General features: G+C 45.2%; 53 protein-coding genes and 1 tRNA gene (1 of these 54 running past the window's edge). 14 read left to right on the forward strand and 40 right to left on the reverse strand.

What is annotated here, in order from left to right; genetic code table 11:
* Positions 1–626: 626 nt before the first annotated feature.
* The 4 genes from MMA19_RS21375 to MMA19_RS21390 all read right to left on the reverse strand — a co-directional run bounded on the left by MMA19_RS21375 (position 627) and on the right by MMA19_RS21390 (position 4,111).
* Positions 627–1,877, reverse strand: a complete 1,251-nt coding sequence (locus MMA19_RS21375) for an HD-GYP domain-containing protein (protein ID WP_124940348.1) — start codon at positions 1,875–1,877, stop codon at positions 627–629.
* Positions 1,878–2,007: 130 nt separating this feature from the next.
* A complete protein-coding gene (locus MMA19_RS21380) occupies positions 2,008–2,784 on the reverse strand; it encodes a hypothetical protein (protein WP_006074912.1) in 777 nt (258 codons plus the stop codon).
* A 36-nt stretch (positions 2,785–2,820) separates the two neighbouring features.
* Complete coding sequence (locus MMA19_RS21385; RefSeq protein ID WP_240207176.1) at positions 2,821–3,777, reverse strand: hypothetical protein; 957 nt, start codon at positions 3,775–3,777, stop codon at positions 2,821–2,823.
* Positions 3,778–4,026: 249 nt separating this feature from the next.
* A tRNA-Leu gene (locus MMA19_RS21390) sits at positions 4,027–4,111 on the reverse strand.
* Between the two features lie 192 nt (positions 4,112–4,303).
* Here MMA19_RS21390 and MMA19_RS21395 point away from each other — a divergent pair.
* A complete protein-coding gene (locus MMA19_RS21395) occupies positions 4,304–4,777 on the forward strand; it encodes an RDD family protein (protein WP_006074938.1) in 474 nt (157 codons plus the stop codon).
* Positions 4,778–4,846: 69 nt separating this feature from the next.
* Here MMA19_RS21395 and pgi read toward each other — a convergent pair whose 3' ends face one another.
* Positions 4,847–6,499, reverse strand: coding sequence for a glucose-6-phosphate isomerase (gene pgi / locus MMA19_RS21400; protein ID WP_062463009.1), 1,653 nt, complete (start codon positions 6,497–6,499; stop codon positions 4,847–4,849).
* A gap of 305 nt (positions 6,500–6,804) precedes the next feature.
* Here pgi and MMA19_RS21405 point away from each other — a divergent pair, with 305 nt between their 5' ends.
* Entirely contained in the window at positions 6,805–7,227 is a 423-nt protein-coding gene (locus MMA19_RS21405; protein ID WP_031493579.1) for a secondary thiamine-phosphate synthase enzyme YjbQ, read from the forward strand.
* Positions 7,228–7,391: 164 nt separating this feature from the next.
* On the opposite strand, the gene alr is transcribed toward MMA19_RS21405, so the two are convergent.
* Together alr and MMA19_RS21415 are read right to left on the reverse strand one after the other, a co-directional pair.
* A complete protein-coding gene (alr, locus tag MMA19_RS21410; RefSeq protein WP_197697713.1) occupies positions 7,392–8,474 on the reverse strand; it encodes an alanine racemase in 1,083 nt (360 codons plus the stop codon).
* 21 nt (positions 8,475–8,495) lie between these two features.
* On the reverse strand, positions 8,496–9,890 hold the full coding sequence (locus MMA19_RS21415) for a replicative DNA helicase (RefSeq protein WP_006075652.1): 1,395 nt from the start codon (positions 9,888–9,890) through the stop codon (positions 8,496–8,498).
* 177 nt (positions 9,891–10,067) lie between these two features.
* On the opposite strand from MMA19_RS21415, the gene MMA19_RS21420 reads away from it, so the two are divergent.
* The gene (locus MMA19_RS21420) at positions 10,068–10,838 is read left to right on the forward strand and encodes a DUF481 domain-containing protein (RefSeq protein ID WP_240207177.1); all 771 of its coding nucleotides are present in this window, start codon (positions 10,068–10,070) and stop codon (positions 10,836–10,838) included.
* Positions 10,839–10,906: 68 nt separating this feature from the next.
* Here MMA19_RS21420 and rplI read toward each other — a convergent pair whose 3' ends face one another.
* The 8 genes from rplI to kefG form a co-directional block, all read right to left on the reverse strand.
* Positions 10,907–11,359, reverse strand: coding sequence for a 50S ribosomal protein L9 (rplI, locus tag MMA19_RS21425; protein ID WP_031493946.1), 453 nt, complete (start codon positions 11,357–11,359; stop codon positions 10,907–10,909).
* A gap of 33 nt (positions 11,360–11,392) precedes the next feature.
* The gene (gene rpsR / locus MMA19_RS21430) at positions 11,393–11,620 is read right to left on the reverse strand and encodes a 30S ribosomal protein S18 (RefSeq protein WP_000090472.1); all 228 of its coding nucleotides are present in this window, start codon (positions 11,618–11,620) and stop codon (positions 11,393–11,395) included.
* 76 nt (positions 11,621–11,696) lie between these two features.
* Entirely contained in the window at positions 11,697–12,077 is a 381-nt protein-coding gene (rpsF, locus tag MMA19_RS21435) for a 30S ribosomal protein S6 (protein ID WP_006074804.1), read from the reverse strand.
* A 189-nt stretch (positions 12,078–12,266) separates the two neighbouring features.
* Entirely contained in the window at positions 12,267–13,208 is a 942-nt protein-coding gene (locus tag MMA19_RS21440) for an isoaspartyl peptidase/L-asparaginase (RefSeq protein WP_198558373.1), read from the reverse strand.
* A 74-nt stretch (positions 13,209–13,282) separates the two neighbouring features.
* Entirely contained in the window at positions 13,283–13,864 is a 582-nt protein-coding gene (gene slyD / locus MMA19_RS21445; protein ID WP_038223079.1) for a peptidylprolyl isomerase, read from the reverse strand.
* Positions 13,865–14,012: 148 nt separating this feature from the next.
* Positions 14,013–14,216 (reverse strand): YheV family putative zinc ribbon protein, encoded by a 204-nt coding sequence (locus MMA19_RS21450; RefSeq protein ID WP_006074807.1) that lies wholly within the window; start codon positions 14,214–14,216, stop codon positions 14,013–14,015.
* A gap of 48 nt (positions 14,217–14,264) precedes the next feature.
* Complete coding sequence (gene kefB / locus MMA19_RS21455) at positions 14,265–16,061, reverse strand: glutathione-regulated potassium-efflux system protein KefB (protein ID WP_038230925.1); 1,797 nt, start codon at positions 16,059–16,061, stop codon at positions 14,265–14,267.
* Complete coding sequence (kefG, locus tag MMA19_RS21460) at positions 16,048–16,659, reverse strand: glutathione-regulated potassium-efflux system ancillary protein KefG (protein WP_088876306.1); 612 nt, start codon at positions 16,657–16,659, stop codon at positions 16,048–16,050. The genes kefB and kefG overlap by 14 nt, the downstream gene beginning before the upstream one ends.
* Before the next feature lie 233 nt (positions 16,660–16,892).
* Between kefG and MMA19_RS21465 the strand changes: the two genes are divergently transcribed.
* Both MMA19_RS21465 and MMA19_RS21470 read left to right on the forward strand, forming a co-directional pair.
* Positions 16,893–18,812 carry an ABC transporter ATP-binding protein gene (locus MMA19_RS21465; protein ID WP_038230927.1) on the forward strand — a complete coding sequence of 640 codons (1,920 nt, stop codon included), beginning with the start codon at positions 16,893–16,895 and terminating at the stop codon, positions 18,810–18,812.
* On the forward strand, positions 18,812–19,291 hold the full coding sequence (locus tag MMA19_RS21470; protein WP_038230928.1) for a TIGR02444 family protein: 480 nt from the start codon (positions 18,812–18,814) through the stop codon (positions 19,289–19,291). Before MMA19_RS21465 ends, MMA19_RS21470 begins: the two co-directional genes overlap by 1 nt.
* Here MMA19_RS21470 and MMA19_RS21475 read toward each other — a convergent pair.
* On the reverse strand, positions 19,281–19,877 hold the full coding sequence (locus MMA19_RS21475) for a LysE family translocator (protein WP_038230929.1): 597 nt from the start codon (positions 19,875–19,877) through the stop codon (positions 19,281–19,283). The genes MMA19_RS21470 and MMA19_RS21475 overlap by 11 nt on opposite strands.
* A 120-nt stretch (positions 19,878–19,997) precedes the next feature.
* Between MMA19_RS21475 and MMA19_RS21480 the strand changes: the two genes are divergently transcribed.
* From MMA19_RS21480 to crp, 5 genes are all read left to right on the forward strand, one after another.
* Positions 19,998–21,386: a PLP-dependent aminotransferase family protein gene (locus MMA19_RS21480; protein WP_240207178.1), complete on the forward strand. Its 1,389-nt coding sequence runs from the start codon at positions 19,998–20,000 to the stop codon at positions 21,384–21,386.
* Complete coding sequence (locus MMA19_RS21485; protein ID WP_240207179.1) at positions 21,383–22,369, forward strand: hydrolase; 987 nt, start codon at positions 21,383–21,385, stop codon at positions 22,367–22,369. The genes MMA19_RS21480 and MMA19_RS21485 overlap by 4 nt, the downstream gene beginning before the upstream one ends.
* 38 nt (positions 22,370–22,407) lie before the next feature.
* The gene (locus MMA19_RS21490; RefSeq protein ID WP_038230936.1) at positions 22,408–22,620 is read left to right on the forward strand and encodes a YheU family protein; all 213 of its coding nucleotides are present in this window, start codon (positions 22,408–22,410) and stop codon (positions 22,618–22,620) included.
* A 125-nt stretch (positions 22,621–22,745) separates the two neighbouring features.
* Positions 22,746–23,615, forward strand: a complete 870-nt coding sequence (locus tag MMA19_RS21495) for a phosphoribulokinase (RefSeq protein WP_006074816.1) — start codon at positions 22,746–22,748, stop codon at positions 23,613–23,615.
* Between the two features lie 243 nt (positions 23,616–23,858).
* Entirely contained in the window at positions 23,859–24,491 is a 633-nt protein-coding gene (gene crp, locus MMA19_RS21500) for a cAMP-activated global transcriptional regulator CRP (protein ID WP_004410522.1), read from the forward strand.
* Positions 24,492–24,782: 291 nt separating this feature from the next.
* Here the strand turns inward: crp and MMA19_RS21505 are convergent, their stop codons facing one another.
* The 18 genes from MMA19_RS21505 to pilM form a co-directional block, all read right to left on the reverse strand.
* Positions 24,783–25,574, reverse strand: a complete 792-nt coding sequence (locus MMA19_RS21505) for a DUF1338 domain-containing protein (RefSeq protein WP_240207180.1) — start codon at positions 25,572–25,574, stop codon at positions 24,783–24,785.
* Positions 25,575–25,586: 12 nt separating this feature from the next.
* Entirely contained in the window at positions 25,587–27,044 is a 1,458-nt protein-coding gene (gene astD, locus MMA19_RS21510; RefSeq protein WP_240207181.1) for a succinylglutamate-semialdehyde dehydrogenase, read from the reverse strand.
* A gap of 96 nt (positions 27,045–27,140) precedes the next feature.
* Entirely contained in the window at positions 27,141–28,160 is a 1,020-nt protein-coding gene (gene astA, locus MMA19_RS21515; RefSeq protein WP_062463028.1) for an arginine N-succinyltransferase, read from the reverse strand.
* A gap of 73 nt (positions 28,161–28,233) precedes the next feature.
* Positions 28,234–29,451, reverse strand: coding sequence for an aspartate aminotransferase family protein (locus MMA19_RS21520; protein ID WP_240207182.1), 1,218 nt, complete (start codon positions 29,449–29,451; stop codon positions 28,234–28,236).
* Between the two features lie 388 nt (positions 29,452–29,839).
* A complete protein-coding gene (locus MMA19_RS21525) occupies positions 29,840–30,421 on the reverse strand; it encodes an aminodeoxychorismate/anthranilate synthase component II (protein ID WP_031495532.1) in 582 nt (193 codons plus the stop codon).
* 126 nt (positions 30,422–30,547) lie between these two features.
* Entirely contained in the window at positions 30,548–33,166 is a 2,619-nt protein-coding gene (locus MMA19_RS21530) for an ExeM/NucH family extracellular endonuclease (RefSeq protein WP_240207183.1), read from the reverse strand.
* Between the two features lie 274 nt (positions 33,167–33,440).
* A complete protein-coding gene (gene trpS / locus MMA19_RS21535) occupies positions 33,441–34,457 on the reverse strand; it encodes a tryptophan--tRNA ligase (protein WP_038230950.1) in 1,017 nt (338 codons plus the stop codon).
* A gap of 150 nt (positions 34,458–34,607) precedes the next feature.
* On the reverse strand, positions 34,608–35,288 hold the full coding sequence (locus tag MMA19_RS21540; protein ID WP_240207184.1) for a phosphoglycolate phosphatase: 681 nt from the start codon (positions 35,286–35,288) through the stop codon (positions 34,608–34,610).
* Between the two features lie 17 nt (positions 35,289–35,305).
* A complete protein-coding gene (gene rpe / locus MMA19_RS21545; RefSeq protein WP_006074826.1) occupies positions 35,306–35,983 on the reverse strand; it encodes a ribulose-phosphate 3-epimerase in 678 nt (225 codons plus the stop codon).
* Positions 35,984–36,077: 94 nt separating this feature from the next.
* On the reverse strand, positions 36,078–36,902 hold the full coding sequence (locus MMA19_RS21550) for a Dam family site-specific DNA-(adenine-N6)-methyltransferase (protein ID WP_006074827.1): 825 nt from the start codon (positions 36,900–36,902) through the stop codon (positions 36,078–36,080).
* A gap of 123 nt (positions 36,903–37,025) precedes the next feature.
* Complete coding sequence (locus MMA19_RS21555) at positions 37,026–38,477, reverse strand: AAA family ATPase (RefSeq protein ID WP_088876313.1); 1,452 nt, start codon at positions 38,475–38,477, stop codon at positions 37,026–37,028.
* 93 nt (positions 38,478–38,570) lie between these two features.
* Positions 38,571–39,656 (reverse strand): 3-dehydroquinate synthase, encoded by a 1,086-nt coding sequence (aroB, locus tag MMA19_RS21560; protein ID WP_240207185.1) that lies wholly within the window; start codon positions 39,654–39,656, stop codon positions 38,571–38,573.
* A gap of 28 nt (positions 39,657–39,684) precedes the next feature.
* Complete coding sequence (aroK, locus tag MMA19_RS21565) at positions 39,685–40,209, reverse strand: shikimate kinase AroK (RefSeq protein WP_038231065.1); 525 nt, start codon at positions 40,207–40,209, stop codon at positions 39,685–39,687.
* A 194-nt stretch (positions 40,210–40,403) separates the two neighbouring features.
* Complete coding sequence (locus tag MMA19_RS21570; RefSeq protein ID WP_240207264.1) at positions 40,404–42,113, reverse strand: type IV pilus secretin PilQ family protein; 1,710 nt, start codon at positions 42,111–42,113, stop codon at positions 40,404–40,406.
* Positions 42,113–42,625, reverse strand: a complete 513-nt coding sequence (locus MMA19_RS21575; RefSeq protein ID WP_240207186.1) for a pilus assembly protein PilP — start codon at positions 42,623–42,625, stop codon at positions 42,113–42,115. The genes MMA19_RS21570 and MMA19_RS21575 overlap by 1 nt, the downstream gene beginning before the upstream one ends.
* Positions 42,609–43,205, reverse strand: coding sequence for a type 4a pilus biogenesis protein PilO (pilO, locus tag MMA19_RS21580; RefSeq protein ID WP_239921057.1), 597 nt, complete (start codon positions 43,203–43,205; stop codon positions 42,609–42,611). Before pilO ends, MMA19_RS21575 begins: the two co-directional genes overlap by 17 nt.
* Positions 43,206–43,211: 6 nt before the next feature.
* A complete protein-coding gene (locus MMA19_RS21585; protein ID WP_240207187.1) occupies positions 43,212–43,805 on the reverse strand; it encodes a PilN domain-containing protein in 594 nt (197 codons plus the stop codon).
* Positions 43,806–44,789: a pilus assembly protein PilM gene (gene pilM, locus MMA19_RS21590; protein WP_240207188.1), complete on the reverse strand. Its 984-nt coding sequence runs from the start codon at positions 44,787–44,789 to the stop codon at positions 43,806–43,808.
* 146 nt (positions 44,790–44,935) lie between these two features.
* On the opposite strand from pilM, the gene MMA19_RS21595 reads away from it, so the two are divergent.
* The gene (locus tag MMA19_RS21595) at positions 44,936–47,587 is read left to right on the forward strand and encodes a PBP1A family penicillin-binding protein (protein WP_240207189.1); all 2,652 of its coding nucleotides are present in this window, start codon (positions 44,936–44,938) and stop codon (positions 47,585–47,587) included.
* Between the two features lie 93 nt (positions 47,588–47,680).
* Here MMA19_RS21595 and oxyR read toward each other — a convergent pair whose 3' ends face one another.
* Entirely contained in the window at positions 47,681–48,565 is an 885-nt protein-coding gene (gene oxyR / locus MMA19_RS21600) for a DNA-binding transcriptional regulator OxyR (RefSeq protein WP_006071140.1), read from the reverse strand.
* Positions 48,566–48,726: 161 nt separating this feature from the next.
* Between oxyR and MMA19_RS21605 the strand changes: the two genes are divergently transcribed.
* Positions 48,727–49,455: a redoxin family protein gene (locus MMA19_RS21605; RefSeq protein ID WP_240207190.1), complete on the forward strand. Its 729-nt coding sequence runs from the start codon at positions 48,727–48,729 to the stop codon at positions 49,453–49,455.
* 83 nt (positions 49,456–49,538) lie between these two features.
* Here MMA19_RS21605 and MMA19_RS21610 read toward each other — a convergent pair whose 3' ends face one another.
* The 5 genes from MMA19_RS21610 to argC all read right to left on the reverse strand — a co-directional run bounded on the left by MMA19_RS21610 (position 49,539) and on the right by argC (position 55,451).
* On the reverse strand, positions 49,539–49,895 hold the full coding sequence (locus MMA19_RS21610) for a RidA family protein (RefSeq protein ID WP_006071144.1): 357 nt from the start codon (positions 49,893–49,895) through the stop codon (positions 49,539–49,541).
* A 308-nt stretch (positions 49,896–50,203) separates the two neighbouring features.
* Positions 50,204–52,078 (reverse strand): argininosuccinate lyase, encoded by a 1,875-nt coding sequence (gene argH, locus MMA19_RS21615; RefSeq protein WP_062463057.1) that lies wholly within the window; start codon positions 52,076–52,078, stop codon positions 50,204–50,206.
* Positions 52,079–52,343: 265 nt separating this feature from the next.
* Positions 52,344–53,561, reverse strand: a complete 1,218-nt coding sequence (locus MMA19_RS21620; RefSeq protein ID WP_006071150.1) for an argininosuccinate synthase — start codon at positions 53,559–53,561, stop codon at positions 52,344–52,346.
* 81 nt (positions 53,562–53,642) lie between these two features.
* Positions 53,643–54,431, reverse strand: a complete 789-nt coding sequence (argB, locus tag MMA19_RS21625) for an acetylglutamate kinase (protein WP_240207191.1) — start codon at positions 54,429–54,431, stop codon at positions 53,643–53,645.
* A gap of 15 nt (positions 54,432–54,446) precedes the next feature.
* Positions 54,447–55,451, reverse strand: a complete 1,005-nt coding sequence (gene argC / locus MMA19_RS21630) for an N-acetyl-gamma-glutamyl-phosphate reductase (RefSeq protein WP_240207192.1) — start codon at positions 55,449–55,451, stop codon at positions 54,447–54,449.
* Positions 55,452–55,632: 181 nt separating this feature from the next.
* On the opposite strand from argC, the gene argE reads away from it, so the two are divergent.
* On the forward strand, positions 55,633–56,772 hold the full coding sequence (gene argE, locus MMA19_RS21635; RefSeq protein WP_240207193.1) for an acetylornithine deacetylase: 1,140 nt from the start codon (positions 55,633–55,635) through the stop codon (positions 56,770–56,772).
* 182 nt (positions 56,773–56,954) lie between these two features.
* Positions 56,955–57,671, forward strand: the start of a protein-coding gene (gene ppc / locus MMA19_RS21640) for a phosphoenolpyruvate carboxylase (protein ID WP_240207194.1). The gene runs 1,917 nt beyond the window's last position; only the first 717 of its 2,634 coding nucleotides appear in the window; its start codon is at positions 56,955–56,957; its stop codon lies beyond the right edge, outside the window.

Genomic DNA, 57,671 nt, shown 5'->3' on the forward strand with positions numbered 1-57,671 from the left:
TGCCGCCAGCGTTCAATCTGAGCCATGATCAAACTCTTCAATTTAAGATTTTGTCGGCTCAATGAATACTGAACATTGCTCTTGCTAATAAATAGCATAAGTAATGTTTGAATTGACTGTGCTGAATCTTTCGATTCAATGGTCACTTCGTTTCATTGAAACCTAATTTGATACCAAAGTATCTAATTTGATTATCATCAACGAGTGCCCACACAGATTGATAGGTTTATATTGTTAAAGAACATTCTCTTCAGAACTCTGCGTTTCGCTTTCCGTTTGAAGAGGCGGCTATTCTAGCGAGATGATTCTCGGTGTCAAACACTTTTTTCTAATTATTTTTGATTTTTTCAAATTTAACTAGAAGACCATCTTGTCGGCTGAATGCCTTACTGACTCTTGCCTTGAACCCTTGTGGGCTCTGTCGTGTCAGTGAGGACGCATTATAGAGATCCGGATCACATTGGCAAGCGTTTTTTAAAGAAAATCTTTAAAAATAGGTCATTTGTAACTTTATTGACCAATAATGGCTAAAACAGAACGTTTTTCACTCATCAATCCTTTAACTTACCCCATATTGCATCTTGGTAAGCCTCAGATGTCTGTTACACGTACGAATTCTATAGTAACTAATGAGCGTTATTGTCTTCAAAGTAGTAAGAAATTCGAGCTCGTGGGTTTAAGTATTCCCGAATCTCTTCTGGCAGCCTATCAGGGTGAATCACTGACTCCACTTTCAGCTCCTTCTCTTCAAGTGGAATGATGGGAGCTTGCAGTTTAGGTACGGTAGGATCGTAGATGAGTACATTCGGGCACAGTAAATTACCACTATTAATAGAAACGACGAGACCGACCATCTCATTAGAGAGTTTGACTACCGTACCAGGAGGATACACCCCCATATATTTAATAAGAATGTTTAGGTTTTCTTGGTTATACAACGCCTTTGTATGCTTATATAGATAAGACAAGGCGGTAAAAGGAATCTTTTTCTCACTCGGTATTTGGTGATGACATAGGTTATCAAACGCATTGGCAACAGAAATTATTTGTGCGAACGCATCAATTTCATCGCCTTTGAGACCCAACGGATAGCCACTGCCATCCAACAACTCGTGATGTTGTTCGATGACGGTAATGACTTCTTGAGGCAGTGTATCCATCATACCAGCGATGTTGCTACCATACTTGGTGTGAAGTTTTAGATAGTTAGCTTCTGGCTCCGTGAGCGGCGTAGTTTTTCTCAATATTGCCGGTGGAATCTTCACTTTACCAATATCATGAAACAGTGCAGAAAGCGCTACTAGTTTGATCTCCTCGGCCTCTAATCCCCTTGCTTTAGCAATCATCATAGAGAGCACCGAAACATTTAAACTGTGAAAGTAGATGTCTTCAAATTCACTTTTACTGCCCATTAAATGCAAGGTCACTTCATCTTCAGATAAGAGAGTATCGACAATATCATCTACTAACAAACGTGCTTCTTTCGTCGCTTGTTCTGGCCGACTTCTGAGTTTGGCCATGACATTTCTAATTCGAGCCAAAGAGCGATCAAACTCTTTTTCGCAACGAGAAACTCTTCTTCGATAAGCGCTTAGTTGTTCTATACGCCTTTGCTTTTCTTCCCAGAGTAGATCCGAGCTTGCTTGAACATAAGCATTAGGTTCTTGAGAGGCTTGTTGAATAGGGAGCGGTAATACATCACTTAAATCAGGGTTAACGTGGACGTACTTCACCCCTAACTGCTTAATAATATGTACCTGCTCTTCTGATTTAATCTTAAAAACATTAAATAGAAACGGGTGGTCATTCCATTTGAGGGGAAGCCGGACATGAAGCCCAGGCTGAATTCGGTCCACTGAAATCTTGATACTTGCCACAATCCAACTGCAACTGACTGTAAAACACTCAGCGAGTTTAAAGAACTTCGTGCGCTAATTCATCTAATTATTATTAAAGTGTGACCAAATAATAAATTTGTAAACTAGCGCCTTTTCTATTGAGGGGACGCTACTCTTGCTCTTTTTCGCGATTACTAAGAATAGCCGCAATTCTAGGATCTAGCGATTTACCATGTTGCTGCTCAAACTCTTCTCGCTTGAGATCAACGAGATTTTTCACAGAGTGCTGAGCAAGACCTTTTGGCACTTCTGTCACTAACTTGCCCTTCTCTTGCAAGCTCATCGCCTCACGATAAAACTCTTTAAAGCGACGGACAATCAGAGATTGTGGCAATCGACGAAGCTCATAGCCTTTGTTTTGCATAATCCACTTTTCAAGTTGATTATTGGGCTCTTTATTAACAACACGATTCAAAGCTTCCAAAGACTCTGATTCAGTAAGCTGAGTCTTGAGCAATGTCAATTCACCCATAATGGGTGGCCATTTTTCGCCAGCTTGAAGTCTCTCTCGGCAATGCTGCATGACACGCATTAACTCCGCTTCCGTCAAGCTATCTGCAAAATCGAGAAAACGTCCTGTTGGGCGTCGTCCGTAAGACTTAATCCACGTCGACTCATAAATACTCAGTAATGTACCGAATATATAGTTACACCAGTCACTAGGTTGACGTTCTTGTTCGATCTCGTTGATGCTTAAAGACTGAGACGATGACGAAGTTGTCGTCGAGACTTGAGTCGACTGCGGCTCACGGCGACCCTTATCAACTTTTGGAGTAACAGCATTAGAAGCCTTTAAGTGCTCAAGGCTACCATTGACCCCCATTTCTCTGAGTTTCTTTTCCATTGTGCCAAAATCAACGTTTTTTGGCTTATTGCTGTTACTCATTTCTATTACCTATGTAAAGTGTGCATACTGCGAGTCTTAAAAGTTCGGATTCTTACCTTGTCCTCGCAAGTACTCACGAAACTCTTCTGAAGGACTCACATCACCAGACTTATTTGATGTTTGGTAAGATTGGCGACGTCTTTCTTCTGCTTGCTTACGTCGATCTTCCGCTTGTTTCTCGTTAACAATCCACAATCGAAGTTTATTAAGCATTTGAGTAACATTAGTGTACTCATTTGCTCGGGTTTTGTAGTAAACCACAAACTTTTCCCAGAACAAGTTAGGATCAATCTCAAGTCGAGAAAAAGCGATCGTCTGCGACGCCCAGTCTGGTATTTCAAACTCATTGAGATCATGAGTTGATAAATATTGGCTGTTGGTGGCAGGCTGCGACTCTTTCTTACTAGAAGAAAACCCACTACTTTTATCCTTACGATAATTGGGTTGCTGCTCGCCAATCACCGCTTGTAAACTTCCCGAGCGTTTCGAGTATTCTAGCCAATCTTCTAGCTGACGCGCCAAACGAGTGATGTTCGTGGTGTTCGTCCCATGTTCACGTACAAAGTTTTGCCATACGCAGTCTCTACTGTTCGGCGGTACTTTATAGAGATCAAAGGAGGGTACTGCCCAACCTGGAGCACTCGATTCTTGCATCGTCGTAACGCGAGATGGCTGACGGACAACAGGAGCGGCACTTGAGGTTTCAATCACTGGCAATCGATTTGGTTCAGAACTTGCCAAAGTAAAGTGATGCCTTTGCCCTTGGGGGGTAGATTCAACCTGACCTTTGGTCAACAACCCCTTATTAGCAAGCGCAGTAAGCACATCTGCTAGCCCAAACTCTCCAAGTAAGCACTCTTTAGCAACATCTGACAGTGCAAAAGCCATATTCCCATCATTGCCGGAAATATCCGCTAACTTTAATAGTACTAACTTCTCACTAGCTGTGATGTCCGTTTGTTGCCAAGCAATATGGGTAAATTTTGCACTCACAGTAATTCTCCTATCTGTTACCTAGATTCTAGCGCTTCGACTGGTCATAAACAAACAGAGAAAAAGTGACCTTTGAGATTGGAACAGTATTAACGCTTATAAACGAGATCTATCGTCAGTAGTTGGTAAGAGTTCGAAAATAATGGGCTGCTGGATATGAGTCATCTTGCCGCAACTTGTTGGACGTATCTCAACGTTTACATCTCGCAAAACGACGAAAGGCCGCTTAAATAAGCGACCTTTCTAATATGGTACCGGTGGGCGGACTTGAACCGCCACGCCCGAAGGCAACGGATTTTGAATCCGTCGTGTATACCAATTTCACCACACCGGCATCTTGGACTGATGTCCTTTGATGTTTGGCATTATACGTAAGCTCTCGTTGCGTGCAACAACAAAACGCTGAATATTCTATTGTTTGCTGATATTTTCACCACAATGTGATGCTATTCGGGCAAAGAGGCTTTCTTCACGTCGATAGAATCGCTATCCTGTGGCCAGTTTTAGTTATTTAATGATGTATTCAATGGAAACTCAATCTCTTCCACCAGCGGGCTTTTTCAGACGACTTGGGGCGCTGTTTTATGACAGCTTAATTATACTTGCGGTTGTGATGATGGCCGGTGGCGTTGTTGTGGCAATCATGGAAGCGTTGGTCGCGGCAGGACTAATGAGCTATGCTCCGTATGCCGACGCCAGTGATTTTCTTGGCAGCCATCCCTTTTGGAGCCCTGTTTACACCGCTTACCTAGCGTTCGCGTGGATTTACTTCCTTGTGTTCTTCTGGACTCGCGCCGGACAAACATTGGGAATGCGAGCTTGGAAGATTGAGCTTCAAAACTTAGATGGTGGACGCATTACCGTGACTCAAGCGCTAATCCGCATCGCTACATCCGCGTTTGGTTTAGCGAACTTGTCAGTCCCTATCGACCCTCAAAAGCGAGGGTTTCATGATATTTGGGCGAAGACCAAGGTAGTTGTTTTACCTAAAGCAAAATAACTAACGATAAATATGAAAAAAGGTGCCTTTCGGCACCTTTTTTATTACAAACGGCTAAGCAGACAAAAGTTAAGCTTTGTATGCTTTAAACGCGTTGATTAGACCATTAGTCGAGCTGTCGTGAGAAGTTACTTCACTGTCGTCAGCTAGTTCAGGTAGGATTTGGTTAGCCAGTTGCTTACCAAGTTCTACACCCCATTGGTCAAAGCTGAAGATGTTCCAAATAATACCTTGAGTGAAGATCTTGTGCTCGTACATCGCGATTAGGTTACCTAGAGTACGAGGTGTGATCTGCTTCACTAGGATTGAGTTCGTTGGACGGTTACCTTCAAAAATCTTAAATGGTACTAGATCTTTGACTTCTTCCGCTGTCTTACCTGCTTTTGCAAACTCAGCTTCAACCGTCTCTTTAGACTTACCGAATGCAAGTGCTTCAGTTTGAGCAAAGAAGTTAGACATTAGCTTCTGGTGATGATCACTCACTTGGTTGTGAGAGATAGCAGGCGCGATGAAATCACATGGGATCAGCTTAGTACCTTGGTGAATTAGCTGATAGAACGCGTGTTGGCCATTTGTGCCTGGCTCACCCCAAATAATAGGACCAGTTTGGTAATCAACGGCTTCGCCATTGCGGTCAGTGAACTTACCGTTAGACTCCATGTTGCCTTGCTGGAAGTATGCAGCAAAGCGGTGCATGTATTGGTCGTAAGGCAGAATCGCTTCAGATTCAGCACCGTGGAAGTTGTTGTACCAAATACCGATAAGTGCAAGTAGCACGGGAATGTTGCTTTCTAGATCAGTTTCAGCAAAGTGCTTATCCATCTCATGAGCACCAGCAAGAAGCTCAACAAAGTTGTCGAAGCCTACAGCTAGAACAATAGATAGACCGATTGCAGACCAAAGTGAGTAGCGACCGCCGACCCAATCCCAGAATTCGAACATGTTGTCAGTATCGATACCAAACTCAGAAACGGCAGTTGCGTTAGTCGATAGCGCCGCAAAGTGCTTAGCCACGTGAGCGTCATCTTGAGCCGAAGCTAGGAACCAATCGCGAGCAGAGTGCGCGTTAGTCATCGTTTCTTGAGTAGTAAATGTCTTAGAAGCAACCAAGAATAGCGTTGTTTCTGGATTTACTTTCTTAAGAGTTTCAGCGATATGTGTACCATCTACGTTTGACACAAAGTGCATGTTCAGATGGTTCGTGTAAGGCGCTAGCGCTTCAGTCACCATGTAAGGACCAAGGTCAGAACCACCGATACCGATGTTTACTACGTCAGTGATCGCTTTACCTGTGTAACCTTTCCAATCACCAGAAATAATGCGCTCAGAGAAACCTTTCATCTTCTCTAATACTGCGTTTACCGCTGGCATAACGTCTTCGCCGTTAACCATGATTGGCGTGTTGCTGCGGTTACGTAGTGCAACGTGAAGAACAGAACGACCTTCTGTTTGGTTGATTGTGTCACCAGCAAACATGGCTTTGATTGCGCCTTTAAGCTCAGTCTCGTTCGCTAGAGCAAATAGGTTCTTCATTGTTTCATCGTTGATTAGGTTCTTAGAGTAATCAACAAGAATGTCAGAGCCGAAGCGCGTAGAGAATTTGCCAAAACGGTCAGCGTCTTGTGCAAATAACTCTGCTAAGTCCATATCTTGCGCAGATTCGAAATGCGCAGTCAGTGCTTTCCAAGCTTCAGTTTGCGTTGGATTGATGTTTTTCAACATGGTCTCTATCCCAATTTTTAGTCGGTTTTATTCCCAATCCCCCCAAGGAAAAGGAACCCCCAGTTTAGCGAATAATAAACAGTATATTCTAAATACAGCCCAGTGCCTTTTTAGGTTCACTAGACGTTACAAACTTGTCTGTGGTTTACAAAGTGTAGACTTTGTTTTCGTAATAATTTTTCAGGCGTAATTATGAACCAGAGCCATTGCACTCACCTTGAGTTAGGTCACGTAACGGTTCACAATATAAACAAAATAGGTAAACACCCTACCATTAAGCAGCACTATAATACATAGGAGTGATTATGTGGCAACAAAAGACATTGTACCTCAGCGCTAAGGCGCGCGGTTTTCATCTGATTACTGATGAAATTGAACAACAACTGCCACAGTTAAAAGACTACTCTGTAGGTTTACTACATCTCTTTATTCAACATACTTCGGCTAGTTTAACGTTGAATGAAAACGCGGATCCGACGGTACGTAGTGATATGGAAAGTCACTTCAATCGCTATGTCCCAGAGAATGCACCTTATTACAAACATACGTACGAAGGCAGCGACGACATGCCTGCTCATATTAAGAGCTCTCTTCTTGGAGCGAGCGTGACCATTCCAATTAGCCAAGGACAGTTAGCTTTGGGGACATGGCAGGGCATTTACTTAGGTGAACATCGAGACTTTGGTGGGGAGCGACGAATTATTGCAACGTTGCAAGGACAGATTTGAGGTAAAAACCCTTGCGATGCCTTTGATGGTTTACACCTTGCCTGCCTGTTGTGACGAGGCAGACAAAGATTGGTTTGAAGGGTGCTGTAAGTAGATCCCTGCCTGCGCAGGAGTGACAATACTTAGGTTTGGTATTGAAGTTCGGTATCAAATAGAGACCGACGTCACTTCGTACTGCTATAACTCATTTCAACGCGAGAAGTGAGCTTAGTCACCAGCTCATAAGCAATAGTACCAATGTGCTCGGCGACTTCTTCAGATGGGAGCTCTTCCCCCCATAAGATGGCTTCATCGCCCACTTGATCTAGGGCATCAGGACCCAAGTCAACAGTAAGCATATCCATCGATACTCGACCGGCTATTGGGACTTTACGACCATTAACTAGTACTGGTGTACCATTGGGTGCTGTTCGAGGATAGCCATCACCATAACCAATCGCAATCACCCCTACTTTGGTATCCCTTTGACTAGTCCAAGTCGCCCCATAACCCACACTTTCGCCTTTCTTTACATCGCGCACAGCAATCAAGTGAGACTTTAAAGTCATAACTGGCTTAAAGCCCATATCGGCTGCGGTCTTATCTCCAAAAGGAGACACTCCATACATAATGATACCTGGACGCACCCAATCTAAGCGACTTTGCTGCCACTCAAGTAGGCCAGCAGAGGCAGCCATAGAACGCTCCCCATTACAGCCTTCTGTTAGTGACAGAAATAGTTCGATTTGCTGTTGAGTCATGGTGTTATCAAGCTCATCGGCACAACCGAAATGGCTCATATAACGTAGCGGTTTAGCCACGTTATCACAGCGATGTAAACGCTCGACGAACTCTTGGTATTGTTCTTCACGAACGCCTAGACGGTGCATGCCGCTATCCACTTTAAGCCAAACAACGACCGGAGTTTCTAGCTCTGCCTGCTCTAGTGCATCGAGCTGTTCATAACAATGCACCACCGTTTGAATATTATTGGTCACCAACACCGGGAGATCATTGGGTGAGTAGAAACCTTCAAGCAATAATATGGGTTTCACCACACCGCTTGCTCTTAGCTGCAACGCCTCTTCGATGCGAGCCACACCAAATGCATCGGCACCCGTGGCATTTTTGGCGATGTGTCTCAAACCATGGCCATAGCCATTAGCCTTGACCACTGCCATGACTTTGCTATTCGGCGCTTTCTGTTTAATGCATGCTAGATTGTGCGCCAGCGCATCCAAATTAATGTGCGCTGTCGCTGCTTTCATATAACTCATACGTCTGCCCTACTACTCTTCGTCAAACGCAGGACCTGCGTAGTTATCAAAGCGAGAATATTGACCTTGGAAGGTTAAGCGAACCGAACCGATAGGACCGTTACGCTGCTTACCGATAATGATTTCTGCGATCCCTTTTAATGCACTGTCAGGGTGGTAAACCTCATCACGATAAATGAACATGATTAAGTCGGCATCCTGCTCAATAGAGCCAGATTCACGAAGGTCTGAGTTAACTGGACGTTTATCGGCACGCTGCTCCAAGGAACGGTTAAGCTGCGACAAAGCAACAACAGGAACATTCAATTCCTTCGCCAATGCTTTAAGTGAGCGAGAAATCTCAGCGATCTCAAGGGTACGGTTATCAGAGAGTGACGGTACGCGCATCAACTGAAGGTAGTCCACCATGATAAGGCTAAGGCCACCGTGTTCCCGAGCAATGCGTCGAGCACGAGAACGCACCTCGGTTGGGGTCAAACCAGAACTGTCATCAATGTACATGTTCTTTTTCTCCATGAGCATGCCCATGGTCGTTGAAATCTTCGCCCAATCCTCATCATCTAATTGACCAGTACGGATCTTAGTTTGGTCAACACGAGACAGCGACGCCAACATACGCATCATGATCTGTTCGGCAGGCATCTCCAAGGAGAAGATAAGTACTGGCTTATCATCCGACATCGCCGCATTTTCACATAAGTTCATCGCAAATGTCGTCTTACCCATCGATGGACGTGCTGCGACAATGATAAGATCCGAACCTTGAAGGCCAGCCGTTTTCTTATTTAAGTCATTAAAGCCCGTAGTCACCCCTGTTACACCATCTTGTGGCGTTTTATACAGGATTTCGATTCGTTCTAGTGTTTTTTCAAGTATGTTATCGACATTTTGAGGGCCTTCATTCTCGCTGGTTCTTTCTTCCGCGATTTTAAAGACCTTACTCTCAGCCATATCAAGCAGATCTTCTGAGGAGCGACCTTGTGGGTCGTAACCCGCATCAGCGATCTCGTTAGCCACACCAATTAGATTTCGTACCAGAGCACGCTCAGCAACAATGTCCGCATAAGCATTGATGTTTGCTGCACTTGGGGTGTTTTTCGCTAGATCGGCAAGGTAGGCAAATCCACCAACATCGTCCAACTGCTCTCGCAGTTCAAGGAATTCAGATAAGGTAATCAAGTCAAGCGGCTTGCTCTCTTCTAACAGAGCTTGAATGCCTTCAAAGATTAGACGGTGAGGACGACTATAGAAATCACTGCTGATCACCTTCTCGGCAACGGTATCCCATCGTTGATTGTCTAACAACAGACCACCCAGTACAGACTGCTCCGCTTCCAATGAATGAGGAGGGACCTTCACTGATTCCACTTGAGCATCTTTTACTTTTTGATTTCGGATATCCGCCATGACTCTACTCGATAACACATTATGACCAGACATTATATACTCAACTAAGTGTGGGCTAAAGCAAAGAAAACGCGACTAAAACGAGGATTACTCCTTCAAAATTTGACCTATTGCTGACGATGGTCGAATATGCCACACATATAATCCCGAACCCCGTATCCGCTCCGAGAGGTTTTTGTGTCAAAGAAGGTACTTTTTGGTCTAGTATTGCTTGCTTCGCCTGCGATCTATGCTGAAGAATTTCTCCCGCCAAGCGACACGGAAGACTCGCCGCCCTCACCACTTCAATCCGAAGTGGAATTTGGCTATCAAGCACACTCAGGCAATACCGACTCTCAATCACTTAATGCGCGTGTTGCTGCGGAATATACCGAGGGACGCCATCGTACCAGTGGGGAATGGAAATATTACCAACTCTATAAAGACGGTGATGAAGATAAAAATCAGCAGAACTATTTATTGCAAACTGACTACAAGTTAGGCCCTAAAGCGTATTTGTACGGAAACTATAACGGCTTCTCTTCACTTTATAGCTCATATTATGAAGATCATACCGTTTCAGGTGGTTTAGGTTATCAGCTCGCCAATCGAGACAATTTCCTGTTTGAAATCGAAGTCGGTCCGGGTTTTCGTTATCAAGAACCTAATCTTGATGAGATAGACGATAAAGACATTATTTTTAAGAACGTGGTTAAAGAAGCTATTATTCGAGGCAACATCAATTTGATTTGGAAGCCTTTGGATACTCTCACCGTCGGTACCAAGCTAACCGCTACATCAGGTAAAAGTAACACCCGTTTTGATACAGAATTAAATGTCACCAACGCCATTACTGAAACCATCGCGTTAAAGCTATCTTATGACAGCCAATACCACAGTAAAGTCCCTAGCCCTACTCTAAGCAAGCGCGACTCTATTTTCACCGTCAACCTGCTATTCAGCTTCTAACCTTATAAAAATTGTAAAAAAAAAACACCAGCCGAAGCTGGTGTTTTTCATTGTTCTTCTGACTGAGATTACTCAGCAGCAACAACTTGTAGGTTGATAGCAGCGAAAACTTCAGAGTGAAGTTGGATGCTGATTTCGAACTCACCAGTTGTGCGTAGAGCACCTTCAGGTAGGCGAACTTCGCTCTTAACTACTTCAACGCCAGCTGCAGTGATTGCATCAGCGATGTCGCGAGTACCGATAGAACCGAATAGTTTGCCTTCGTCACCAGCTTTAGAAGCGATAACAACAGCTTCTAGAGCGTTAACTTTCTCAGCACGAGCTTCAGCAGCAGTTAGTTGCTCAGCAACTTTAGCTTCTAGTTCAGCGCGACGAGCTTCGAACATTTCAACGTTACCTTTAGTAGCCATTACTGCCTTACCTTGTGGGATAAGGAAGTTACGAGCGTAACCAGATTTAACGTTAACTGTATCGCCAAGACCACCTAGGTTACCGATTTTATCAAGTAGAATAACTTGCATTGTTTAATCCTCTATCTAAATAAACGGTGCCGATTACTGATGCTTATCAGTGTATGGCAGTAGAGCTAGGTAGCGTGAACGCTTGATAGCGCGCGCTAGCTGACGCTGATATTTAGCGCTTGTACCAGTGATACGGCTAGGTACGATTTTACCAGCTTCAGTGATGTAGTTTTTAAGAGTTGCTACGTCTTTGTAATCAATCTCTTGTACGCCTTCTGCAGTGAAACGGCAGAATTTACGACGACGGAAGAAACGAGCCATGGGCTATCTCCTGATCTAAATTAAAGTCTTGTTGTCGGCAATTGAATCAATTACCAAGTACTAAATGAGTAACGAATTACTCTGCAGCTGCTTCTGGCTTAGCTTCAGTACGCTCTTCGCGACGTGGAGCACGCTCTTCTTTCTGCTTAAGCATGATAGAAGGCTCAGTGATTGCTGCTTTAGTACGCATAATCATGTTACGTAGAACTGCATCGTTGAAACGGAAAGCAGTCTCTAGCTCATCAATAGCTTCTTGTGGAGCTTCAACGTTCATTAGAACGTAGTGAGCTTTGTGAAGCTTGTTGATTGGGTAAGCCAGTTGACGACGACCCCAGTCTTCTAGACGGTGAACAGTACCGTTAGCTTCAGTGATAGAACCAGTGTAACGCTCGATCATGCCAGCAACTTGCTCGCTTTGATCAGGGTGCACCATGAATACGATTTCGTAATGACGCATTGGTTGCTCCTTACGGATTATTAGCTTCCACGTTTGGCTCGGTCGTCCAGAGGAAGCAAGGAACGAATAAAAAAGACCGAGAATTAAGGACCGCGAATGTTACAGAAAGGACGGAAAATAAGCAAGCAGTTTTAGAGGTTTAAGAGGCAAAGCAATACCCATTAATACTTAACCATCCAAAAAGCCTTGTTATTCATCAGCATAGATCTTCACAGTTAACTCACCATGGCAATCTACCGAGGCGCGGTACATGCCTGAGCTATTCATACCAAAATGAACATCACCTTGAGCATCCACTGCAATTAAGCCACCCTCGCCACCCATGGTTTTCAGTTCACCTTGAATTACCGCTTCACACGCCGTATGAACGTCTTCTTTTAGATAGCGCATTCGCGCCGCGACATCACCTGCAACGGTTTTACGGATAAAGTACTCACCCATTCCGGTAGTTGAAACCGCAACATTGCCGTTTTCAGCGAAGGTACCTGCGCCGATAATCGCAGTATCGCCAACGCGGCCGTACTTTTTATTGGTTACACCACCAGTACTTGTCGCGGCAGCCAAGTTGCCATGGCTGTCCAGTGCCACCGCCCCTACCGTGCCGTATTTTTTGTCATCTGGATATTTCGATTCAGACAGGGCAAACAATCCTTTCTCTTTCATCGAAAGTAATTGTTCGTAGCGACGCTCAGTAAAGAAGTAATCTTGCTCGGTATATTCGTGTTGATGTTCAAACGCAAATTTCTCCGCGCCTTCACCGATTAATAACACATGATCGCTATCGCGCATCACATCTCGCGCCAGCTCAATGGGGTTACGAATATGACGAACGCCAGCGACCGCGCCTGCATCCATAGCCGCGCCATGCATCACAGAAGCATCCATCTCAACCATTTCATCATGAGTTAATACCGAGCCTTTTCCCGCATTAAAATGTGGCGAGTCTTCCATCACTTTAACCGCTGCTACTGTTGCATCTAGAGCGTCCCCACCCGCTTCCAATATCGCAGCGCCCGCCTGAACTGATTGAGTCAGTGCTGCCAATATCTCTTGCTTCAATGTCTCGGTCATCTGTTCACGCAATATGGTTCCAGCGCCACCATGAATCGCAATTGCAAAAGGCTTAGTCATACCGTTCGTTCCTACTTCCCTACTGTTTAAAACCAAAAAGACCTCCCATAGGGAGGCCTTTCAAAACTCAACGATTAGTGAGAACCACAACCGCCGCCACCGCAGCAACCGTCTTCTTTTTTCTCACCGTGGTCGTCACCACCACAACAGCCACCTTCTTCACCGTGACCTTCGCCGCCACAACAGCCGCCACCTTGGTGAATATGACCATGTTCAATTTCTTCTGCCTTAGCTTCGCGAATCGCAACCACTTCAACATCAAACGTTAGTGTTTGGCCTGCAAGCATATGGTTACCGTCAACCACAACTTCGTCACCGTCTACTTCCGTTACTTCAACAGGGATTGGACCTTGGTCTGTATCCGCTAGAAAACGCATGCCCACTTCGATAGTGTCAACGCCTTGGAATACATTCGCTGGTACACGTTGTACTAATGCGTCATTGTGTTCACCGTAAGCATCCTCTGGAGAAACAGTAGCTGTGAATTTATCACCCGCTTCTTTGCCTTCAAGTTCCTTTTCTAGACCAACGATTAGGTTGTTGTGACCGTGTAGGTAATCTAGAGGTGCTTCTACTGTTGATTGATCAACGACAACACCGTCTTCTGTTTTTACTTGGTACGCTAGGCTAACTACTGCGTTCTGAGTAACTTTCATGTGAGCTCCAAAGGATTGGCCTTGAGAGATCATTAAAGCAAAGCCTTTTTGCGAACAGCAAACCGACTCAAATGATCATCTCATCAAAAATTAATCCGCCTTTAAGCGGCGTGTTCGCATATTATGGGGTCAGAAATAAGAAACTCAATCATTCAGGCTTAAAAATTCCGATTAATTCCTCATCACTGCGTTCAGTTTTCTCTACAGCTTTTGGCGTGCGTTGTTCTTTGAACTCACACTCTACACACTCCACCCACTCAACATTGTTGTCTATCCACCAGCGCAAACTGTCTTGCTGGCTACACTTAGGGCAGCTTGCCCCCGCAATAAAACGTTTCTTGGTACTGCTCATGTTACTTCCTAATTCCGACCTTCAACCGCAATGGCTTTAACTTCAACGTTAATCCCAGAAATTACGCGATTGGCGATCATTTTCCATCTCACGGCCAAAGATTTCTTCGAGTTCTTTACGAGCTTCTTTCGATCTTTGTGCCAATTCTTTATCTTCACTGTGTTGAGGCAACAACTCTTTAAGCATGGCATTATCCAGCTTTCTAAAGTGCGCTTCTGCGCGCTTTGCCTCATAAGGATGAAATCCTAGCTCCACTAATGCCTGTCGACCTAAATCTAGGGCGCCCAAAAATGTCTCTCGCGAATAACATTGCACGCCATGATTCATAAGCTGATAGGCCTCTACTCGACTTCGAGCCCTCGCTAGGACTCTAAGCTTAGGAAAATGGTTATGACAAAGGTCCACCACTTCCATGATCTCCTCAGGAGAATCGGTACAGATAATGATAGCCTCGGCTTTATCGGCGCCCGCCGCTCTTAACAAATCCACCTGAGTCGCATCACCATAAAACACCTTATAACCGTATTTTCTTAACAGGTGAATTTGGCTCGCATCACTTTCTAATACGGTAACTTTGACCTTATTGGCGTACATCAAACGACCGACAATTTGTCCAAATCGTCCGAAGCCAGCAATGATCACTCTCGGCTGTCGATCCTCAACATCGGTTTTAATGGTGGTTTCTTCTACTTGATTAAGTGATTTCTCAAACCATTTTTTCTGTCCCATAAGCAGCAATGGTGTGGTTACCATAGACAAACTCACCACAACTAGCAGAAAGGCAGACTCTTCGGCAGGCAATAGCCCTTGCGCACTCGCCGCCGTAAAGATGACAAAGGCAAACTCACCGCCTTGGCTTAAAATCGCCGCCATTTTACTGCGCGATTTCGGTCCGATACCAAACAAACGGGCCAGTACGTACAAGATAAGCCCTTTGATAATGACCAAAGACACCACAGCAAACAGCACAGCGAGTGGTTCAGAAATCAGTAATCCAAGGTTTACCGCCATACCAACCGCGATAAAGAATAAACCTAGCAGCAGGCCTTTGAATGGCTCAATGGCGATTTCCAACTCATGTCGGTACTCACTTTCAGCAAGTAACACTCCTGCTAAAAACGTCCCTAAAGCCATGGATAACCCAAGCTTTTGCATAAAGGCAGCAATACCAATCACTAGCAGCAATGCGGCCACGGTAAACAACTCACGCACACCGCTCATGACGACATAACGAAACAGAGGACGAATCAGAAAGTGGCCGCCCACCAGCAAGCCTAAAACACCCGCTAACATCCAAATAATGTCCGCCCAGTTGCCCGCTGTGTTGCCTGCTAATAATGGCAGTAATGCCAACATTGGAATAACCGCAATATCTTGAAACAGCAGAACGGCAAAGCCGGACTGTCCGGTCTCGCCGCCTCCTAGCCCTTGTTCTTCAATAACTCGAAGGGCTATCGCGGTAGATGAAAGCGCGAGGCCCATTCCTATCGCTAAACTGGTTTGCCAAGAGAGATTAAATAAAGAAGCAATCGCAGAAAGAATCAAAGTAGTGACGACAACCTGTGCGCCACCTAAACCAAGGATGGGAACTCGCATCTGCCACAGCTTCTTAGGATTCAGTTCCAAACCAATTAAGAACAGCAGCAGTACGACACCAAATTCGGAGAAATGAAGTATTTCATCCACATCGCTAATAAGACCCAGTCCCCACGGACCAATGGCAACACCAGCCAACAAATACCCGAGAACACTGCCCAATCCAAGGCGCTGGGCAATGGGAACCGCAACCACAGCAGCAGAGAGGAAAATAACACCGCTTTGCAAGAAATCGTTAGTCATCGCCATGTTCCACCTCCGCACCTTGCAGCGTGGACATCATCAAAGATTCATCAAACGGATGCATTAACCATTGGCGGTACAATTCCGCATGTTGATATCGCTCCATATCACCGACACGTCGTGACCAATAGAGCACCAGCGGCTCCATCCACTGCATTTTACACAAGGCAGCCGTTAGCTCGAATGGCTGCAAAATCTGCTCTAACGGGTACTTATTGTAGCCCGATTGACTAAAGGCAGACTCTTTACCTCCGGTAGTAATGACACTACGCCAGTACTTACCTTCCAATGCGCAATCATCACCGAAGGCAAAGCCTTTACCCAGCACACGGTCAATCCACTCTTTTAACAAAGAGGGGCAAGAGTACATATAGAGAGGATGCTGAAGCACAATTACATCGTGATCGAGCAAAAGCTGGTGCTCAGCTTTAACGTCAATAAAGAAGTCAGGATACAGAGCGTACAGATCTCTTAGGGTGACATTATCAAGAGATTGAATCTTCTTGAGCATTACCTGATTGGCAATCGAGTTTTGCGGCTCTGGATGGGCATAGATGACCAGAACCTTGGGGGATGTGTTGGTGCTTTCGAGTATGGAAGTCATTCCTAGACGTCTATCCTTAAACCTAGCGATACCCTTAAAGCTTAAGGGTAGATAGATATGATTGTTATTTAAATCATTCTATTTTTGTTATCAATTTGTTCCATCATAACCCAAACTTACGCCAAGGTGCAGGTTAGTTTGCGATGAGTAGGATCGGATAATGATCGACATTTAAACACTTTGCCCCTAGTATTCGTTGGTCAAAAACTCAATAACAAGCTAGCTGTATTCATATGATCACCTTCTCTGATATTCAATTGCTTCGAGGTGGTAAACCACTCCTCGATCAAGCCTCTGCAACCATTCACCCAGGTGATAAAGTAGGTTTAGTAGGTAAAAATGGCTGTGGTAAATCCACGCTCTTTGCTCTGCTAAAAGATGAGCTTTCCATCGATGCTGGCTCGTTTAGCCAACCTGCGCATTGGGAGTTAGCTTGGGTAGCACAGGAAACCCCTGCGTTAGATCGCAGTGCTATCGAATATGTCATTGATGGTGATAGAGAATATCGTGCACTAGAACAAGCTCTGGTTGAAGCCGAGAAACAAGACAACGGCACACTAGTGGCAGAGCTTCACGGTAAGATTGAAGTGATTGGTGGCTACAGCATCCGTGCACGTGCCGCTGAACTGCTTGATGGCCTTGGCTTTAGTCAAGCACAAATGAGTTGGAGCCTAACGCAGTTCTCTGGTGGTTGGCGCATGCGTTTAAACCTCGCGCAAGCTCTGCTGTGCCGCTCTGATCTACTGCTACTCGACGAACCAACTAACCACTTAGATCTAGATGCCGTCATGTGGCTAGAGCGTTGGCTGCAAAACTATCCGGGTACCTTGGTTCTGATCTCGCACGACAGAGACTTTTTGGATCCGATCGTTGGTCGCATTATCCATATCGAAAACCAACTGCTAAATGAGTACACGGGTAACTATTCTTCGTTCGAAGATCAGCGTGCGCAAAAGCTGATCTTGCAACAAGCGCAATATCAGAAGCAACAAAAGCAGATGGCTCACATGCAAAGCTATATTGACCGCTTCCGTTATAAGGCGTCTAAAGCTCGCCAAGCACAAAGCCGTATTAAAGCGTTAGAACGCATGGAGAAGGTACTTCCCGCTCAGTTTGATAATCCATTCAGTTTCGAATTTAGAGAGCCAGCCGCGCTTCCTAATCCTATCATTATGATGGATGACGTCTCGGCCGGTTACGACGATAACGTCATATTAGAGAAGATTCGTCTAAATCTCGTTCCTGGCAGCCGCATTGGTCTACTAGGTCGTAATGGCGCAGGTAAATCTACACTGATTAAGCTGCTCTCTGGAGAGCTCAACGCAAAGGGTGGCGATCTCAACTACTCGCAAGGCGTGAAAATCGGTTACTTTGCTCAGCATCAATTAGAGACACTTCATCCGGAAGAAACACCTTTACAGCACATGATGCAAATTGCGCCTCAACATACCGAGCAGCAGCTTCGTGACTACTTAGGTAGTTTTGGTTTCCAAGGAGAAAAAGCGCTGGAGAAAGTCGCGCCTTTTTCTGGGGGTGAAAAAGCACGTCTGGTGTTGGCTCTGATCGTTTGGCAAAAACCAAACTTACTACTACTCGATGAACCGACCAACCACTTAGATCTTGATATGCGCCAAGCGCTAACTTTGGCACTGCAAACCTTCGAAGGTGCGATGGTTATCGTCAGTCACGACCGCTATTTATTGCGCGCAACCACCGATGATCTTTATCTTGTGCACGATCGCCAAGTGGCACCATTTAATGGTGATTTGGTGGATTACTATAAGTGGCTCACCGACCAGCAGCGACTAGAGCGCAAAGAAGCCCAAGAGAACGAGCCAGAGAAAAGCTCTAACAATAGCGCAGCAGCGAAGAAAGAGCAGAAACGTAAAGAAGCTGAGTTTAGAAAGCAAACTGCACCAATTCGCAAAACACTGACAAAACTTGAAGAAAAAATGGATAAGTTATCCGCCCTTGTCGCTGAGGCAGAAGAGCAATTGTCCGATACTTCTCTGTATGATGCGGAAAATAAAGCTAAACTCAATGAAGTACTTGCCAAACAGGCTTCTAGCAAATCCGAGCTCGAAGACGTAGAAATGGAGTGGATGGCCCAGCAAGAAGTTCTTGAGCAAATGGAACAGGAATTTAATCAGTAATGACAACAGAGCACGTATCTTCCACACTCACCCTAGAACACCTTTGGCAGTTTAGCCTGCAATATTACGGTGTGCGTGAAGTGAAAGAAGCGTGCTTAAATTTACAAAATCAATTTCATGGTAATGTGAATCTGCTGCTGTTGCTGAAATGGCTCGATGAACAATCGGTTCGCTTTCAATCTGAAGACTGGCATCTAGTCCAGTCTTGCTTAGGTCGAACCGAACAGCTCCTGCACCAATATCGCGATATCCGTCGCCAACTCAAACACAACGTAGTTGATAGCCTTTATCGTGAAGCCCTAGAATTTGAACTCAGTCTGGAAAAACAACAGCAGTCCGATCTTGTTGACTGTATCAATAGCCTTGCACTGATCCCCCACGATCACGAGCCACTGGTACTGATCTACTGTCGACAACTTGGCGCCGAACATCTGGGATTGATCTTCGCTAAGCCTATAAGCGAACTCCCTACCAGATAAACACTACACAAGAAGCCGTCAGCGCCGCCATGCTAGAGTTAAAGCGTCGCCACGCAGTGGGAGTCGACAGCCAACGGCGAATAAAGGTGCCAAAACCAACCCACACAGACGAAGTTTGTAGCTGAACCACTAGAAAAATCACCGAAATGCCAATCAAGGACCACCAATAATACTCACCAGCAATGGCAAATGAACTGACCGCCGTGACTGACATAACCCACGCCTTAGGATTCAGATATTGAAACAACATGGCTTCCAAGCACGTCATAGGCTTTGCCTGCTGAGCACCATCTCCTTTGTTAATGCCAGCGGTTAGAATGCGCCAAGCCAAATACAACAAGTATGCACTACCAAGCCATTTCAAAACTTCTTGTACCACTGGGTAAGTCTTAAACACCACACCTAAACCCACACCATTAAGCAAAATGAGGCTAATCAAGCCAAATCCAATACCGAAAAAATGAGGTATCGAGCGCATGTAGCCAAAGTTCGCGCCTGAAGCTGTCAACATGACATTATTTGGGCCAGGGGTCCCAGTCATGACAACGGCAAAAAGTGCCACAGACAAGAAAAATGACCAATCCATATGATTCCTCCAAAAAATTGTACCGATACAATTGCAAAAATTACGTTGCTTTATTGTTAATTAGCGACCAAAATAACCCTAACAAACGATCAAAACAGACGCAAAAGGTTTATTGTCACCATGACAATCGAAACAATTACGGTATACAAGCAGGATCCAACCCCGATCTACAAACAGATCGCCGATCAGATCGCACATCAAATTGAGTCAGGAGAATTGGCAAGCAACAGCAAGTTGCCAACCCATCGTTGGCTTGCTGATCAGCTGCATGTCACGGTTGGCACCATTACTCGCGCCTATTCTGAAATCGAGCGTCGTGGCTTAGTTGAAGCTCGAGTAGGTGCCGGCACTTATGTGGCAGATAGCAATAAACCTAGCTGGGCGTTTGAAGAAAGCAGTGTCGATCCGAATGAATACAATTTTGGTTATAACATTCCACCGCAGCTTGATCGCAGTGACATGCTGAAGCAAGCGATGCAGAGGATCTCCACCTCTCCGGCTCACTTGAACCAACTAATGATCTATCAGCCTCCTTCTGGTCTGGATGCGCATCGTTCGATTGTCACTAAGTGGTTAAATAGCAAAGGCATTAAACTGCACGCCCACAAGTTACTATTTAGCTCGGGGGCTCAGCATGCCATTCAAATGGTTTTGGATACTTTCACCAGAGCAGGTGATACTGTGTTGGTTGAAAAGTACACTTATCCAGGCGTCATTAGCCTAGCGCGCCAGAACCAATTGACTCTAAAAGGGGTTGAGATGGATGAGTTTGGTGTCACTCCAGAATCGCTTGAAGTCTGTTGTCAGCGCTATTCACCACGATTTATTTATCTCACGCCGACACTACAAAACCCGACCACGGCAATCATGCCAAAAGAGCGTCGACTTGATATTATTCGTGTGTGTGAGCAGTACAATGTTTACATCATTGAAGATGAAATCAACGGATTGCTACTCGAATCTCCACCTGCCCCTATGGTGAATTACGCCCCAGAACGAGTGGTTCATATTGGCGCTTTCTCAAAATGTCTCGCTCCCGGGTTAAGGGTGGGCTATATCCATGCACCAGAAAAACTGTATCAAAAGCTATTGGTGACGCTACAAACTCATAGCTGGATGATTAGCCCTCTACTCACTGCACTAACCTGTGAAATGCTCACCTCTGGTGACGCAGAACGTAACTTAACGCTCATACACAGAGAGATGAAAGCGCGTATTGATATTGCGACACGTGCTCTCGATGGTTTTGAGCTAGGCTATCAAACAGGTGGGTTTCATATTTGGTTAACTCTCCCAGAAAACTGGCGCCTCAGTGAGTTCGTTAGTAAAGCGCAAGAGATGGGTATTATCGTTAAATCCGGTGAACTGTTTGCCCCACCCGGAGGCTCGGTAGCGCCGGCAGTGCGTTTGTCGTTAAGCTCACCACAAACGATCGAACAACTTCAGATCGGCGTAGACAAATTAAAAGCCCTGTTATTATCCAACACAGTCGATGAATTCACCTTATGAGTACTGCTAAATTTATTGCCGCCAAAGGACTTGGTAACCCGCACATACAAACCTTGATTCCTCGCTTCGTAAGAAGAAAGCCTTTGTTTGAACCAATTTGGGAAACGTTGGACACGCCAGATGGCGACTTTGTTGAGCTTGCATGGAGTGAAGAGCCTCATTCATCAAGCGCGAAAAGCAAACCTGTTTTTGTTCTGTTTCATGGGCTAGAAGGCTGTTTCAATAGCCCTTATGCCAATGGCTTAATGCACGCTTTTGCTCAGCAAGGCTGGCTCTCTGTTATGATGCATTTTCGCGGCTGCGGTCCCAACCCAAACCGGCTAGCTCGTGCCTATCACTCTGGTGAAATTGGTGATGCTAGGCAGTTCATCGAGCTTTTGGATCGTCGTTACCCAAATGCCAAAAAGGCTGCTGTGGGCATTTCGTTAGGGGGCAACATGCTGACGAATTATCTTGCTCACTATCAGAATGACAGCAAGCTGGATGGTGCGACGATTGTCTCTGCACCGTTGGATCTCGGTGCATGTGCTCGACGAATTGAGCAGGGCTTTTCCAAGCTATATCGCTCATACCTACTCAGCTCGATGAAAAAGAACGCGCTAAACAAACTGCACCTTCTCAGTGATGTATTAGGTCTTACGGCGGAAAAAATCCAAAACATGCGCAAACTGTACGAGTTTGATGACCTAATCACCGCACCACTGCATGGTTTTCGGGATGCTGAAGACTATTACAATCAATGCTCTGGATTACAAAGAATGTGTGACATTACTGTTCCCACTCAATTTATCCACGCAAAGGATGACCCATTTATGAGCCATGAAGTCATTCCAAACTTCACCCTTCCAGCTCATATTGACTATCGCCTGCACGAACGTGGCGGCCATGTGGGTTTTATGTCTGGCAGTCTGCGTCAACCTAAGTTTTGGCTAGAGGAAACCTTGCCAAACTACTATCGCCACCTACTCCACTCGTCCACATGACGGTATACTCTCCCGTATCATAGAGTGATGAGGTATTTATGATTATTCCATGGCAACAAATCGCAGCAGAAACGCTGGATAATTTAATCAAAGAATTCGTATTGCGTGAAGGTACTGACTACGGCGACACTGAGTGGTCGTTGGACGATAAGGTATCGCACGTCAAAGCTCAACTAGAGAACGGAGAGGCTGTCATTGTCTTCTCCGAATTACATGAAACCGTCGATATTCAGCTACGTCGTTCGATGTAAATGACGTGAGCATGACAATCTAGTGCTATAGTAAAACGCTATTGAACCTAAATGAGCAAACAACGTCTAAATAGTTCATAGGGTTAGCAAAACAAAATTATAACTATCATTACACAGGAAGTGTTATGTCTGCAAAACACCCCATTATTGCGGTGACCGGCTCTTCTGGAGCAGGTACAACAACAACGTCAGAAGCGTTTCGCAAAATGTTCAACATGATGAGCGTGAAGCCCGCTTTTATTGAAGGTGACAGCTTTCACCGTTTTACTCGTCCAGAAATGGATATCGAGATCCGCAAAGCCAAAGAGCAAGGAAAACACATCAGTTACTTTGGCCCGCAAGCAAATGACTTCCCTGCGTTAGAAGAATTCTTCCGCAACTACGGACAAAATGGCACAGGTCAGTTCCGTCGTTACCTGCATACGTTTGATGAAGCTGTACCATACAATCAAATGCCTGGCACATTCACGCCTTGGCAAGATCTGCCTGAAAATTCCGATGTACTGTTTTATGAAGGCCTACACGGTGGTGTTGTCGACGGAGAGGTAAACGCAGCTCAACATGTCGACTTACTTATCGGCATGGTGCCGATAGTCAACTTGGAGTGGATTCAGAAATTTGTTCGTGATACTCGCGATAGAGGGCATTCCAGAGAAGCGGTTACCGACTCTATTGTCCGTTCAATGGATGATTACCTTAGTTATATTACCCCGCAATTCTCACGCACTCATATTAACTTTCAACGCGTCCCTACGGTGGATACCTCCAACCCACTCAACGCCAAAGGCATTCCAAGCTTAGATGAAAGCTTCGTGGTGATTCGTCTACGTGGCATCAAAAATGTCGATTTCCCTTATCTACTGGCAATGATAGATGGCTCGTTCATGTCGCGACATGACACCATAGTGGTACCGGGCGGTAAGATGAGTTTTGCGATGGAATTAATCGTCAGACCAATACTTCAACAGCTCATAGAAACTGGAAAAATAGGTTAGCTTTCACGCTTTAACCGTAGATGATTTTTTATACCGTGATCATGTGCACAGTTTTGTATAGAAAAATGGTCTGATGACACGATTAAAATCAAGAAAAATGGCGCAAAAAAGGATACTATTTCTAGGAAACAGAAGATCGCTTGCGCCATCTTCAAAGTGCTTTTATGCTAGTAAGTCTTAACCAACGGGCTTGCTAACAAATATGGAAAGCAGCAAGCATACCCTGCAGAGGAAGTAAGATATATGGTTCTAGGTAAACCTCAAACCGACCCAACGTTAGAGTGGTTCCTTTCACACTGCCACATTCACAAGTATCCTTCTAAAAGCACGCTAATCCATGCGGGCGAGAAAGCGGAAACTCTTTACTACATCGTAAAAGGTTCTGTAGCGGTACTGATTAAAGATGAAGAAGGCAAAGAGATGATCTTGTCTTACCTTAACCAAGGTGACTTCATTGGTGAACTTGGCTTGTTCGAAGAAGACCAAGAACGTACGGCATGGGTACGTGCAAAATCTCCTTGTGAAGTTGCGGAGATCTCATTCAAGAAATTCCGTCAGCTGATTCAAGTTAACCCTGATATTCTAATGCGCTTATCTGCTCAAATGGCAAGCCGTCTACAAGTGACTAGCCAAAAAGTAGGTGACTTAGCGTTCCTAGACGTAACAGGCCGCATTGCTCAAACGCTACTAAACCTAGCGAAGCAACCAGACGCAATGACTCACCCAGATGGCATGCAAATCAAGATCACTCGTCAAGAGATCGGCCAAATCGTTGGCTGTTCACGTGAGACAGTGGGACGCATTCTTAAGATGCTAGAAGAGCAGAACCTAATCTCTGCTCACGGTAAGACTATTGTTGTTTACGGTACTCGTTAATTTCTAGCGACGTTACTTTTACAAAAGCTAATAGCTAAAAAGCCACCGCAAGGTGGCTTTTTTATTATTGTTTTCACGCTCGGTTACTAGATAAGGCGTGTTCCTATCTCAAATTTTCGTCTCTCTGCTGGCCGTGCGCCAGCAAAAGCAGGAGTCTGCCCAAAGCTGTCACCCGCTGAAACAAGATCCCTGCCTTCGCAGGGATGACCGATTATTTTTGGAGTAGCAATGCTAACTAAGAATGACTACATGCTTATCTCTGAAGTTCGTCACTCCTGCCAACAATAAAGCTTATTGGTGCGTACTCTCAAAAATCTTATCCGCAGATGCCGCGACGAAGCCTTGATAGTAACTGCCGTCCGCCATTTGATATCGCTTAGCAAACTCATAGAAGCCGCCAGGGATAGTCTGTTCACCATCGGTGAACATCACTGGCACTTTATCCGCCATTGTTGAAGACTGCTCAAGTAACACCTCTGGAGAACCTTTCACTTCGCCGCCAGATTCATTGATAGCAAAACCGGCCTCACGAAGATGTTGGTTTACTTCTACGACTTCCTGAAAACGATCCAGCTGATTTACGCTCACCGTAAAGTGGTTAGCACCATAACCGTGGGCAGCCAACCACGATGCATACTCGCTCTCTTCGGCTAGCGTCTGAAAATCAGCGTAACTCAAGTCCCATAGACGCCCACCATAAAGGAAGTCTGTGCTATCCAACTTCTCCGCTTCAACTTGAGCCACCAGCTTAGCGACAATACCTTGCAGCTGCTGCGAACACAGTTCGACTCTAAGCTCACTAATAAACACTTTTGGTAACAGAGCATTACTATGCTCTAAATGAATCGCAGAGAGCTTCTTAGCCTCAAACACATAATCACCAGAGACTTTGTAGCCAAGAGTGATAAAGTGCTTTGCCAACGAATCGATGCCCAGAGGGCCGACATTAAAAGTACGTAGCGCAATGTGGTCGTTAATCAGCGCTTCATCCTCTTTGAGCAGAGCATGGACTTTATCAGCAGAAGGGCAAAGACGGCGAATATAGTCTTGCCATAAATGGTTAAATAGAGCGTCTACAGTCATAACAGAAGTTCCTTAGAGTTCAATACCAGGGCTTAGCGTTGCAGGAAGCACGGTATTGTCTCCTTCCATGGACGCCATAGGGTATGCACAGTAATCCGCCGCATAGAAAGCACTTGGTCTTAGGTTACCTGATGCACCAGGTCCTCCGAATGGCGCATCACCACTCGCTCCAGTAAGCTGACGGTTACGGTTTACAATGCCTGCACGAATATGGTCAACGAAGTACTGCCACTCTTCATCGCTTTGCGAAATCAAACCTGCCGACAAACCAAAGCGAGTATCGTTTGCGAGTTCTACTGCTTGTGATAGCGTTTCATAGCGTACTAGCTGTAACAAGGGACCAAAGTACTCTTCATCTGGTAGCTGCTCGATATTCGTTGCATCAATCAAGGCAGGCGTAACGAAAGCGGCTTGTAGGCGTTTCGCTTCCACTAAGCTCTTGCCACCTAGTTTCAGGAGCTCGGCTTGCGCCGCAATAATATGATCAGCTGCTTGTTCAGAGATTTGTGGCCCCATAAATGGTGCTGGTTCAGCGAAAGGCTCATCGATACGAATCTTACCAATTGCAGAAACTAAGCGTTCAACCAGTTGATCACCTTTTTGCCCAAATGGCACATAAAGGCGTCTTGCACAGGTACAGCGTTGTCCAGCACTAATGTATGCCGATTGCAAAATGGTATAAACCGCAGCATCAATATCGCCAAAGTCTTCACTGATCACCAGCGGGTTATTGCCGCCCATTTCTAGCGCTAACATCTTGCCCGGTTGCCCCGCGAATTGCCTATGCAGAATGTGTCCCGTATTGGCGCTACCTGTGAACAGTACGCCATCAATGCCTTTAGAATCAGCAAGCGCAATGCCCGTCTCCTTGCCGCCCTGAACAAGGTTAATGACACCAGAAGGAAGACCAACCTCTTCCCAAAGTTTCATGGCTAACTCACCAACTAGCGGCGTCTGCTCAGACGGTTTAAAGACCACTGTGTTCCCTGCTAGTAACGCAGGCACAATGTGACCGTTAGGTAGGTGACCAGGGAAATTATAAGGCCCAAAGACAGCCATGACACCAAGAGGCCTGTGACGGAGGACGATTTGGTTGCCAGCGGCTTCGCGTTGGGTCTCGCCGGTACGCTGATGATAAGCACGAATAGAAATCGCAATTTTGCCAGCCATCGCTCCCGCTTCAGTGCGCGTTTCCCATAACGGTTTACCCGTTTCTTTGGCGATGGCGATGGCAATATCTTCACTATGTTCTTTCACTTTCTCTGCGAAAGACAAAACCATGGCTTCACGCTCTTCAAATGGACGCTTCTTCCACTCGACAAATGCCTGACGAGCAGCAGAGACGGCGCTTTCAACCTGTTGAGCAGTGGCAGACTGACCTTCCCAAATAGTTTGATTGTTGTATGGGGATAGTGACTGAAAAGTGTCACCTTGGCCTGCAACCCAGTTACCTGCGATCCATTGAGTCATAGTGAAGTTCCTTAAATTGAATGAGCTAAGAGCAAGCAGAACTTCCGCTTCTCTTAAACCGTGGTGGTAATCGACCACCATCTTATTATTTGACTGTTATTGAGCCAGCATACGCACCATATCGCCCTCGGCGACATTCAGTGCTTGTGCTGCTTCTGCTGTGAGTAATACCTTGCCACTTTCTGGGTCGTATGCCGCTTTGGCCGCGACCGCTCGGAAGTTCTCAAACGAGGTATTTGCCACCAAATAATCTTGAGAGCTCGAATGCTCTGCAATCGCTACTTGAGCTCGGAAAGAGTCACGAACCGCTTGAATATTGCGAAGGTCACATTCAACCGTTGGGCCTGCATCGAAAATGTCGACATAGTTACGGCAAGTAAAGCCTTCGTTTTCAAGCAGCTTCAAAGCCGGACGCGTATTTTCATGCACCTGCCCAATCACCTCTTGCGCTTCTTTGCTAAGCAAGTTGATATAGATAGGAAGCTTTGGCATTAGATCTGCGATAAAACCTTTTTTACCAATTCCGGTCAGATAATCTGCCAAGGTAAAATCGATAGAAAAGAAATGCTCTTGTAGCCACTTCCAAAATGGAGAATTACCTTCCGCATCGGACACACCGCGCATTTCAGCAAAAATCGTTTTAGAGAAACGTTCTGGGTGCTCTGCCATCATCAAAAAGCGGCATTTAGACATCAATCGACCATTCAATCCGCCACGGAATTCAGGGCGTAAGAACAGGGTACAAATCTCACTGCATCCAGTGTAATTATTCCCAAAGGTCAGAAGCTTAACGACATTGTTGACGTTGAGTTTTGGCGACGAGTGCACCACCGTACTAATGTGATAAGAATAGAAAGGGACATCCCAGCCAATCGCACCTTCTATACCTGTGGTACCCGCCACTTCACCAGTTTCTGTATCAACACCCACCATCAAATAACCTTCATCGGTCGGCGTCGTCACGTCTTGCTTGGCAAAACTGTATTCAGAATGGGTAATTCGGTTAGTAAGAAGCTCTTCATTCACAGGAAGAGAAGTAAAACCGTGTCCTGATTCTACCGCGCAAGTATGCAGCGCGTCGTAATCAGACATAGAGATAGGACGAACAACAAGCATCAATAATCCCTCCTGACGCAAACTCTCCCGGCACATCCAAACATCCGAGAGAGTATTTAATTGCTAACTAAGTTTACGACGCCACTAAGGTGCTGATCGCTTTATCCAGTTTAGCTAATCCTTCTTCAACTTCTTGCTTGGTAATCACTAGTGATGGGGTAAAACGAACCACATTTGCACCCGCAACCAAGACCATTAGGCCTTGTTGGCCTGCTGCTACTAGAACATCACGAGCACGACCTTGCCACTCTTCATTCAGCGCTGCACCAAGAAGTAGGCCTTTTCCACGAATTTCGCTGAAAATACCGTATTTTGCGTTTATTTTTTGTAGACCATCGCGGAACCACGCTTCACGCTCAGCGACACCAGCCAGAACATCTGGGCTCGACACCACATCCACAACCGCTTCTGCTACCGCACACGCTAACGGGTTACCGCCGTAAGTAGAACCGTGCGTCCCCACTTTCATGTGTGCAGCAAGTTTCTCAGTCGTTAGCATAGCGCCAATCGGGAAACCACCACCAAGAGATTTCGCCGTGCTCAAAATATCGGGCATTACACCTAGACCTTGGTAGGCATAAAAGTGACCAGTACGGCCATTACCCGTTTGCACTTCATCAAAAATAAGCAGTGCATTATATTTATCACATAACTCACGAACTGCTTGAACAAACTCAGGCTGAGGAGAAACAATACCACCCTCACCTTGTAGCGGCTCCATCATCACTGCACAGGTTTTCTCTGACATCTGAGCTTCAAGCGCAGCGATATCATTATAAGGAATGTGTGATACGTCGCCCGGCTTAGGACCAAAACCGTCAGAATAAGCGGCTTGACCACCAACAGTGACCGTAAAGAAAGTACGACCGTGGAAACCTTGGTTAAAAGCAATGATTTCTGACTTTTCAGTACCATGAACATCTGCCGCCCAGCGGCGTGCTAGTTTCAGCGCCGCTTCATTGGCTTCCGCACCTGAGTTAGCAAAGAAAACTCGTTCAGCAAAGCTAACTTCCGTCAGTTTTTTCGCCAAGCGCAGTGCTGGCTCGTTGGTCATGACATTACTCAGATGCCAAATCTTGTTAGCTTGTTCAGTAACTGCATTGACCATCGCCGGATGGCAGTGGCCTAAACAACTCACGGCAATACCACCCGCGAAGTCGATATATTCATTCCCCTGCTGATCCCAAACGCGAGCACCCTCGCCTTTTACTGGAATCATTTCCATTGGGTTGTAGCAAGGTACCATTACCTCATCAAACCACTCGCGAGTTACCGCTTTTTCCGTTGTCATAACACATTCCTTCTCATTACAGCATGTGGGAGAAAGGCGCTTCACTCTTCCATTTTAAGTTACGGACCAAGAGCGATCCCTCGAACTCATAAAGAAAGAAAAGATTTTCTATCGCTTTTCCACAGATGCAGCATTGTATTTACAATTATTTAACCATAGCAATAGTGAAAAATACTTTTTAAGTAGCTAAAGAACAAAATCCACCGCTGCTTCATGAGTATTTATGCATCAAAAATGAATGAGAATGAAGCGTTTTTTCCTGCATCAACCGAGAAAGTCAGCAAATAAGGTTTTGCTCACTTTGATATCAGTAAAGACGAATAATCTTTCAATTTAATAAGTAAAACTTATGATGGATAAGAAAACAGAAAAGAGTGATCAAGATCGACTATTTTTGAGACAGGAAATTGTTAAGAAGCTCGTGACCTTGTTCAGTTTTGATAGATTCTGGGTGAAATTGAACCGCATGTAGACAAAGCGACTTGTGCTGGTAACCCATAATTTCGTCGAAATCGCCACTCTCTAACTCAGTCCATGCCGTTATTTCAAAGCAATCTGGAAGCGATTCTTTTTCGACGATTAATGAGTGATAACGGGTAACAGTTAATGGGTTATTGAGGCCAGCAAACACACTTTTGTTGTTATGACGAATGGGTGAGGTTTTACCATGCATCACTTCACGAGCACGGATCACCTTACCACCAAATACCTGAGCGATCGCCTGATGACCTAGACAAACACCGAGTAGTGGCAATTTACCTGCAAAGTGCTTGATCACCTCTAAGGAGATTCCTGCCTCATTAGGTGTACAAGGTCCTGGAGAGATAACTAAATGAGAGGGGTTTAACGCTTCAATACCAGCAATATCAATTTCATCATTGCGCACCACTTTTACTTCGGCACCCAGTTCAGAAAAATACTGAAACAGGTTAAAAGTAAAGGAGTCGTAATTATCAATGATGAGTAGCATAGCGCTCGCTGTGGTATTGAGTTTGCGAAAAATAAGGCGGTATTTTGCAACAAGATGGCAGAAAGGCAAGTAAAAATGGGGAGAAAAAAAGCAGCAAGGCTGTAAACACCTTGCTGCAGAGGATAATTATCCTTGTTTACGTCGACGTAGACCTAACAGCAGCATCGCTGATAAACCCACTAAGCCAACCGAACCACCACGCATATTCAGATCAATTACCGCAGGATCATGGTCAGAAGAACGGTAATGGTCTTGATACTTAGGCAAATCACCTTTGTACTCATCGTTATAGTCAAACAGCGTCGACTCCGCCGCATTGATGTGCCACTCAGTGGCATCAACGACACGCTTCGACAAGCTTGGACTAATAAGGATATGGTCGAGCGCGCCGACTTCATCATTGTATGAGTAACTCCAACCTTGTGGATGCATCTCTCCGAGTACGTTGACGTAACCATAGCTGTGGTCAATGACCGCACCGTCATCACCAAATTGCTCTTGCTCACCAATAAAGGTATTGCGAGCAGCACGAATGGTTTTGCCATACTTCTCTTGACTGTAGTCAGTCAGAATTAGCAGTGGATCTTCTTTTCCATATGCATTGAAGTCACCCAAGACAATTTTATGTCCTTTAACCGCTTCCAACGCATCACCTAACGCAACAGCCGCTGCGACACGGAAGTTTTCACATGACCCTTGCTGATCAGTATCTTTGCCTGCTTGACCACCTTCAGCAACAGGAGCTGCATCTTCCCAACATTTAGAGCCTTTTGATTTGAAGTGATTGACCGCTACCGTCAGCTTCTCCTTCGCCCCTTTCACCTTAAAGGTTGGTGCCAGAGTATTACGTTGATAGTTCTTACCGTCTTCAATTACTTTGCCATCGTCATCCAGCACTTCAGGCGCAACCTGACGAGGCATTTCCAATACACTAACTTGTTTTAGTTTCACTTGCTTAGGACGATAAATAACGCCAGTTGTAATGGCATCGCTACCCACTGCATCAAGCTTATCAATGACACCATCTTGATTGCTGTCTACCGAAACGAAGTCATAGTGCAATTTCTTGTTATCTATACGAGCGTTAAGCTCTCTGACTAACTGAGCAATGGCTCCATTGTCACCAAAGCCGTTGTTCTCTATTTCCATCAAACCAACAATGTCGGCATCAAGCTTGATAAGCGCATTGAGTATTTTCTCTTGCTGGACTTCAAACTCAGCAAAGTTGCTAGCACCTCGATTGCTGCCGAAGCGGTTTTCATCACCACCGAATGGCGAGGTAAAGTAGTTAAGAACGTTAAAGGTCGCAACACGTAGGTCTTTCTTGTTCCATGGCTGCTCAGCAAGCTCAGGAGCTTCAGTGCGCGGTGTATTACGAACGAAGTTATCAGCAGAAATAGTATTCGTCACAAACAGGCGGTAATCACCGTAGCTGTACCCAATGACCCCTTCAATATCGAACAAGGTATCGTTGATACGAATGTAATCTTCCGTGCTGCCATCTTGGTCCACATCGGTACGACCAAATTCAGGGTAGTACGGCACTTTGCCATTTGGTGCTGCCGTTGGTGACTCAACAAATAGTCGACGTAAGCCGTTATCTTCGCTTTGCGCTTTAGCTTCATCAGAACCTGCGGCAAACTGCTGATTTGGATGTAGATTCACGCGTTCATGCGCCAACACCATATTGTTGCGACGTGCGCCATAGTCATAGCCAAAGGTGCGACTAATACGCATATCAAGCGCTTTTGGTAGGCGTACTAGCATGCCTTCGTAACGCTCTAATGTCTGCTCAAAGTTCTCATCGGACTCAAGCACTTCAATTGCTGTCGCTTGTGGGGCAGCTTGTTCTCCTTGCTTAAACCAATCTTGTTCATTGAGCTTAAGCTGAGTCTGTCCATAGAACTCTTGGATTTGACCACGAACACAAACCAAATCGCCAGCAGCTAGGCTTGGATTTGCTTGAGTGTAAACATACAAACCATTAGACGTTAACGGGTTATGATCATCCTGCAATGCCTCTAAATAGAAGCCTTGATTAATGCCCGTGCTTACCGCCGAGACCACGCCTTGAACAAAATACTGTTCACTAGTGATATATGGGTAGCCATTGATATAAGGAGAACTGCTGCCTTCACCCTGAATCGCTTGAATGTCAGTAAAGGTTGGTGCAGAACCGTTGTCGAGACATTGGAAAGGTGCTGGTGGTGTTAGGTCCTCCAACTGACCTAAACCGGTAACATCGTTCTTACTCAGTGTTGCCCATTGTTCTGGTTGGTAAGTCACCGATGGTTGATGATAAGGCGTGTAACGCACTAAGGTTTTATCTGCACCAAAGTTGTCGCCCATCGTGCCAATCATATCGATGATTTGGCCATTGCTATCCATCAGTGCAATCGGGTCGTCACCATTAAAATTCAATACTTGATCAGAGGTTGAAAGCGTTGCGACACCCAGAATGGCATCGTCTGCGCGAGAGTTTGCGAACACAAGTACTGACTTAGCTGGAATGACATAACTAGAGAGATCTAGTGTGCTCCAACTGCCGTTCCCATTTGGCGATTTAGCCAGTTGGTAACCCACCAACTGAACTTCTGAGTCACCAGAGTTGGCTATCTCAACTGCCTTGTTATAACCACTTCCCTCCACATATTGCGAAAGAAAGATCTCTGCGTTGGCACCTCCGGCTAATGCGGACGCTATCGCTAACGCTAACCACTGCTTTTTATTTGTGCGTGTCATCATTCACCTCGAATTAACTGGCAATGTTATCCCTTGCCTTTATTGCACTTTGTTGAATATAAAAATGATTATTTTCGAGACGAGTGTTGTCATTTAGAGTGCAAATGAACAATGAATATTCAGTTAACTGAGATACAGCTCTCATTCAAAGTTTGAACAATTTAGCCTGTGCCAAAAATTCAACAGGAAACGTTAGTAAGAGAATGCAGTGCGATAACACAAAAAAAAGCCCTTTGGCGAACCAAAGGGCTTTTCAATATCTGGAGTATAACTTGTGCTATGGGCGAGTCACAAAACCTACCGCTTTGTAGGCTTCAGCCAGTGTCACTGCTGCACGAGCAGAGGCCTTTTCAGCGCCTTGGCGCATGACTTCATCCATATAAGCACGGTCGGCACGAATACGGTGGTATTCCGCTTGAATTGGCTCAAGCATAGCAACCAGCGCTTCACCTACATCTTTCTTAAACGGACCGTACATCTCCACACCAGCATATTGCGCTTCAATTTCTTCAAACGTTTTGCCCGTTGCTGCAGAGTAAAGGCCCATTAGGTTAGAGATGCCCGCTTTGTTTTCCCAATCGTTGGCAATGCGTGGCGGTGTCTCAGCATCGGTTTGCGCTTTATTGATCTTCTTGATGATCGACTTAGGCTCCTCGAGCAGAGTAATCACGTTCTTACGGTTATCATCCGACTTAGACATCTTCTTAGTCGCATCTTGTAAGCTCATGACACGAGCGTTCACCGTTGGGATATAAGGCTCGGGAATAGTGAAAATCGGTGCTTCAGGGCTGTAGATATTGTTGAAACGAGTCGCGATATCACGCGCTAACTCTAAGTGCTGCTTCTGGTCACTACCCACTGGTACTTGGTGTGCACCGTAAAGCAGAATATCTGCAGCCATTAGCACTGGATAATCATAAAGACCAACGTTAACGTCATTAGCGTAACGCTGTGATTTGTCTTTAAACTGAGTCATACGATTCAGTTCGCCCATTTGGGTATAACAGTTAAGAAGCCAACCAAGTTGAGCATGCTCAGGTACGTGTGACTGTACAAATAACGTGCTCTTCTTCGGATCAACACCAACTGCAAGGCAGATTGCGAGTGCGTCTAGTGTTGCTTCATGCAGTGCTTTTGGATCTTGACGAACCGTAATCGCATGAAGGTCAACAACGCAGTACTGGCAATCGTAATCATCTTGCATCTGTTGCCATTGACGTAGAGCACCCAAGTAGTTTCCGATACTTAGTTCACCTGACGGCTGAACACCACTCAATACGATGGGTTTGCTCATGATAATGATTCCTTCGACTTCTTAACGAGATAATTAGGATAATGAAAAACCGCGTAATTCCTTACGCGGTTCTAGCAGTGTACTCATTGGCGAGTATATTTCTAGTACTTTACTTGGCTTTTCACTCAGCAACGCACTTTTTGTCGCGATTTAGCTGTCAATTCCCACGGCTTCAAGCACTTTCGACACGATATCAGCAACAAAGTCAGGGTTCGCATTGGCAATAGGTTCACCGTGGTTGTAACCATAAGTGAGTCCGAACGCTTGGCAACCTGCGTTACGCGCCGCCAAGATATCGTTTTTAGAATCCCCGACCATCAACACTTGTTCGGCAGATAACTGCTCTTGCTCCATCAACCAATGTAATGCAATTGGATCCGGTTTGCGTTTCGGGAACGCATCGCCACCCAGTACATGCTTAAAGTACTTATCAAGCTTGTGTTGCTCTAGCAATTCTGGAACAAACTTCGATGGTTTGTTGGTGAGTAGAGCTAAAGTAAAGCCATTCGCCACCAAGGTATCCAAGGTTTGATGTACAGCTGGATACAAGTGACTTAGCTTATGCCCACTAGCTTTATAAAAGTCATCAAACAAAGTACGAGCCTTCGCGAGCAACTCCGGCGACAGTTCAGGGTCAACAGTGATACTTTGGCTTAATGAACGACCAATTAAAATATCGGCACCGTTACCTACATAGTCACGAACTTGTTCTTCGGTGACACTCGGATAACCTAACTCTTGAACCGCCTGATCAGCCGCTAATGCCAAATCAGGTACGCTGTCGAGTAACGTCCCATCTAAATCAAAAACAACGAGTTTAATTGCGCTCATGTCTACTAATTCCAAATCTATTTGCTGTTTACTTTTGCCAGTTCAGCACGCATCTCGTCGATAACTTCTTTGTAGTCTGGACGATTAAAGATAGCGCTACCGGCAACAAACATGTCTGCACCCGCTTCGGCAATTTCTCGAATATTATCGACTTTCACGCCACCATCAATTTCTAAGCGAATGTTACGACCAGAAGCATCAATGCGTTTACGAACCTCACGTAACTTGTCTAACGTCGACGGAATGAAAGATTGACCACCAAAGCCTGGGTTCACTGACATCAGTAGAATCAAGTCCACTTTGTCCATGATGTAATCAAGGCAAGAAAGAGGCGTTGCTGGGTTGAGTACTACACCAGCCTGACAACCGTGTTCTTTAATAAGCTGCAGTGTACGATCTACGTGCTCAGACGCTTCAACGTGGAAAGTAATCATACTCGCACCAGCTTTAGCAAAGTCAGGAACAATGCTATCGACAGGTTTAACCATTAAGTGAACATCGATTGGAGCGGTAATGCCGTAGTCGCGTAGTGCTTTACATATTGGCGCACCAAACGTCAGGTTAGGAACATAGTGATTGTCCATCACATCAAAGTGAACCACGTCAGCACCCGCAGCGAGTACTTTTTCAACGTCCTCACCTAGGCGAGCAAAATCTGCAGAGAGAATGGATGGAGCAATTAAAAAGTCTTTCATACCTAACCTCAGTTGAATTCAAAGCAAGCGAGTATCGCCAAGTTCGCGCAATTCTACCGAAGCGGTTGATTAAATCCTAGCCCTTACCAAGCAGTTATTGATCTTGTGGCTCAAATAACGCCAATAATTCGTCAACCTTATTACGACCTGCACCATTACGGCTGATGGTTCGCTTAACCTTGACCACATTCAGTTGCGCACCGTGATACAGGCGGCGTGTCAAAGTGGTGTCGTGGTTAGAAATCAGCACCGGAATACCACGATCAAACGCGGCGTGCTCAGCCACGTCAGCAAGCGCTGCTTGGTCATCAAGACTAAACCCATTACCTGCATAAGAGGTAAAGTTGGCTGTGTTCGATAGTGGTGCGTATGGCGGATCGCAATATATTACGCTGCCTTTGCGCGCTCGTTTAAAGGTGTCGTGATATCCTTCGCAAACAAACGTGGCTTTCTTCGCTTTCTCAGCAAAGAAAATCAGCTCATTTTCTGGGAAATACGGTTTTTTATAAGAGCCGAAGGGCACGTTAAAGCCACCTTTTTTGTTGTAACGGCACAAGCCGTTAAAACCAAAACGGTTCATATAAAGAAAGGCGACGGAGCGAAACAAGACGTCGTCAGTCTGATTAAACTGGGCGCGAATATCCAAATACACTTCTTTGCGATTGTGTTCAGCAGTGAATAGGCGCTTTGCTTCAGCGACGTAGGTCTCGGGATCTGTTTTTAACAGATTATAGAGGTTAATTAAATCGGGATTGATATCGGCAAGTAAATACTGATCGTAGTCAGTATTTAGGAAGATAGACCCAGCACCAACGAAAGGCTCTACCAGCTTTCTTGCGTCTGGCAAATGCTTTTGAATGTCTTCAACCAAGCCATATTTTCCACCAGCCCACTTAAGAAAGGCGCGTTGCTTTTTCATTACTTGCTCTATCTACTGCCACCCCAAAAATTAAGGCTGGGGAATATATCATAATTCAATTTGTTATGTTGACCTTTCTAGCAGAAAGGTCAGCGAAAATCACCCACAGTGTTCACTGGAAGGTTACTCTTTCCAACGAGTAATTTCTCGCTGTACTTGGCTAAGAGATTTTGGCCAAGGTCCAAGAGACTGGATTTCTTCCGGTAACGCTTCCGCTGCATCACGTGCTGTTTGAATACTTGGATACACATCGTAAGTCACGATGTACCACTTCTCATCTCCACGCAACGTTGGATAAACACGGACTGGTTTGTCAAACGTGTGTTGGTTCAAAAACAACTGAACGTCTTTTAGCTCAGTCATCGCGGCGATTTGCAACGTGTAGTTATTTGCAGGCAAGGCATTGAGTTCTTCACGCGCGAAGGAAAACGTAATTGGAGTCTGCAGTTTCTGCGCACTATCTACGTCAACTACTTCCACTTTTGGTGTGACCACATTTTGAACCTCAGCAGCTTTTGCTACTGCGACAGCAGTATTGTCATCTAATAAGGCATCTACAACGTCCGAGGTAATTACTACGCGCTCTCCAGATTCTGCTACACCGACACTCGCGGTTTCTGATGTTACCGAAGGCGGTAGCGAAGCGGTATCATCCGTGGGTTCTAACTGGGACGGCATTTCTTTGTTAGCCCCTTCCGCTTGTTCTTCAGTAGCGGCATCGACTGGCCCATCTAAGGTAGGAATCACCGTTTGCTCAATCGGTACTTCGCTAGGCTCTGTGCTCTGCGGCGTTGGCGATTTTAGTAGCCAGCTGTAACCTAAAAATAGCAGCAAAACGATAACTGCCACTGTTGCTGCAATCTTGGCAGGTGAACCAACCAATGAACGAATAATCACCTTCTTTTCCATTTTTTGCTCTCCTAACGCCAAAATTTCACCCGGAAGCGGTTTAATGCTAGTAAACGCGCTTTTGACTCTTTTTTCAACGCTTTCATCAATATAGCGCAGCACCAGAGTATCAAAAAAACGCTCAGCCTCCGCGTCGGTCAGTTCATCAACATCCAACTCTACCGGTTTACTATCAAGGCCATGACTCAATCGCGCTAGTCGAGAACTGAGCGAATCGCTAGCACTGAATAATACGATACTTATGTTCTGTTTAGTGACATGCAAAGAGGCGGTATACAGCAGCCATAGCTCGGCAAGTAAGGCTTGTGAGATGTGCTGAGCATCATCGACAACAATAACAATATTGCTCGCCTCACCCTCCAGAATACGCTCAACGCTGTCATGCAGTGAGTCGGTAGCGCTGTACATTGAATGAGGAAAGAGTTGACGAAGAATATTACTGCGGTTCACTTCATCATCTTGATTCGCGAAACAGGTAATCAGTGATTGATTTTTGCCATGTGCCCAGGCTTCGAGATAGCGGTGTGCAAGCCAAGTTTTTCCGGCGCCAGATTCACCTTTGATAACGACAAAACTCGACGCAAATTGAGTCAGTAGCTGCACACGCTCTAGTAGTTGGGTCTGCGAATCTAATTCCAATACTCGCAGCTCATACGACAAACTCATTCTGATCCTATCTACCTAGTCATTAAACCTAAAAAAGGCCCCATTACGGAGCCTCACATCTAACTTACCTTCAATAGCATCGACAATATCGAACTACTGTCGGCACAAGTCGATAGCTTGTTTGATGATGTCACTCGGAACGTCAGAAACCACCTGAGCAGTACCAATAGACGTTGGTAGCACAAGGCGTAACTTACCCGATAAGACTTTTTTATCACGCATCATATGCTTGATAAAGTCTTCAAAACTCATTGATTCCGGAGTGTGTACAGGCAATTTAGCGCGCTCTAGCAAAGTGATAATACGGGTCACTTGCTCTGCGGTTATATCACCAAGCAAATGCGCAGTATGGGCGGCCATAGCTGTACCGGAAGAGACTGCCTCTCCATGTAACCATCTACCATACCCTAGTTCTGCTTCAATCGCATGACCAAATGTATGACCTAGATTCAATAACGCGCGAATACCCGACTCTTTCTCATCTTGAGCCACAACCTCAGCTTTAATCTGACAGCAGCGAGCAATAGCATAAGTCAGGGCTTGTTGATCCAATTCATAAAGCTTATCGAGGTTTTGCTCTAGCCATTCAAAGAAGGCTTCATCATAGATGATGCCATACTTGATCACCTCAGCAACACCCGCGGCGAATTCACGCGCTGGTAAGGTCTTAAGACAGTTGGTATCAATGATGACAGATTGAGGCTGATAGAAAGCACCAATCATATTTTTGCCAAGCTCGTGGTTAACGGCGGTTTTGCCGCCCACAGATGAGTCGACTTGGGATAATAGCGTGGTTGGGATTTGAACAAAATCCACGCCACGTTGATAGCAAGCGGCAGAAAAACCGACAAGATCGCCAATCACACCACCACCAAGGGCAACAACTACCACATCACGACCATAGTTACCTGACAGTAAATGTGTCATGACCGTATTGAAGATGTCTAGTGTCTTGTATTGCTCACCATCAGGCAGTTCGAGTAATGAGGTTTTGCAACCTTTGTTATCAAGCTGCTTCAGAATAGCATCAGCGTAGAGGGGGGAAACGGTGGTGTTAGTGATAACAACCACTGATTTTCCGTCTGGAATTTGGGCAAATTGAGCCGAGTCATTAAATAACCCGGCACCAATTGAAATTGGGTAGCTACGCTCACCAAGTTCGACCGTAATCCGTTCCATGGTTTGCTCTCCTATTGAAGAAAGAAAGTTAGACTTGACCTTCTTCTAGCATTTTTACGATCTGGTTGGCTACCACTTTTGCACTTTGATCATCAGTACGAACCACATAGTCCGCCACATCTTTGTAAAGATCATTGCGCTCGTCCGCTAAAGACTCAAGTACTTCGCGCGGGTTGTCCGTTTGAAGCAGCGGGCGTTTTTTGTCGCGATTTGTGCGAGCAAGCTGTTTTTCGATGGTTGTTTCAAGATAGACAACAATACCACGCGCAGAAAGGCGATTACGGTTGTCTTTACTTTTAACTGAACCACCACCTGTAGCAAGTACAATACCTTGCTGTTCGGTTAGATCGTTAATAACGGTTTCTTCGCGTTTGCGGAAACCTTCTTCACCTTCAACGTCAAACACCCATGCGATGTCTGCGCCTGTACGCTCTTCAATTACTGTATCAGAGTCAACAAACTCCATGTGTAGTTGTTGAGCTAGGTGTCTACCGATTGTACTTTTGCCGGCACCCATAGGGCCAACAAGAAAAATATTACGTTTCTCAGCCATGTTTAGCATTAATTTACAACGTTAATTCAATGACATCGCCACAAGAAAAGACCGAAAAGGAGCCTCGGAAAAAGGGCTTGTGGCACCAATTCCTCACAGATAAGTCGTGATAAGACCCGAAATTATCAAGGTAAGGTGCCTTGAATGCAACTTTATTTTTAGTCCTTTTGAATTATTTGATACTTTACAGATAGTTACTGAGTAATAATCTTAGGAGTTACGAAGATCAGTAACTCATTCTTACCGATGTTTTCATAGGTTCGTCTAAATAATGCCCCCAACCCCGGAATATCACCAAGAAGTGGCACTTTATCTACCTTGCTGGTCATGGCATGTTGAAAAATACCGCCTAACACCACAGTTTCACCATCGTTAACCAGAACTTGAGTTCCTATCCTTTGAGTATCAATCGCCACTGTTTCACCCTCTAAAGTTTTCAACACTTCTCCAACTCTGTCTTGAGTCACATCTAAGTCGAGAATAAGGCGATTGTCGGGTGTGATCTGCGGAGTCACCGTCAAAGAAAGCACCGCTTTTTTAAACTCAACCGCTGTCGCTCCACTCGATGTCGATTTCAAATAAGGAATCTCTGTTCCCTGCTCTATATAAGCAGACTTTTTATTGGTAGTGATAAGACGTGGACTAGATATGATTTCGGCTTTCGATTCACTTTGTAATGCGGACAACTCTAGATCAAGTAACGTATTTGAGCCGAGGCTTGCTACTTGAAATGCGATACTGGCGGCATTGTCAGACAGCGCACCCAAGTTAACATTAAGGAAGTCATCAATGTCCACCTCTCCCCCACCGATGCCTGAGGAAGCAAGGTTACCTTCTATCGTACTGCCGATCGTGGTGTCACCATTTATCGATGTATAACCCCATCGTATCCCCAACTCTTCAATATTACCCTCTTTGATAGTGACCACTCGCGCTTCAATTTGTACCTGTTTCACGGGTATATCGAGTGAGGCAATGATCTCTTTAATTACCCGAAGATTATCCGGCAGTTCTCGCACCAATAAGGCGTTGGTGCGCTCATCGATAGCGACTGAACCTCGTTCAGATAACATACTGACATCACTATCTCCACCAATCATGGCCGCTACATCCGCCGCTTTAGCATAGTTAATGTTAATGATTTCCGATTTAAGTTGACCAATTTGCTCGGCCAAGCGCCCCTTTTCTAACGCTTGCTTCTCTTGTAAATCCAGCTCTGCTTTAGGTGCCACTAAGATGATGTTGCCCTTTACTCGTTTATCTAACCCTTTTACTCGCAGGATAATGTCGAGGACTTCCGTCCATGGCACGCCATCTAAACGCAGGGTTAAGTTGCCTTGGACACTATCGGATGCCACTAAATTAAAGTGGTTATAGTCAGCCAGAAGCTGCAATACACTGCGCACAGGAATGTCTTGGAAATTGATTGAAGTGAGCTTGCCACTATGACTACCAAACAGTTTTTGTTCATCACTTTGTTGCTGAAGCAGAGGTAAAATTGTCACTTTCAGTTGTTTACCATGCATCGTATATTGATATTGAACTGCCGTGACCGTCTCGACAAAGATCCGAACATCGGGACTGTCATCAAATAGTTCTATCTGATTCACTGCGGTAGAAAAATCCGTAACATCCAAAATCGCTAGCTTGTCTGACGCGATTTGGGTTTGCTTTACCACAATATTTATTCCTTGCGACTCGGCGCTAATATCCACAACACTGCCAGCATGAGAAAGCTCAATAACGACTACTGCACGCTTCTGTTTATCCAGTTCAAATGAGACATCAACAAGTTGATTAGTTTGAGGAATGGCGATCAAATCCGTACTGATGAACAACGCCCACAAATAGAATGCCCACCTCCAAATGGACAGCATTTTTCTCGTCACTGTTTGTATCTCCATTACTTCAGTGCCAATGTGATTTGCCGTTGACGCCAACACCCTAATCCATCGGGAAGCGTCTCATGAATAATTAGCTTATCTGCTGTTATCTGTTTAATTAGGCCGCTGTTTTCACCTATGTATTGTCCCGCGCTCACTGTCACTATTCGATTTATAGGTAAAGCCACTAGTCCTCTGCGCTGCTCCCCTTTCCCCATCACTCCTTTCAATTGCATGTCATTAAGCGAGTAACGCTCTAAAGGCACTTTGCTACGGATCTTAGGCTGCCAGCAAGATAAGTTGGCCACAGATTGAGAGTGATTCTGAATCATTGCAGGCAAGTCAAAAGGCGAGCTCCGATTTATGGGCGTAAACTTAATAACCTCGATAGTAGGGAAAAAAGGCGTATCGGCTTGTGTTGTTTTCGCCTCTCGCAACACCTGAGTAACGAACTCATTCAATGAGTCCTGTTTTGCTCGACAACCCATTAACACTGCAATGCTGATAAGCATTAAACTAATTCTTACCAGCATCGCCTTTCTCCCCAAAATCCTCATGCAGTTGATAGGTTGCAGCTTGAACTCGGAAATGTAATACACTGCTTTCCTGACTCACTCGCTGCCACTCAGCATCTTCGATAAGCACCATTCGAGACAACTCGGCAATGGCCTGACTAAAGTGACCAATGTCGTTGTAATTTCCGGTGAGTTCTATATTTATTGGCAGCTTATAGAGAAAGTGCTCCGAAGCGCGCTTGCCCCAGTCAATTCGAGTGAAAGTGAGTTGGTTGTGCAGCCCTTCTTGGTTGACACCGGCAAGTAGTGTCGCGAGTTCTTGTTGAACTGGTAATAAATGAAGTAACCGTTGATAGCGACTTCTCACCAGCTCAAGTTGCTGCTTTTTATTAGGCAGGTTCGCCGTTTGCGCAACTACTGTTTTTAGCTCTAGTTTTAACCGTTGTTCCAACTGCACAGCTCGTTCTAACTCATCAGAATAAGACTTTGTTGAAAACCAAAACCATGCATAACTCGATGACATGAAAACCAATAGGCCGATAACAAGCTGGTAGTTAAATGGCCAATCTTTTATGTCATCCAGTTCAAAGTCCAACACTTGTCGTTACCCCACTTCTTTCGACTGAAATATCTTTAGTGCTGGCGGCAACAAAGTACTCAGAGATACTTGAAACGAGAGTTCAAATGCTTGGTAGCTTTTATCAAACCGCTGACGCCCATGAACAATAGAGTGAATTTCGACATAACTAACGGTGGGTTCCTGTTCAAATCGTTCCAACATTTCGGCCAGCAGCGCTGTATTTTCACTGATACCAAACAATTTAAAACGCTTTCCTCGCATACGAATCTTATCGATATACACACCTTGAGGAATCAGGGCTGGAATCAGATTCATTACTGCTGTTGTTTTGCCTCGTTCCGCTTGCAGTGTTTGTACCAACTCTAGACGCTGCAGAAGATTTTCGTATTGAGTGGCTACATCCGATAGCTGATTCATCCGCAGCCTTTGCTCAGTGATAGCCTTTTGAAGATAGACAACACGCTGATTCTGAATCGCCACCTCCGACTCGAAATGGTGCAGCGCCAATGTAGAAATAAAGTAGCCACCTAATACAGCAGTGATGCTCAATATTACAAAGCGCTGTCGGTGATGACGACGCTGCTGCTCACGCCAAGGCAGTAAATTAATCACTGACATTTAGTGCTCCTGAGTCCAGTGAATCGCGTTAAGCGCGATGCCCAACGCAGTAGCATAAGTACTGCCTAATTTATATTGGTTATCACTCAGCGAGGTGAGATAGTCACTGATGCACTCAACGCTCATATTGGTGCGGGTGGTAATCAAGTCCACCACATCGCTGTCTTGAACATGACCACCGGTAAGGAACAGCCCTCCAACTTGATGTCCTTCAAGCATGGAACGGAATAATTGTAATTGCGCACTCACTTTATGCAGCACGGTCCCAAACTGCGTTGAAATAGCGGAGTTATAAGGCGCTTGAATAGCGAGATGAGCGTCTTGATCGCACGTTATGCTCCAAGCTTTGTGCAGCTCTAAAGGCAGTTGAAACGGCGGCAGTAATGACACATTGGTCTGTCCTACATCTAGTAACACCCAATTACTGAACTGTGGGTAGGTCGTCAGCACTAACTTCTGAACACTGCGCAACGCATGAATATTAGTGCTAATCAGTTGTGGTTTAAAACCAAGTGCTTTGACTACTTGAGTCCAGTTATCAATGATATTGTGACGCGCTACATGAACTTGATAGGCTGCTGTCTCTTGATTGGGATGTGGCTCGTTTTGGGGTGGCACAGCGACATAGTCAATCGCTAAAGCCTCTGAATCATACGGCGTTTGATAGCTCATTGCTTGGTGAACGGCATACTCAAGTTCATCATTAACAAGTCTAGCGTCCAAGTTAATCACTTTACTCACCACGGTACTTTCTGGAATCGCTATGGCTGCCTGTTTACGGAAAATGGGCACGATCTTTCGGAGAATTTTAAGTTTCTTAACAGTTTCTTGATGTTTGAGCGTATAGGGATCAGCGAAAATGGCGGCGCAACCATTAAGCTCTAGTTGGTTTACAATTTTGATGTCAGAACCTTCATACGTCAGCACGACTGCTTTCGTACTGTGATGACCGATATCGATACCTGTAATCCATTTTCTTGCCATTTAAATAACCTCAACGAATGCATTAACAATGTGAAAAGGTTGAGATCGACGCTCAAATAAGCGTTAATTAACCCTAATAGGTAAATTTTTGGTCTAGAGTACAAGTAATTGCCTACCCATAACCTTAATTAATCAGGGAATCTCCGGTGAAGTTCATAAAGAGACTGTTGGTTTTTGCATTGATTTGCATGCTGCTTGGAGTCGGTACCATCTTCGGGTTTTACTACTACGTAAAACCTGAGTTACCCGACGTTGCAACGTTAAAAGATGTACAGCTACAAACTCCAATGCAGGTGTTTAGCCAAGATGGGAAGTTGATCGCACAGTTTGGCGAAAAGCGTCGTATTCCAATATCTTACGATGAGATCCCTCAAGAGCTTATCGATGCGCTGATTGCGACGGAAGACAGTCGCTACTACGACCACTATGGTTTTGACCCAATTGGTATTACACGTGCTGCAGTAGCCGTCATTGCTTCTGGTAGCGCGTCTCAAGGTGCGAGTACCATTACCCAACAGTTAGCTCGTAACTTCTTCTTATCTAACGAGAAGAAGGTCATGCGTAAAATTAAAGAGATCTTTATTGCGGTACACATTGAGCAATTGCTAAGCAAGCAAGAGATCATGGAGTTGTACGTCAATAAAATCTTCCTAGGTTATCGCTCATACGGCTTTGGTGCAGCAGCACAAGCTTATTTTGGACGCGACCTTAAAGATCTAACGCTAAGTGAAATTGCTGTGCTGGCTGGTTTGCCTAAAGCGCCATCAACAATGAACCCGATCTATTCGGTCGAACGTGCAACGCAGCGCCGCAACGTGGTGCTGTCTCGTATGTTGTCAGAGAAGTACATCACTCAAGCGCAATTTGATGAAGCTCGTGCCGAACCTATTATTTCTCAATATCATGGTGCAGAGATCGAACTCAGCGCACCTTATGTAGCAGAAATTGCTCGAGCTTGGATGGTAAATCGCTATGGTGAAGCAGCATATGAATCTGGTATGCGCATCACCACAACAATTGACTCTAAGCTGCAAAAAGCGGCTCATATTGCAGCCATCAAAAACTTGCTTAGCTACGATGAACGTCACGGTTATCGTGGTGCTGAAAAAGTACTTTGGAAACCAGACCAAACAGCAATGAGTCAAGAAGAGATCGCCAAACATCTTCGCAGCCAACCAACGTATGGCGAGCTACGCCCAGCCGTTGTTGAGAAGGTCGAAGGTAAAACAGCTACGGTATACGTTAAGAGCTACGGCGAGCAGACCATTGATTGGGACAACATGAAATGGGCACGTAAGTTTAGAACCGATGACCGTCAGGGCGATGCACCAAAAACAGCGTCAGATATCGTAGCGGTTGGCCAGCAAATTTGGGTGCGCGCTGCCGATTTAGACGGTACGCCAGATGTGGCTCTTGAGGATAAAGAAGTACAAACCGAAGAAGGCGAGACACCAGAACCTGTAGCGATTACATGGCGCTTAAGCCAAGTTCCGAATGCAAATACCGCTTTCGTCGCTATCAACCCTGAAAATGGTGCTGTGCTTTCTTTAGTTGGTGGCTTTAACTTTGTTCACAGCAAGTTTAACCGTGCTACTCAGTCGGTGAGGCAAGTAGGTTCTAGTATCAAACCATTTATCTATGCCGCTGCATTGGATAAAGGGATGACACTGGCAAGCCTAGTCAATGATGCCCCAATCAACAAATGGGACAAGAGTGCAGGTACCGCATGGCGCCCGAAAAACTCACCACCGACCTATACTGGCCCTACTCGTCTAAGAATTGGTCTAGCACAATCTAAAAACGTCATGGCTGTACGCGTACTACGTGAAGTTGGTTTAGATGAAACTCGTGATTACCTGACTCGTTTTGGCTTTGATAAATCGAAGCTACCACGTTCAGAAACGATTGCTCTAGGTGCAGGTAGTTTGACACCTATCCAGATGGCACAAGGTTTCTCAGTGTTTGCCAATGGTGGCTACTATGTAGAGCCTTATTACATAAGTAAGGTTGAAGACCCATTTGGTAAGGTCGAGTTCGAAGCGAATCCAAAAGTAGTGTGTCACCAAGACTGTCCAGAAATGCAAGCACCAGAAATGAACAGTGCAAGCAATGATGACAACAGTGCAGCACCAAGCATTGAAGAAGCGACAAATGCGACAGAGCTAACACCAGTCGACATCGCTCAGTTCAATGAGGAGGACATGAACTCGGACGAACCACGCTATGCGCCAAAAGTTCTGTCGGAACAAACTGCGTTCTTAACTCGAGAAATGCTCTACAGTAACGTCTGGGGTGGTGGTAACTGGCGAGAAGGTACTGGCTGGAACGGTACTGGTTGGCGAGCTCAGAAGCTCAAGCGTCGTGATATCGGCGGTAAAACCGGTACGACTAATGACTCGAAAGATGCATGGTACAACGGTTATGGTCCAGGTATTGTTGCCACTGCGTGGGTTGGTTTTGATGACCACCAACGCAAGCTAGGTCGCACCACAGCAAACCCGAACTTAGGTAAAGACCAAATTACTGGCGCAGAAGCTGGTGCTAAGACTGCGCAACCAGCTTGGGTTGACTTTATGCATGTTGCTTTAGAAGGTCATCCTCAACAAGCGAAGCAAATCCCGAATGACATTACCCGTGTTCGTATTGATCGTGATTCAGGAATGCTAACCAATAAGACCGATGGTTCTACCATGTTTGAATACTTCAAAATTGGTACCGAACCAAAAGAGTATGTCCAAGACAACCTTACTGACACCTTATATTCAAGCGATGAATCGGGTGGCGATAGTCTGTTCTAAGTTTGAACGATAAATAAGAAAAAAGGGGCGTTTACGCCCCTTTATGATATCTGAGAGTTGCTATTTAGAGCAGTCTCAAAGCTAGCCTGATCGTTAGCTTAAATACTCGGTAATCGCCTTAGCCAACTTTTCAAACCTTGCGCGAAGCGGCGAACCTGGTCGATAAGCAAGGACAATACTTCGAGAAGGCGTTGGATTAATCGCAGTCACATAACAAACACCATCTTTCACTTTTTCAGTCGGTAAGGAGAGCTCTGGCAATAAAGTAATACCTGCGCCAGCTGCCACCATATTTCGTAGCGTCTCAAGGCTCGTCGCTTTAAAACGCTCATCATCCCGAGCGCCAGCAGCAAAACAGAAGCCTAACGCTTGGTCGCGTAAACAGTGTCCATCGCCTAATGAGAGTACGGTCTGGCCATTCAACTCTGCCATTTCGATCTGGTCCTTGTTAGCCCATTCATGATCACAAGGTACAGCCACACTCATTGGCTCGTTATATACTTCAATTTCTTTAAAAGGTGCCGTTTCGGGTACCGAAGCCAGAACTAAACAATCCAATTTACCTTCTTCCAACTGTCTTACTAGCTGATGAGTTTGCGCTTCATGCAAATAAAGCTCTAGCTCCGGAAACGCATCTTTCAGTTTAGGGATGATTTTAGGAAGTAAATAAGGTCCAACGGTGGGAATGAAACCAATGTGCATAGGTCCAGTCATTTCACCACTCTGCCCTGCCGCCATCTCACGAAAGGTTTTTACTTCTTTTAACACACGCTTAGCCTGCTCCACCAACTGCAAACCCGCATCGGTGAATAACACTCTTCGACTGCTGCGTTCGAGCAGTGACGTGCCAATTTCATCTTCGAGTTTACGAATTTGACCACTTAAGGTCGGTTGACTGACAAAACATGCCTCAGCAGCCTTACGAAAGTGCTTATGTTCCGCTAGAGCGACGAGGTACTCAAAATCGCGAATGTTCATTGCTGACTCCGATAGAATATAGCTATCGATACCATAACAATAAACGATTAGAACTATCAATCCATTTTTTTGATAATGGTCTCAACGAAGCACAGCAGTAAGCGCTAAGCTCACAGAGATTTTCAAGTTAATCGAATTTAAGATTCCATAAGGACAAGATTATGTTTGCATCTAAAGAAGGCCAAGCCGTTCCTCAAGTGACATTTCCAACTCGTCAAGGTGACGCATGGATTAATGTAACCACTGATGAACTTTTTAAAGGTAAAACGGTTATTGTATTCAGCTTGCCGGGTGCTTTCACACCAACTTGTTCTTCTAGCCACTTGCCACGTTACAATGAACTGTTCCCAGTCTTCAAAGAACATGGCGTAGATGAAATTCTTTGTGTGTCTGTAAATGATACATTTGTAATGAACGCTTGGAAGAACGACCAAGAAGCAGAGAACATTACCTTCATCCCAGATGGCAATGGTGACTTCACTGAAGGCATGGGTATGCTGGTTGAGAAAAACGATCTTGGCTTTGGTAAGCGCTCATGGCGCTACAGCATGTTGGTGAAAGATGGCATCGTAGAAAAAATGTTTATCGAACCAAACGAGCCGGGCGACCCGTTCAAAGTCTCTGACGCAGATACTATGTTGGGTTACATTGCACCTGATTACCGAACTCAAGAATCAATCACAGTATTCAGTAAGCCTGGTTGTCCGTTCTGCATGAAAGCAAAACAGAACCTGATTGACCACGGCTTGCAGTATGAAGAGGTCATTCTGGGTAAGGATGCAACAACGGTAACACTGCGCGCTATCTCTGGTCGTACTACAGTTCCGCAAGTCTTTATCGGCGGTAAACACATTGGTGGTAGCGAAGAGCTAGAAGCTTATCTAGGCTAAAGCTTCTTACACTCAAATAGACACTAAAAAAGCGAGTCCCATATGGGCTCGCTTTTTGGTTTCATCTTAGGGTAGCTTTTGGCTTACTTTGTCTCAATTTCAGCAGCAATAACAGAAATCTCTACCAACAGCGCTTCACGGGCCATATCACCAGTCACACACGCACGAGCTGGAGCAAAACCAGCGGGAACCCAAGCATCCCATACTGCGTTCATTGCTTGGAAATCTTGCATGTCTTTTAGGTAGATAGTTGCCGACAGCATGTGCTCTTTGTCACTACCCGCTTCCAAGAGCAACGCTTCAACCTTATCGAGCATGGTTTGTGTCTGCTCTGTAATATCTTTCGTCGCGTCCGCACAAACCTGACCACATAGGTAAATCGTACCGTTGTGCTTAACAATGCGGCTCATGCGCTCTTTCGTATGGATGCGTTCAATCATTCTTCTCTTCTTAGTCTCAGAGGACGGCTTATAGTGAAACAGGAAAGCGTATTCTAACGGATTCGATAGAAGTTCAACACGGCTACACTGTGACATGCTTGGCGATAACAGAATTCAATCAAGGATTTGGCCAAACGGCAGAAAGAAAAAAGCCCCGTAGTCAACCTTGACTCGGGGCCTTCTTAGATTCTTCTAAGAAAAAGCAGTGGTACTTTAATAGACCGCGCCTTTTCTTATTTGTTCCCAGAAAAATGATCTTTTTTTAAAACTTTTTCGATCTTTTTCTTACTCAGTTATTTTTCAATGAGTTAGGCAACATTCATCTTAGTAATTATTTGCTCTACTAAGTTAACTTCCAACGCTACCTCATCACAAGCATGCTGTCTTGGACACTGATCACAGTCTTTCAGAACTTTCTCAGGCAATAGCGTCTTCGACGTTGGAATGAAATCATGCTTCATAAAGAACTCTGGCGTACGAGTTAGTACAAAGACCTTCTTAATCGCCATCTTACGCGCTTTCTCAACCAGGTGTTGCACAATAGCAGTACCTTGCCCTTGACCTTGCCAACCTGCTTCGACACCTAGTGAGCGAATTTCAGCCAGTCCTGAGTCATACACATACAAGGATGCACAGCCTGTTACTTCCCCATGATGTTCTGCTACCGCAAATGAGCCAATGTCACGCACCAATTCATTACGACTGCGCGGTAAGTTCTCTCCAAGGTTGGCCCAATAAGCCACCATGCTTTCCAAAGCATCGATATCAGTGAGTCTTGCAGAACGGACTTTCACTGCCGAGTTATCACGAGCACTTAGACGCTTTTCTGCCTGATCAACTGCATAAGCCACTTGCTGAGGCGCAACACCACCTAAGGCACTACGTTTCTCAAGACAGCTTTCAATAGTAAGAATGTCATACACGTCTTGTTCAATGACTGGAGAGAACTCTTGCAGCTCAGCAATAGATAATTCTTCTAGAGCACAGCCCTTAGCAATTGCACTCACCACCGCAACGCCAACAATATGGTGCGCCTCACGGAACGGAATACCTTTAGCAACCAGATAATCAGCAAGCTCGGTCGAGTTTGCGTAACCTTGCTTCGCCGCTTCAAGAGTACGTTCACCATTTACCTTGATACCATCAAAACACAGTGCTGCCATTTCCATGCAGTCGTTCCAGGTATCTAGTGCATCGAATAGACCTTCTTTGTCTTCCTGCATATCTTTATTGTAAGCAAGTGGCAACGCCTTTACTGTCATCATCATGCCAGCCAATGAACCGTAGACACGGCCCGTTTTACCACGAATTAACTCAAGCGCATCCGGGTTCTTTTTCTGTGGCATTAGAGAAGAGCCAGACGTCACTGTATCTGCGAGCTCAATGAAATTAGATTCACCAGAGTTGTAGAAGATCATGTCTTCAGCGAGACGAGATAGGTGCAACATCGAGATAGATGCGATAGACATCAGCTCCATAACATGGTCACGGTCTGATACGGAATCCAGACTATTACGTGTTGCTCTTCTGAAACCAAGGTTATGAGCTAGCTGCTCACGATCCATCGGATAAGCCGTCCCAGCAAGTGCTCCTGAGCCTAATGGGCATGTATCCAGACGCTTGATAGCATCTTCCAAACGCGAATAATCACGCTCAAACATCTCTACGTAAGCCAAACACCAATGTGCAAATGTCACCGGTTGAGCACGCTGCAAGTGAGTGTAGCCAGGAAGCACAGTATCTTGATGGACTCTCGCCACCTCAACCATTTGCGATTGCAGTCTATCTAAACCGAGTAATAGCTGTTGACCTTGCTGACGACACCATAACTTTAGATCGGTCGCTACTTGGTCATTACGAGAACGTCCAGTATGCAGTTTTTTGCCGAGGTCGCCGACTTTGCTAATAAGCTGTTGTTCAACCCAGCTATGAATATCTTCCGCATCAGAGCGTAAGATTTGCTTAGGGTTCTCCATGACCTCAAGCTTAAGTTCGTTTAATGCCAACTCAAGCTTTTGCTGTTCTTCCTCAGTTAATACATCCACCGATACCAGCGCTTTTGACCAAGCAATTGAGCCAACAATGTCTTGCTCAGCAAGTCGGTAATCAAAGCGCAATGAATCATTAAAGTCTTTGAATCTCGTATCTGCTGCTTGGGTAAATCTTCCGCCCCATAATGCCATCGTGTCTCTCCTAACTGCTCAATCTTCACTGCTTTATTCGGCTTGAATCTGATGCAACTCAGTTTCTTTATTGTTAGGGTTCAACTTACGGCAAATTGAATTAAAAATAAAGTAAAAATTCATTTATTTCACATAAATATTCAAAACAAATCAATTTAGTGACTGACGTTGCGGCAAAAAACAAGAAACCCATTTGATATCAAATGGGTTTCGTTATTTCAATCAGTATAGCGAAGCATGCGATCTCATGCAGGGTGATATGAGATTACTTTCTCTTCACTTCGTTAAGAGCACGGATACGGCTTGAAAGTGAGTACAGGCGGATAAAGCCTTCTGCATGACTTTGGTCATACACTTCATCTTCACCAAACGTAGCAAACTCTTCGCAGTACAGGCTGTTCACACTGCGTTTTTGCGTCACAATCGCTTGACCTTTGTATAGTTTGATAACGACTTCACCGTTAACGTCTTGAGCAAGCTCTTCTGACGCTGCAAGAATTGACTTACATAATGGCGTAAACCAACGACCATCATAAACAAGGTGCGACGCTTTAATGCCTAGCTCTTCACGGAACTCAAACGACGTTTTATCCAAAACAAGTTGCTCAACCGCACGCAGCGCTTCCATCATAATAGTGCCCCCCGGAGTTTCATAACAACCACGAGACTTCATACCAACCAAACGGTTTTCAACGATATCAATACGACCAACACCGTGCTTCGCGCCTTTCTCATTTAGGTACACTAGCGCATTGTATGGCGTCATTTGCTCGCCATCGACAGCAACGACTTCACCTTGTTTTACTTCTAAAGTCACATACTCCGCTTCGTTTGGCGCTTGCTCTGGGTCAACAGTCCATACCCAGCAATCTTCATTTGGTGCATTCCAAGTATCTTCTAGAACACCACCTTCTGTAGAGATATGCCATGCGTTCGCATCACGTGAGTAAATCTTGGTCAGAGAAGCAGTACATGGAATATTACGCTCAGCCAGATAGTCTAAGCACTCCTCACGACTAACGAGATCCCATTCACGCCAAGGTGCTATCACTTTTAGGTCAGGAGCAAGCGCTGCAAATGCACCTTCAAAACGAACTTGGTCATTACCCTTACCTGTACAGCCATGACACAGTGCGTCCGCGCCTACTTTACGTGCCACTTCAACCTGAGCCTTCGCAATGATAGGACGTGCCATTGACGTGCCCAGTAGATATTTGCCTTCGTAATACGCACCCGTTTTTAACGTAGGGAAGATATAATCTGCGACCATTTCTTCTTTAAGGTCAGCGATGTAACACTCTGATGCACCCGATGCTTTGGCTTTTTCTTCAATGCCGATAAGCTCTTCTTCGCCCTGACCAACATCCGCCACAAATGCTACAACTTCACAGTCATAGTTTTCTTTTAGCCATGGAATGATCACAGACGTATCCAGACCGCCGGAATAGGCTACAACAACTTTTTTTACAGATGGTTTGCTCATGTTTCTCTCCTTGTCCGAGCCTGATTTTGGCGGTCAGTGCCTCGGGTTACTCAACTATTCAGATAACTGTTTTAACAAAAATTAATTGGGTACGAACTGGGTGCCGATGCTTTTACCAGCAAACAATTCGACTAACTTATTCGGATAGCGCCACGTGGCGACTTCAATTGGACGGCCAAGATCGTTCGCCGCTTCCAGAGCAGCTTGAACTTTAACGATCATGCCGTCGGTAATCACTTTGCCTTCAATCAAGGCATCCGCCTCTTGCTGAGTTAAGCTCGGCAACAAATGACCTTTGCCATCTAATACTCCACTCACGTCAGAGAGCAGGACTAATTCCGCATCTAATGCACCCGCTACAGCAACAGCCGCTTGGTCCGCATTAATATTCATTAGCTGACCTTGGTTATCAAGACCGATGGAGCTAATGATAGGCAGAGCACCGGTTTTGAGGACAGCTTGTAATACCGCAGGGTTACCTGGTTTCGCACTACCAACAGCACCTAGTTCAGGATCTAACTCGCTCACTTCACACAAGCCGCCATCAGCAAGACTCAAACCTACCGCATTAATACCTGCTTTGATGGCATCACCTTGAAGCAACTTGTTGGCCGTACCAGCCAGTGCGCCAGCAATTAATGGAATTTGGTCGTAAGGAGTAACACGTAGCCCTTGCTTTTTTACTGTTGGAAGATTCAATTGCTTCATTAAATCATCCACCAGGTAGCCACCACCATGAACAATCACAATCTCTCGTTGTGCTTGTTTCTGATAGTCGGAGATTGCTGCAAACAGTTTCCCCAGTGTCTTTGAACAAGACAGCGCAGCACCACCTAATTTGATAACTAATGGTGTATTTTGATTACTCATTCCGCGTTCCTCGCTCTAGATAAGTGCCGTTAACTGGGCAAACTGGTTTTTAATGTTTAGGCATTGCATTGCTTGGCTCGATGCCCCTTTTAGCAAGTTATCAATGGCTGAAACAACGATGATATGTTGACCCTGTAGCTTCCAACCTAAGTCGCAGAAAGGGGTGTTCTCAACATCTTGAATTCTTGGAATCACATTATCTTTAACGCGTACACCAGGCTGTCCTTGATACGCTGACGCGAATGCAGCTTCAACTTGTTCCTCAGTCACACCCTCATTGAGCTTCATGGTAATCGTTGCAAGGATGCCACGTTTAAAGCTGCCTAAATGAGGCGTAAAGATCACATCACAACCTAAGTGTGTGGCAATCTCTGGCTGATGTCTGTGATTGAACAACCCGTATGGTTGCAGGCTCACTTCACAAAAACTATTGCTCATGGTCGCTTTACGGCCCGCACCTGTCACTCCACTAGTGGCGTTAATCACTGGCCACATTTGGGTATCGATAATACCAGCTTCCAGCAAAGGCTTAATCGCCAGTTGCGAAGCGGTTGGATAACATCCCGGAACAGCAACTAATTGAGCCTGCTCGATATCTTGTGCATTCCATTCAGCTAAGCCATACGCCGCCTTGTCCAACCAGCTTTCATTTTGATGCTCAAAGCCGTAGAACGTGGTATAAAAATCGTCGGCTTTAACCCTATAAGCACCTGATAAGTCAAACACTTGGCAACCTTGTTCTAAAAATTCTGGTGCCAAGTCATGACTGACTTCATGCGCTGTGGCAAGAAAAACAATATCGCATTCACCTGCCGCCTTTTTGACGTCGTTTAATGGTTGAACCGACATATCGACTAAGCCTGCAAGTTTGCCATGCAGTTGTGAAATCGGCTTACCTGCATCCACACTATTGGCGGACACGTATAAACCTGATAGCGTGAGTTCAGGGTGTTTTGTGACCATAAGAGCGAGCTCCGCTCCTGTGTATCCTGTTGCGCCAATAATGGTGGTTTTCAGCATTTCTCTACATCCGTTAATGAGTCTGTTGAACTAGGCTTGTTATATCGGTTTATGAATATGGCAATTAATGACTATAAATATAAAAAAAAGCTCTTTAATTGATTTTTTATTCATTAATTTTGATTTAATATGTGTTTTACCGTCTTAAGATTAATCTGTCAACAGTAGAAGCGAAGATAATATGCAATTACCCAGTTTTTTAGAGGTCTACAAAGGCCTAATTAGCACTCCTTCGATCAGCTCCACCGATCCGAGTTGGGATCATGGCAATGCAAAAGTCATCGAAAAGCTGGCGACTTGGATGAAGGATCTTGGCTTTGATGTTGAAGTTATCGAGGTAGAGCCACACAAATTCAATATGATTGCGAAGAAGGGCCAAGGTGAAGGTGGCTTACTCTTAGCTGGCCATAGCGATACCGTACCTTTTGATGAAGGCCGTTGGAGCTTTAACCCTCATGAACTAACCGAAGCTAACGATCGTTTCTATGGTCTAGGAACGGCAGATATGAAGGGCTTCTTCGCCTTCATTTACGAGGCAGTGAAGAAAATTGATTGGAGCAAACAGACCAAACCTCTTTATGTCTTGGCCACGTGCGATGAAGAAACCACAATGCTTGGCGCACGACACTTTACGGATAATGCACCTTTCAAACCTGATTATTGCATTATTGGCGAACCAACCAGCTTGGTGCCTATCCGCGGTCATAAGGGGCACGTAGCTAACGCCATTCGTGTAACAGGAAAGTCCGGTCACTCGTCAGATCCTGCGCTTGGCGTTAATGCGATTGAGATTATGCACGAAGTGTTGTTTGCCATGATGAAGCTGCGTGATCGCTTAATCAAAGAATACCATCACCCTGGATTTGCAATACCTAGCCCAACCTTGAACCTTGGACATATTCACGGTGGTGACAGTGCCAATCGTATTTGTGGCTGCTGTGAGCTGCATTATGACGTCAGACCGCTACCGGGAATTAGCTTAGATGGACTGGATAATTTGTTACGAGATGCATTAAAAGAAGTCGAAGCTAAATGGCCAGGCAGGTTATCCATCACTGCGTTGCATGAACCTATTCCCGGATACGAGTGCGATCACCATCATCCGTTTGTTGGTGGCATGGAGGCACTGTGCGAAATCCCGTCAGAAACGGTTAACTACTGTACTGAAGCACCGTTCTTACAGCAATTGTGCCCAACTTTGGTGCTTGGACCTGGCTCTATTGACCAAGCACACCAACCTGATGAGTTCTTGAGTTTCGATTTTATCGATCCAACCATCGATATTTTAGCTAAATCTATACGCCAATATTGTTTCGAGTAACTTACAAGCTGTAATAAAATTTCAACAATTCAATGAATAAAGTTCACTAAGTGTGCGGATTTCGTGCCAACACGATAAACGCAAACTTGGTTTACTTTATTTGACTCGCACTAGCATTTTTAGCTAGATTGTGAGGCTGAGAAGGAATAATGGATGTAGTTAAATTACAAGGCAGGACGACTATGAACGAAAAATATGCCCCATTGAAGAGCAATGTTAGGATGCTAGGGCACTTGTTGGGTAACACCATCAAGGAAGCGCATGGAGACGAGATTCTCGAGAAAGTAGAGAAAATTCGTAAGCTTTCCAAATCCGTTGTGCGTGCAGGCAATGAAGCCGATCGTGAATTACTAATTGAAGAGATTACCAACCTGCCGAATGAGCAACTCACACCTGTCGCTCGTGCATTCAACCAATTTCTAAATTTGACCAACATTGCCGATCAATACCACACCATTTCACGTAGCTGTGAAGCAGATGTGTGTGAACCGGATCCAATTTCGTCATTATTTTCAAAACTAAGCCAAGAAAACATCAGCAAGCTCGATAGCGCTCAAGCGGTTCGTGATCTTAATATCGAACTTGTGCTAACGGCTCACCCAACCGAAATCACTCGTCGCACCATGATTAACAAGCTGGTGAAAATCAATGAGTGCTTATCTAAATTAGAGCTAAACGAACTTTCGGTTAAAGAACGTAAAAGAACCGAGCGTCGTCTGGAACAATTGATTGCCCAAAGCTGGCACTCAGATGTAATTCGTCAGCAACGCCCAACGCCACTTGATGAAGCAAAATGGGGCTTTGCGGTTGTTGAAAACTCGCTTTGGGAAGCAGTACCAGAATTCTTACGTGAATTTGATGAGAAGCTGAAAGGCTTCCTTGGTGAAGGTCTGCCTATT

Origin of the sequence: Vibrio sp. CyArs1 (genome assembly GCF_022432925.1) — a bacterium.
GTDB classification, from domain to species: Bacteria; Pseudomonadota; Gammaproteobacteria; order Enterobacterales; family Vibrionaceae; genus Vibrio; species Vibrio mediterranei.

Coding starts and splice junctions, on each gene's coding strand:
- MMA19_RS21480 (WP_240207178.1), top strand. CDS start 19,998: ATGACAATCGAAACAATTACGGTATACAAGCAGGATCCAACCCCGATC.
- rplI (WP_031493946.1), bottom strand. CDS start 11,359: ATGCAAGTTATTCTACTTGATAAAATCGGTAACCTAGGTGGTCTTGGC.
- MMA19_RS21620 (WP_006071150.1), bottom strand. CDS start 53,561: ATGAGCAAACCATCTGTAAAAAAAGTTGTTGTAGCCTATTCCGGCGGT.
- MMA19_RS21490 (WP_038230936.1), top strand. CDS start 22,408: ATGATTATTCCATGGCAACAAATCGCAGCAGAAACGCTGGATAATTTA.
- argH (WP_062463057.1), bottom strand. CDS start 52,078: ATGGCATTATGGGGCGGAAGATTTACCCAAGCAGCAGATACGAGATTC.
- alr (WP_197697713.1), bottom strand. CDS start 8,474: ATGAAAGCAGCGACAGCGCACATTAATTTGGATGCGCTGGCGCACAAT.
- rpsR (WP_000090472.1), bottom strand. CDS start 11,620: ATGGCTCGTTTCTTCCGTCGTCGTAAATTCTGCCGTTTCACTGCAGAA.
- MMA19_RS21415 (WP_006075652.1), bottom strand. CDS start 9,890: ATGGCGGATATCCGAAATCAAAAAGTAAAAGATGCTCAAGTGGAATCA.
- MMA19_RS21465 (WP_038230927.1), top strand. CDS start 16,893: ATGATCACCTTCTCTGATATTCAATTGCTTCGAGGTGGTAAACCACTC.
- MMA19_RS21575 (WP_240207186.1), bottom strand. CDS start 42,625: ATGCTGGTAAGAATTAGTTTAATGCTTATCAGCATTGCAGTGTTAATG.
- crp (WP_004410522.1), top strand. CDS start 23,859: ATGGTTCTAGGTAAACCTCAAACCGACCCAACGTTAGAGTGGTTCCTT.
- pilM (WP_240207188.1), bottom strand. CDS start 44,789: ATGGCAAGAAAATGGATTACAGGTATCGATATCGGTCATCACAGTACG.
- MMA19_RS21505 (WP_240207180.1), bottom strand. CDS start 25,574: ATGACTGTAGACGCTCTATTTAACCATTTATGGCAAGACTATATTCGC.
- MMA19_RS21525 (WP_031495532.1), bottom strand. CDS start 30,421: ATGCTACTCATCATTGATAATTACGACTCCTTTACTTTTAACCTGTTT.
- kefB (WP_038230925.1), bottom strand. CDS start 16,061: ATGGCGATGACTAACGATTTCTTGCAAAGCGGTGTTATTTTCCTCTCT.
- astD (WP_240207181.1), bottom strand. CDS start 27,044: ATGACTCAATGGATCGCAGGTAACTGGGTTGCAGGCCAAGGTGACACT.
- MMA19_RS21380 (WP_006074912.1), bottom strand. CDS start 2,784: ATGAGTAACAGCAATAAGCCAAAAAACGTTGATTTTGGCACAATGGAA.
- argB (WP_240207191.1), bottom strand. CDS start 54,431: ATGAGTAATCAAAATACACCATTAGTTATCAAATTAGGTGGTGCTGCG.
- MMA19_RS21475 (WP_038230929.1), bottom strand. CDS start 19,877: ATGGATTGGTCATTTTTCTTGTCTGTGGCACTTTTTGCCGTTGTCATG.
- argE (WP_240207193.1), top strand. CDS start 55,633: ATGCAATTACCCAGTTTTTTAGAGGTCTACAAAGGCCTAATTAGCACT.
- oxyR (WP_006071140.1), bottom strand. CDS start 48,565: ATGAACATTCGCGATTTTGAGTACCTCGTCGCTCTAGCGGAACATAAG.
- slyD (WP_038223079.1), bottom strand. CDS start 13,864: ATGAAAGTTACTCAGAACGCAGTAGTTAGCCTAGCGTACCAAGTAAAA.
- MMA19_RS21450 (WP_006074807.1), bottom strand. CDS start 14,216: ATGAGCAGTACCAAGAAACGTTTTATTGCGGGGGCAAGCTGCCCTAAG.
- MMA19_RS21610 (WP_006071144.1), bottom strand. CDS start 49,895: ATGATTGAACGCATCCATACGAAAGAGCGCATGAGCCGCATTGTTAAG.
- rpe (WP_006074826.1), bottom strand. CDS start 35,983: ATGAAAGACTTTTTAATTGCTCCATCCATTCTCTCTGCAGATTTTGCT.
- MMA19_RS21550 (WP_006074827.1), bottom strand. CDS start 36,902: ATGAAAAAGCAACGCGCCTTTCTTAAGTGGGCTGGTGGAAAATATGGC.
- MMA19_RS21495 (WP_006074816.1), top strand. CDS start 22,746: ATGTCTGCAAAACACCCCATTATTGCGGTGACCGGCTCTTCTGGAGCA.
- astA (WP_062463028.1), bottom strand. CDS start 28,160: ATGCTTGTTGTTCGTCCTATCTCTATGTCTGATTACGACGCGCTGCAT.
- MMA19_RS21555 (WP_088876313.1), bottom strand. CDS start 38,477: ATGAGTTTGTCGTATGAGCTGCGAGTATTGGAATTAGATTCGCAGACC.
- MMA19_RS21570 (WP_240207264.1), bottom strand. CDS start 42,113: ATGGAGATACAAACAGTGACGAGAAAAATGCTGTCCATTTGGAGGTGG.
- pgi (WP_062463009.1), bottom strand. CDS start 6,499: ATGTTGAAAAACATCAATCCAACGCAAACTGAAGCTTGGAAAGCACTG.
- MMA19_RS21520 (WP_240207182.1), bottom strand. CDS start 29,451: ATGACAACGGAAAAAGCGGTAACTCGCGAGTGGTTTGATGAGGTAATG.
- MMA19_RS21395 (WP_006074938.1), top strand. CDS start 4,304: ATGGAAACTCAATCTCTTCCACCAGCGGGCTTTTTCAGACGACTTGGG.
- MMA19_RS21605 (WP_240207190.1), top strand. CDS start 48,727: ATGTTTGCATCTAAAGAAGGCCAAGCCGTTCCTCAAGTGACATTTCCA.
- MMA19_RS21585 (WP_240207187.1), bottom strand. CDS start 43,805: ATGTCAGTGATTAATTTACTGCCTTGGCGTGAGCAGCAGCGTCGTCAT.
- MMA19_RS21540 (WP_240207184.1), bottom strand. CDS start 35,288: ATGAGCGCAATTAAACTCGTTGTTTTTGATTTAGATGGGACGTTACTC.
- aroK (WP_038231065.1), bottom strand. CDS start 40,209: ATGGCTGAGAAACGTAATATTTTTCTTGTTGGCCCTATGGGTGCCGGC.
- MMA19_RS21530 (WP_240207183.1), bottom strand. CDS start 33,166: ATGATGACACGCACAAATAAAAAGCAGTGGTTAGCGTTAGCGATAGCG.
- MMA19_RS21470 (WP_038230928.1), top strand. CDS start 18,812: ATGACAACAGAGCACGTATCTTCCACACTCACCCTAGAACACCTTTGG.
- argC (WP_240207192.1), bottom strand. CDS start 55,451: ATGCTGAAAACCACCATTATTGGCGCAACAGGATACACAGGAGCGGAG.
- MMA19_RS21405 (WP_031493579.1), top strand. CDS start 6,805: ATGTGGCAACAAAAGACATTGTACCTCAGCGCTAAGGCGCGCGGTTTT.
- trpS (WP_038230950.1), bottom strand. CDS start 34,457: ATGAGCAAACCCATCGTATTGAGTGGTGTTCAGCCGTCAGGTGAACTA.
- rpsF (WP_006074804.1), bottom strand. CDS start 12,077: ATGCGTCATTACGAAATCGTATTCATGGTGCACCCTGATCAAAGCGAG.
- aroB (WP_240207185.1), bottom strand. CDS start 39,656: ATGGAACGGATTACGGTCGAACTTGGTGAGCGTAGCTACCCAATTTCA.
- MMA19_RS21440 (WP_198558373.1), bottom strand. CDS start 13,208: ATGACTAAGCCTTTTGCAATTGCGATTCATGGTGGCGCTGGAACCATA.
- kefG (WP_088876306.1), bottom strand. CDS start 16,659: ATGACTTCCATACTCGAAAGCACCAACACATCCCCCAAGGTTCTGGTC.
- MMA19_RS21485 (WP_240207179.1), top strand. CDS start 21,383: ATGAGTACTGCTAAATTTATTGCCGCCAAAGGACTTGGTAACCCGCAC.